We start from the raw sequence: 40,438 nt of genomic DNA, 5'->3' as shown, positions 1-40,438 counted from the left end.
CTCTATTCTCTATTCTCTATTCTCTATTCTCTATTTTCTATTTTCTATTTTCTATTTTCTTTCAATCCACAACCGTTGTCCCCAATAATTGAAATTCATACGGCCATTGTTCATCAGGAGTTTTATCTGCTTTTTCTCCCCATCTATTTGGTCGCTGCCAATGTTCTGTTGGCGCTCCCATAACGACCAGCCATAAATACTCTGTTTCTTTCGGTACCTTAAAGGAATTTTTCTCATTATTCTTTTTGAAAGCTTCGCTGTAAACTCTTTTACCATTTTTCAATTGAACCACAAAACCATATCTCCAGCCTGCTTGTTCTACTTTCACTTTTGAAAAACCATCTGCTCCAGCAATTCCTTTAAAGTTCAATTCTATTTTTGTTGCCGCTTTAGGAACAGTAAGTTGTATTCCGTTATAACCGTAATTTTGAGGACAATTTGTCGAATCCACTCGATACCAATTATCTTGTAATTTGTTCACTTTCGTGAAATGTTTGTTTGCATAAGGCTTGGCAACAACTTCGATTCTTGGTAAATCCCATGTAATAAATCTTCTTGAAGCATCGAACATTTCATCATTAAATTGTTCCTGATTTATAGCATTCAAACGCTTGTAAGTCATTACCGCATCTTCTTCTTTTTCAGAATTGCGCATTAGTTGTCCAAAGAAATCTTTTCCTCTTTTTTCCGACCAATATTCAATCACATAAGGCGAATGATACATATTGTACGGATGCAAAAAGGCGTAATGAGTTCCTTTTAAATAATCAACCAAATGATAATTTTCAAAAGTCATCCAATCCGAATAAACCTGCCAAAGCATATACTGCGCCGACATTTCCATAATTGCTCCTCCGGGACCTTTGCCTGTATCAGCATGACTTAAATACTGAAAACTATGTCCTAATTCGTGTGCCAAAACGCCATAAGGTTCTTTGTTTACACGAACAGCTGGTGTCCAGAAAATGCCAACTTTATCTTCGTCACCGCCTCCAAAAGCCGTTTTTTCTTCACCTTTAAAAACAAAAATCAAAATTTTATATTGATCGATGAGCGAATGTCCAGACTGTACCAACTTTAGCTGATTGACATAAACATCATAAATACGTTCACATTCACTCAGCATTTTTTGAGGATTAAATCGTTCTGTCTCTTCTTGATTAGACATCGGATTTTTTCCATAATCTTTGTGCCAGAACAGAGCAAAATTTTCCGAACTAATCATGTAATCCAAATTATAGTCGCTTTTTGGATCTTTATAGTCATTATTTTCAGGCAGCATCCATACTTTTTTAGGAATATAGAGCTCTTTCTTTTTTATTTCTTGAGCCGAAACCATAAAAAAAGCACCGTAAATAATAGCTGATAAAATCTTTATAAAACGTCTTTGATTTTGCATTACAATGGATTTATTAGTTCTTTAATATCCAAAAGGATTCTCAACACTCTGCATTGGCGTTGTAAACCATTTTGGACCGTTTTCTGTCATATAAAAATGATCTTCATGTCTGATTCCGAATTTTCCTGGAACACAAATCATCGGTTCATTGCTGACCACCATTCCTTCCAACAATTTTATTTCGCTTCCGCGGACTAAATACGGGTACTCATGAATATCCAATCCTGTTCCGTGCCCGACTCTGTGAGGTAATCCCGGTAATTCATAATCTGGACTTAATCCTGCTTCCGCCAATGTTTTTCTGGCAGCATCATCGACAGAACCGCAAGTCGCACCAATTTGAGCAGCTTCAAAAGCCGCAAATTGTGTTTTTTGTTCTAAGTTCCAGATCGTTTTATATTCTTCTGAAGGTTCTCCGTAAACATAAGATCTTGTGATATCAGAAAGATATCCTTCTAATCTGCATCCTGTATCGACAATAACCGCTTGATTTTCTTGTAATGGCTGAGGAACAGAAACACCATGCGGATACTGCGTATCATCTGAAAACAAAACAATACAGAAATACGAACCCGAAGAAATTCCTGCCTTGATATGTGCTTTATTAATAAAGTCCGTCACTTCGCTAACTGTAATTCCGGGTTTTAATATTCTTGCAGCCGCTCTTTGCACTTCCATTGTAATATCTTTTGCTCTTTGAATGATAGCAATTTCATTTTTAGATTTTTGCATTCTACAAATAGAAGTAATTTGCTGTGCCGTTATAAAATCAAACGAACTATTGGCTTTTGCAATTCCATCAACTAAAAAATAAGCTGCCGATTCATCAATGGCAATTTGTCCGAAAACATTTTTGGCAGCTAATAATTTTCCAAACAAAACATACGGAGATTCGTGTTCTTCCCAACAATTAATATTGGATTGCACTTTCATGTATTTTTTAAAAGTCCCTTCTTCAAATTTTGGTGCGATATATTCCAAAGATCCATCGTCAAACAATATACCTCCAACCATTCTTTCTGAAGCACTCCAAAGTGTTCCTGTAAAATAATATAAATTCGTTCCTGCATTCAGATAAAGTGCTTTTACAGAAAGCGATTTCATTAACTGAACTGCTTTTTGAATACGTTCTTGATATTCTTCTAATTGAATCGGCTGAACACCTTGAGTTCTGTTTTCTATTTTTTCTAATTCAATAGCTGCACTTGAGCCGCCAATACCTTTTGTCATTTTTTATTCATTTTATATTCAAAAGCCTAAATTAGTATTTATTCCTTTTTAGGTTTTGAATCATTCATTAGTTTAACTAAATCTTGTTCGTTAATTGCATAATCGTACAAACGTAATGAAGCCATAAATCCTGAGAAATTCTCTCCAATATCCGAAGCTCCAATAATAATCTTAGCCTTGTCAATCGCCGATGATAAAAGCATGTTTTGCGAATTATCTAAAACGCCATCTACATACACTTTTTCTACAATACCATCAAAACTCAAAACGATATGATGCCATTTGTTGGCTTCGGGAACTTTGTTAAATTTCATATCAAAATGTCCGTCTAAGTGTACGCCTGCACCGTAATTACCGCTGTTATAAGCCAATGAGTTGTATGAATTGGCTAAACCAAATTCGGTTCTGTCACACCAAGATGCTAGAATTTCGCCTTCCTTTGCTATTTCTGGATTTTTAACCCAAACGGCAACGGTATACGAACCATTCCATGCCAATGTTTTGGGTACAGATTTATCCAAAGTAAAAGCACCGTTTTTAAAATTAAAAGCTTTGATGCCATCTGTTTTTTCTAACGAAACATCGCCGCTTTTAGTAAAAATACCACCTAATGAACCTTTATTTGAAGTCGTATTTATAACAGTATTATTTTTAATTTTTCCTGCATCAAAATGAACTAAAAGCTTTTTAGAACTTTTTCCTGCTGGAGCTTTTTCTGATTCTTTATTTTGTATTTGTAACGGAATATCAAACAATGAACTATAAATTTTAATACTCCAAACCGCAGCGTAAAGTCCCATTTTTTCAGTTCCTAAAACAGTTAGTTTAATGAAACGGGCATTTACATCCTTATCATCAATCATTGGACTTCCTGCTCTTCTATTTTTGGATTTGTCAGCAAATAAATGCCACTTTTTTCCGTCTAAAGAATATTCCAATTTATATTGATAATAATAACTCGCAAATTCAAATTGCGTCATTACTCTTTTAATATTCTTTTCAGAACCTAAATCGACTATTAAATGTTGTGGCGAATTATTATCTGCCGCCTTCCACATTGTGGCATTGTTATCATCAGTAGCAAACGATGGTTTGTACTCATAATCGTATTGAGTTGATTTTAAATGATAAAATGAAGAAGCCGATGTTTTGGCCTGAAAAGCGATATTTTCTGGAACTTCCGATTTCCATAAATCTTTAATTCCTTGACTTGAAGGCACTATTTTTTTGATTGTCGAATCGTTCTCAAAAATCATTTGATCCACACAAATTTGTCTCGCCATGCCGCCTCTCGTCATTGGATAATCATGTTTGTGATAAACGATATAATAATTTCCATTTTCTTCTAAAACAGAATGATGTCCCGGACCATGAACCGTTTGATCTTCATTAGTACTCAAAATCGGATTGTTTTGTCCTGCTGTAAAAGGTCCGTAAGGCCAATTGGAATACGAATACCGAACATTATAAGTCTCATCATGACAAGAAGCTCCAGAATACATTAAGATATATTTGGAACCTTTTTTAATCATATAAGCGGCTTCAAACGGAGCGGGAGTTTGTTCTAAAGGAATATTTTTAGAATTCATCATTTCATTCATATTCTTTTTATTCAATTCGCCAACCGCGTAACCTCCGTTATAATGTACCCAAGTTCCCCAATAACCGTATATTTTTCCATCATCGTCTTTAAAAAATTGGGCATCAAGCGAAGGGAAATTTTCTCTCGGATAACCATTAGAAATGACAGGCACATCCTGATCGCTTAATTTTTTCCAAGGTCCAACAGGTGAATCTGAAACATAACCGTAAATATTACAGCCCATTTCACAATTTCCAAAATACAGATAATATTTTCCGTCATCTCCTTCTACAATATCAGGCGCCCAAAAATTAGTTATTGATTTTGCTGAAAAAGAAGGAATTTCCATGATATAATTGTACCAATTTTTAAAGTCTTTGCTGTACCAAACCGTTGGAGCACCAGATGCCAGCATTTCGTTATCAGTAGTGGCATAGATATAATAAATGTCTCCAAACTTTTTAATCGTTGGATCTGCAAACCAACCTGGTAAAATTGGATTACTTACCTCAGCCTTGCTATCCTTTTGAGCAAAAACAACTGCTGAAAAAGCGAGTACAATAAGACTGTAAAATAGTTTCTTTTTCAGCATTTTTCTTATTCTTAAATACTTAGAGTATAAAGTTTTTTCTAACACATAGATACATAGTTTTCTCTTTGTGAAAAGGCATTTCACAGGCATTAATGCATCCCGATAGCTATCGGGACTATGTGTGAAAACTAGTTTTTTCCATTATCTTTTTACAAGATATTTAGCCTATGTTTCTATGTGTTAAAACTTATTTTTTTTTTGAATTTGCTAAAGTGATTTAATATTTCCAAACCAATACGCCAGCGGTTTTGATTGCTTTATTTCCGATAATTACTTTAGCATTTTTTGGTAAATTGATTTCGTAGATTTTATCGGAGTAATTGACTGCAATACCAAATCCGTCTCTGTAATCTACCATAACTCCTTCAGGATAATTCTCTATTGGAGCATTTTGCTTTTGGTATAATTTTCTTAAAACTTGTTTTTCAAGATCACCATTTTTAGAATCTACACCAATGTAAGTTACAGTTCCTTTTCCGAGATTACGGGAAATAACGGCTGGAGTTCCGGCATAAAATTCGCTTCCGTAAGTCGCCCAGATTTCTGTTCCTTTATTCGGTTTTAGTAAATCTCCCCAACTTGTCCAACCAAATTCCTGATTGTCAAATTTTATTATTCCTGAAGATTGCGGCATTAACAAGTCATAGGATTCTATTTCGGAACCAATTAAATTCCACATTGGCTCATAAAACTTTGCTTCCCAAAGATGTCCTTGACGATTTTGAATTCCAGATCGACAGCTTAAAACTAAGTTTCCTCCGTTTTTGGCGTACAAGGTTAATTTATCAATCATTTTTTGATCGATCATTTGATACGCTGGAACAACTAGAAAAGGATATCTTGAAAAATTAGTTGTATCACGAACAAAATCAACAGGCGCACCAAAAGATTTTGTCGCTTTATAATATTTCAAGAAATGTCCCATCGTACTCCATTCCTTAGTTTGTTTATTCAAATCGATTCCCATCACATTATCTCCATTGAATAAAATACCGGTTTTGCGTTTTAAATACTCATTTGGCAATCCCGCTTTCGGATCATAGTTTTTTCGCAGCGTATCTATTTCTTTAATAAACTGATTGAATTCTATACCACCTGGTGTTGGCGTTACACCATCTGTACCTACAATTCCGTAATGGTATTGCTCATATCCATACAAAGGCGCACGAAAACGATACGTACAGGCAAATTTACTTCCGCCTGCAAAAACATGCCACAACCACATGCGAACCGTTCCCGGCATTGGCTGCGGATTAATACTTCCCCAGTTTACTTGTCCTGGCTGTAATTCCATGCAACCGTACATTCCTTTCGTTGGACGAAAAAAGTCATTCGACATTCCGATACTGGAATAATCTCCTAAACGATAGCCTTGCGAACCAACTCCTAAAGTTCCTCCATAAACCAAATATCTTGTATAACAATCGAAATCTAATTCTTTACTCATTCCAACAAAACTTTCGTTGTAATTGGATCTGTAATTAGAAGTAATCCATTGATCTTTACTTGCAAATTTGCGTATCGTAATCGCCTGCTCGTCTAGAAAAGTTGCTGTTTCTTCATCAGCAAAACGATAATGATCCAATTGAGAATGTAAATTCATTCCCCATTCTTTGTGCAGTGGAATATTAATTTGACTAAAATCTGAATATATACCACTCCAAAAACTATTTCCCCAAGCTTGATTTAAGGCATCAATAGTTTTATATTTTTCTTTTAACCAATTGCGATAGCGTTGTTGTGCATCTGCACCATAATCCAGAAAACGTGCAGGTTCGTTGTCAACCTGCCAGCCTATTATGTTTTTATTATTGCCATATTTTTTTGCCAATTGCTCAATCATTTTCATCGAATATGTTCGGTAATAATTGCTAGAAAATGAAGCGTGCTGTCTAGAACCATGATCGGTTTTGGTTCCGTCTTCGTAAGTCGCCAAAACATCTGGATGTTTGCGAACCAGCCAAACTGGAGGCGTTGCCGTTGAAGTACACATTACAATTTTCAACTTATATTTTGTGGCAATTGCAACTGCTTTATCCATCCATTTAAAATCATAAACGCCTTCTTGAGGTTCTAATTGCGCCCAGGCAAATTCACCAAAATGAGTAAATTCAAATCCCATTTCGGCAATTTTTTTCAAGTCGCGATCCCATTGACTTTCATCCCAATGTTCAGGATAATAGTAAACTCCAACAGTAGTTAAGTCTTTTTTGGGAAAATATTTATCAAACTTTTGCGCATTTGAATTTAAACTAATCAATATGCCAAACAGCGTAAATAATACTTTTTTCAAGAAGTTGTTTTTTGATTTTTGCTTCATTCTATCTTATAATTTAATTTGAATTGGTTTGCTTTTTAGAGCAATTTTATAAGCGCCTCTCACTTTTTCGTAAGACAATTTCACGTCCTGATCTACTCGTAAATAAGCATTTGGCGTAAAATTATCTTTAGCATCTAATGTAATCGTGACAGCGCCCGTTTTGGTATTGTAACTTACGGTTTTAAAAGTTCCTGCATCTAATGTTAACCATAATTTTTTTGGTGCAATAAATACTTTAGATTTTGCCGCAGTCGTAATCGCTACTTCAACCTCATCTCCTTTTTCTTTTAAATTTCCTCCAAAAGCCAACCAACCGTATTCTTTTTCATTGGTAATGAAAGTCGCAGAATTCACAGCATAACCAAAGAAACCCGAACCATAATCTCCTGACAAATAATCGATTCTTAATGTTTCTGGATAAGAATGAAAAGCAGCCGATCCAAAACCGTCTTCTGTAATATTTGAAATACCACCTAACAAACCTCCATAACCTACTTTTAATAAATGAAAATCGGGAGTTTTTCTAAATTGTTCTAAAACTGGAATCGCATTTAAAGCCGAACCATAATGATGAATCTGTCGCTCTACTCTTGAGAGTTTTCCTCCATAAAGAAAATCCCAATATCTACGAGCATTTCCGTTGTACGCCCAGTGTGGCATTGTAGGCATATAAGCCAAAATAGCATCAAGGGTAACTTTTGCTTTGTCATTATATCCAAAATAATCAGACCACATATACACTTCTTCCTGACCTGTAGAATCCCAAGGCATTTCACTTCCAAAAGGATAATTTAATGATTTCCAATGGTCTGCTCTTAGCTTCATTTTTGCTTCAAGATTATTAGCCATTTCTGTATAACCTTCTGTTTTTAAATCTTTTAGAATCAATAAAAAAACAGTTCCCTCCATTTGTCCAAACTGCGCATAATAAGGTGCTAATCTTGTCATTGCGATAGTAGTTTCATAAGCATTTTTCAAATACCAATCCCAAGAATGATTGGTTACTAAACCCTGATGATATCTTGCTAAACGATACATAGTCCAATGTGCCGCCGCAACATGCGGATAATTATAGGATCTTCCTGGATCATCTGCGCCTTTTTTATCCCAAGCTGCCCAAGTTTTATAATTAATGTCTTTACTGTATGTCCCTTCTGGCATTTTTGTTGGTTCATAATAAAAAAGACTTTTTTTGACTCCGTACTTAAGTGTATCGGCACCATTATATTGAAGTCCGCCCCATAATGTTTTGTCTACAAACTGCTCTAGTTTCTGAATTTCTTCTTTATTGGGTAAAATAAATTGTTTCATAATCGCACCAAGCCAGCCTCCTGCTCCACCTTCGTCACTTAAACCTGCAATCCAAGCGCGACTGTCCTGACTTACTTGTTTTTTGGTTTCATAGTCATACGAAATCACAGATGGATTTCTATGAAAAGGATCATCTTTTACATCAAACCATTGTGCTGTTGTAGAAAAATGTCCAAAATCGGCTATTACATCACTTTCAGATTTTATAACTTTATAATTGATTGTCTGCTGTAATCCGTCTTCATACGTTACTGTTACTCTTGCTCTACCCCATTTTTTTCCTTGCACAGCGTATTGAAAATAATCCTTTTTATTAGTTGATTTTTGTTCTAAAACCAAAGCACCTTCTGGTTCTACTTTTAGTGATTTTACTGCTTGATTGTATTTTAGAAAAAGCTGTCCGTCTACATCATGAGGTAAGACATAACCCGGAACTCCAACCGCAACTGAACGTTGGTTTTGAATTAATGTCGCTTGAATATTTTCTATTTGATCTACCAAAACAAATTTCAACGAGAAATTCTTCGTTTCTCCTGCTTTAAGGGTCAATGAAGTTGGCGTATTCCATTGTTCGGCATTTTTCCATTCTTGCTCGGCGTAAGCTTTACTGAATGGCATCCATTCGTGGAAACCTTCAAAAACAATACTTCTTGGAGTTTCATCATCCAATAACGGACGATACGCTTCAAATGGCATATTATTTTCTGGAAGCAACAATAATGCTGGACCGTGTCCGCTTAATCTTTTTACTTCTAAATAACCTGCATCTTTACCAATATAAGGATCAAAAAACACATTTTGAACGTGTGTTTCGTCCAATGATTTTCCTTCCAAAATATTATTAAAAACCATCGGAATTCCCAAAGCACCAATTTCCTGTTGAGAATTTGATTTATTGGTAATCTCAAAACGCAATACTAAATCCCCGTCTTTTTGTTCGTAAAAACGTTTTATCGTTAAAGGAATATCAGTTGGCAATGTATTTGAAAGATCAGCTCCAGCTAAAACATTTCCAGAAACATTCAAAGTCGCAACAGCTGCTCTTTTTGCCGCTGTTGAATAACTTTTCCAACTTCCATCTGCTGCTTTTACGCGAAGATTAATATCACCTAATTGATACAAACCGTCTTTATCACGAATTGCTAATCGATCTCCTGGTGTAAAATCGAAACTTTTATCTGAAAGCGGTGATAAACTAGCAACGGTTTGAGAGGATTTAACCAGCTTTAAATCGAAATACTTGGTGTTCAAATTAATAAATCCTTTGTCGATTTCAAGCGTCGATTTTTTCGCTTTAATCTTATCCCAATATTCTTGCGCGTGCAGCTTATTGGCAGCAATCGAGCAGGAAATTATCAAAGTAAATAGTATAATCTTCTTCATCATTTATTGTTTTTGGATGGTTGGTTTTTCTTTTGGTTTCGTTTTAATTCTAATAACAAATTCAGATAAAAATAGAATTAGCTATGTGCATTTAAAAAAGTAAAACACCTTTTAAAGCTTTCTAAATCTATGTTTCTATGTGTTAAAATAACTATTTAAAGTCGGTTGAAAATTTCCAATTGGTTTTATAATCTTCCGAAACTGGTAAATCTTGTAATAAAATTCGGAGCATTTCAACTGGCACCATATTTTCTTTTAACACGCGGTCGTGAAACTGCTTTTCTGTCCATCCTTTTGCTAATAATTCATTTCTTAAAGCAAAAAACTGCAAACCTCCTGTCATGTACGCGACTTGGTATAATGGTGCGTCTCCGCTGGCAAATGAACGTCTGACTTCTGCTTCTGCATTGGCTTTTTCATGCCCCACTTCATTGACTAATAAATCAATACATTGTTGTGGTGTCATTTCTCCTAAATGGTATTTCAATGAAAAAATGATTCTGGCGCAACGGTGAATTCTCCAAAATAACATGCCAAATTTTTGTTCTGGTGTCTGCGGAAATTGTTTGTTCCAAAGAATAATTTCCCAATACAATGCCCAGCCTTCCATCCAAAAAGGGGTATCAAAAGGCTGACGATACGATTTGTGACGGCTGTTCATGAAAAACTGTAGATTATGTCCTGGCAATAATTCGTGCTGTACTGTCGCAAAAGAAAAATTCGGATTATTACCTCGCATGCTCATCAGTTTATCTTTCTGATCCATGTCTTCTGTTGGATAAGAAATACTGATTTCCCAACCTCCAGTAAAAAATGGATTGATCTTCTGACGTTCTGGTGTCATCATAATCATCTGCCAAGTTTCTTTGGTCAAATCGGGCAACGTAATTAAATCACGGTCTTCAATAAATTTAACCGATTGATTGTATAAATCTGTAATAGCTTGCGGTTGTTCGCCTGCTGGAACATAAGTATCTTTTACGTGTTCTAATGCTTTTTTCCAATCTTTGCCGTAACCAAGTTCAGTTGAAGCTTTGATCATTTCGTTTTTACACCATTCAAATTGTTTTTGTGCTGCTGTAATTAATTCCTCAGGAGAATAGGGAATGTATTCGTAAGACAAACTTTTGATGATGGCATCTCTTCCAATTGGTTTTCCTATAATTCCGCTCCCGTCATCTTTTATGCTTGTTTGCGCATAATTTGTTTTTAAAAAATCTTCATACGTTTTTAATTTCTCTGATAAAGTTCTATACGGTTTTTCCATCCACCATGTAAAATCGGGATCGTAGCTGTAATAAAATCCATAGGCTTCTTTTAATGATCTTCCAAAAAAAGCAACTGATTTTGAGGCTTTTTCGGCTGCAAACCAATCTTTAAAAGGTTTGTTTTTAAGCTGTTCTATTTTTTTTTCAATACTTATTGTAGCGTCATCAAATGTTTTGGCTAACTGACTGGAAACTGGTCGTTTTCCTCTTCTTCTTTCTTGAATAAATACGTTTATTTCTGATGAAAAATCCAATACTGAAGCGATTTCTTTATAAGCTTTATAATCGATTTGTAAAAAATAATCTTCTTTACTGATTAGATTTTTCAATAATAAATAATCTACTTTTCCGTCTTTGGATAAGTTTTTAAAATCGATGTTTTTTACTGTTTTTGTCCAATCGGAATAAAACTTGGAAAAACGCACATAATATTCTTCTGATTCTTTATTGGAATAGAAGTTTTGCAGTGCTGTTTTATCTGCCTGAAATGTATTGACGACATCTATTAGTTCGCTTGAAAAAGAAGGCGTGATCATAAATAAAAATATAATAAAACTTAGAATTGATTTTTTCATGGTTTGATGATGCTAAATGTTTTGGCTTTCGTTACTTATTTTTTTGCCACAGATTAAATGGATTTTAAAGATTTTTATTTTGCCACTAATTGCACTAATTTTCACTAATTTATTTTTATCATATATAACTAAATTTGCTTAAATCTTTTGGTATCTCCGTGAAAAGAAATCATTTTTAATCTATTAATCTATGGCAAACTTTTGCCTTTTTTTGCCACAGATTAAATGGATTTTAAAGATTTTTTTTGCCACTAATTGAACAAATTTTCGATACTTTCTTTTTATCATATATAACTAAATCTTCTTAAATCTGTAAGATCTGCGTGAAAAGAAATCATTTTTAATCTTTTAATCTGTGGCAAAATTTTACCTTTTTTTACCACAGTTTAAATAGATTTTAAAGATTTTTTTTTACCACAAATTGCACAAATTTTCGCTAATTTCTTTTTATCATATATAACTAAATCTGTTTAAATCTGTAATATCTGCGTGAAAAGAAATCATTTTTAATCTTTTAATCTGTGGCGAACTTTCATCTATTATTTTTTGCCACGAATTGCACAAATTCACACTAATTCAATTTTCTAAAACCCATGCAATTTGTGGCAATATTTATCAACTATTTTAAGGTAACGTCCAAATAAACAGAGTGGCGACCATAAGTATCATAAAATGGTTTGTATGAAACTCCGTCTATGGTAAACTCTAATTTTTTAGGATCTCCATTTATTGTTTTGCTAATGTCTTTTGCATCAAAAGTTACTTTACGCCAGTCTTTTCTTGGTTCTTTTTCTTGCGCTGCTAATAATATTGGTCCATAAAACAAACTCGCAATATTCTGCTGATCCATTACGGGTTCTAGGTGAAATTCAAACGGCATTCTTAACTCAATTGTATCGCCATTTTTCCATTTTTTGTTTAAAGACAAATAACTTCCTGGTGTTGCTTTTACCTTTTCTTCTTTTCCATTTATCTTAACGAAAAATCCTTTGGTTACCCAATGTGGTACGCGAACTTTTAGATCAAAATTTCCATTTCCTTTAATAGTCAATTTTGTGAAATCTTGTTTTGGAAAATCGGTTGTCTGTTCGATTGTAATGTTCTTTTCTGTCCATTTTAAAGTTGATGGCACATACAGATTAACGTATAAGGCATTGTTATCTGCACTTTTAAAATAAATCGAATTTTGAAATTTCGTATTGCTTTCTATAGCTGTTCCATTACAGCACGTGAAACCATTCATGTGAGCATTTCCAAACTGTTTAACCGATCCTGGTCGTAACGGAACGTGATACGTATTCGCTGGACTATTTTCTGCCACAGAAGAAAGAATGTGATTGTATAATCCTCTTTCATAATAATCCATTAACTCGCCGCGTTGTTCGTACAGGAATAAATCTCCCGTTAATTTAAGCATGTTATAAGTTGCACAAGTTTCGTTTTGTCCGCCAGATGAAAAACCATTTTCATAAATTGTTGCGGGCTGACTGATAAAACATTCCGCATTTGCAGGATTTCTTGCTCCTGCAACACCACCAATCGTGTACATATAATCGTTTACGGTTTTGTACCAGAAATTATCGGCGATATTAAAATAATCTGGAGTATTGGAATCACGATACATCTCAAGCGCTCCCATAATTTGTGGAATGTGCTGGTTCGCATGTAATCCTCTAAAAGTATCTACGTTTTTAGCTAATCCGTGCGAGTGCTCAGCGTCTCCGTAAAACACCTTAATATTATCAAATAACTGAGCTACTTCAAGATAATGAGGATCTTTTGTGATTCTGTATAATCTTGCCATTGCTTCGTTCATTCCGCCAAATTCACCCGCAATGTATCGGTTCCACATACTAATTAAAGTTTCTGTCGGAAGTTTTTTCATACGAGCATAAACCCAGTCTCCCATTCCTTTTGCGGTCTGCAATGCTTTTTCATTGCCACTTACCTCGTAAATATCCATTAATCCGGCAAGAATTTTATGAAGTGTATAATAAGGCGCCCAAATTTGAGTTTTTTGTCCACCATAAGTCGCTCCATTTTCCAGCATAATAAATTGATCTGGTGGATAAGCACTAATAAATCCTGTTCCCCAATTTTCATAATCGGTGCGAATTCCTTCTGGACTTAAATCCGAATCAAAAGCTGTTTTTCCTGGACCAAACGGAACAGCAGTTGGATCTGCAACAAATTTTCCTCCAGCCGTTCTTGGTTTTCCAGAAAGTTGTGCTAATTGATACAAAGTATCAACCATGTAATTCATTTTATTAGCAAAATTAGCTTGAAGTGTTTTATCATAACCTGTACTTGCATAAGCCTGAGCAATTGCCGTTAAATAATGTCCAGTCGCATGTCCACGTAATTTGGTTTCCTGCGTATCCCAAACCCCAAGCGGTTCTGCTTCTTTTGGCTGTGTTTGTCCAAAAGCATTACGAAACATATACAAGAAAGAATCTGGATCTGTTGTGGCCAATGTTGAAATGAATTTATCACGATTCTCAATGAATTTGGTTTGATGTCCGTCTGCATCTGCATTCAATGAAACTTCTTCTAATTTAAAGGATTCTAATTTACGTTTTGGCGAAGCTGTAGCTTTTCTATCTATAACTGTTACAACCGCTTTAGGTTTAAGATCTGTTCCCGAAACTGTTCCAATTACAGTATATTGTCCGCTTTTAAGTGCCTGACTATTGTCTTTCGGCGAAGGCCAAATTACACGTACTTCTGGTCCTTGGATTCCATCACGATAAACTCCTTTTACATAACTTGGTAATCTTGGAAGAGTTCCAGCAACAGTTTGAACTTTAACATCTGAAACATTTGTCAAAAACTGATTGTAAAGTTGCGGCGTTGTGCTGGCGAATTTTGGTAAATCGGTTGTTTTTTCTTCTCCCGATTCTTCTTCTTCACCTTCTCTAAAGGCATTATTAAATATTCTGGTAATTTGTTTATCAGTCAATGCTACGCGATAAATTCTGAAATCGTGCAATTTGGCATTTAGATAACTATTTTCATTGCCGAGAGATTTCCCAATGTAAAGTTTATTTTTTGATGCGGTATTGTAATCGAATAGTTTTGATAAATCTAAATCGGCATTTTTGGTTTCAGCTGCCAGTTTACCATTCACGAAAGTGCTGATAGATTTAGAAGGAATATTGATAACCACAGCCACATGATTCCATTTTCCAGCTTCAAGCGCTGGTGATTGTGTTTTATGTTTCGCTCCTTTCTCTGTTATAACCTGAGTCTGCGCTCCTGTTTCATTTTCTGTTCCTGTTGGTGCAAAAAACAAATGAGAATTGGTACTTTTTCCAAAATCAAAAACAGTTTGTCCTTTTTGAGCTGTTCTTAAGAAAATCCATCCTGAAATACTTAATGACTCTTCTCCTATCAATCCGTCACCAGGAATAGAAACAAAAGCTTTACTGTCAGCAGGAAGCGAAAGCACTTTTCCGAAAAATTCATCATTTACAAATTTGGCTTTGTTTTCTTCAATTTTACCATGCAAATTATTTCGCGACCAGTCTTTTGCATCTCCGTTAAAAACATAACGTGCAATTAAACCTGTTTCGCCAATTCCATCTAAAATCTGATCGCCGTTTTGAGCCTGTAAAGTTGTGGTTGATAATGTCCAAAAACTTAGTACAGCACAAACAAAAAATTGAAACTTCTTCATCTTTAATTCTTTTTCTTCTGATTTACAAAACCTTTATTTTATTCTATCTTTTCAGAAACTCTAATTATAAATTTCTTCCCAGCTTGGCGGAATAACGCCTAATAAATGCTGTACAAAATAATCTCTGCGTTTGCGTTCTCCAAAATCTCCTCCTGCAGAATGTCCCATTCCGGGAACCGTAACTAACTCGAAGTTTTTATTGGCTTTAATTAATGCATTGGCAAACTGCATGGTCGAAGCAGGATCTACATTATCGTCTAATTCTCCTAAAATCAACATTAGATTTCCTTTTAACTGCGCTGCGTTTGCGGTGTTGGAACAAGCTTCGTATTCTGGTCCAATCGGATATCCCATCCATTGTTCATTCCACCACATTTTATCCATTCTGTTATCGTGACAACCGCAAGATGCTACAGCAACATCATAAAAATCGGAGTTGAAAACCAGCGCTGCTCCAGCATTTTGTCCTCCTGCCGATGTTCCATGAATGCCGACTTTATCTATATTCATGTAGGGATATTTTGCGGAAGCGGCTTTCATCCAAAGTTTTCTATCTGGGAAACCACCGTCTTTTAAATTCTTCCAGCATACATCGTGAAACGCTTTTGAGCGATTTGAAGTTCCCATTCCGTCAATTTGAACTACGATAAATCCGAGTTCTGCCAGAGAAGTCATTGCCCAATAATACGGTTGAAAATTCTTTGGAACAAACGAATCCTGCGGTCCTGCATAAATATATTCGATAATTGGATATTTGCGATTCGGATCAAAATTGGTTGGACGCACAATTACACCCCAAATGTCTGTTTTGCCATCTCTTCCTTTTGCGGTAAAAACTTCTGGTGCTGTCCAACCTGTTTTTTGTAATGCCGAAATATCTGCTTTTTGCATTTCAACAATTATTTTTTGTGTTTCGATGCTTTTTAAAACCGTAATGGGTGCAACATCTACTCGTGAATATTGATCGACATAATATTTGCAATCTGGCGAAAAAGTCACTTTATGATTTCCATTTTCTGTCGTTAATCTGGTAAAGTTTTTTCCGTTGAAATCAATTCGGCAGAAATGCAATAAATAAGGATCTTGATCATTATCTAATCCGCTGGCTGTAAAATAGATTTGTTTTTTTTCTTCATCTATTTTTAGGACTTCGCGAATAGGCCAATTTCCTTTTGTAATCTGATTTTTGACTTTTCCTGTAAGCGCATCATACAAGTACAAATGATTCCATCCGTCTCTTTCTGAAGCCCAGATAATTTCATTACTTTTTTTAATGTCATAACGGTATCTTTTTCCACTATATTCCACAAAAGTTGGACTTGTTTCTTCTATAATAGTTTTTACTTTTCCAGTTGTAGCATTTACTTCCAAAACGCGATAAACCTGATGCCCTCTTTGATTGTATTCAAAAGTTAAAGCACTATTATCATCTTTCCACTCAAATCCAGATACATCATATTGTTGTTGAAATAAATCGGTGGCAATTTGAATATGCTTTTTTGAAGCTATTACAAACAATTGCGGACTTTTAAATGGCAGTTGATCTCCTGGTTTTAAATAATCACGCGTTTGTAATTTTGGCTGAAATTGATCTGACGGACTAGATTCTACAAAATAAATTTTATGTTCTTCGCCTGGTCTGACTTTATATGCCATAATTTCTTTGCTGTTTGGCGACCATTGTAAATAAGAAGAATAATAAAATCCTTTTGAACCATCATAACTCAACTGCGTTTCTGTATTGGTCTTTTTGTCTTTTATGTATAAATTGTAATTTTTAATAAAAGCAACATGCAATGAATCTGGCGAACCTACAGGTTTATTTCCTAATTCATCAAAATTACCACCCCAATAACGATCTTTTTTTGGTGGTTTTATGTAATCTCCAGTTTTCGTTAATTCGTTTGTATTTAAATTATAAGAAAACTTAAAAGCATCTGAAGTAAAAGTCAATTTTGACAGATTTTTATCAAACTCTAAATTTTCTATTGGTAAGTCTTTTGCATTTACTTCTTTTCCTAAAACTTTAGCTAAAGACTGTGCCAGTCGATTATGGTCAAAGGCTTGTGATTGTTTTTGCTGTTTGGCATCCACTAAAAGAAATTCTTTTCCTTTTAAAATGTTGTTACTATACCATACATACTCATTTCCAACCCAATGAAATTCTTTTGGAGTATTGCTGATTTTATTCTTAAACAAAGAATCTACAGCATTTGCTCTTTTATAATCTTTCAATGTTCCTTGAGCTTGACTAATCAAACACCACGAAAGTGTTAAAATTACACTTATTTTTTTGCTAGTTGTTCCCATAATTTTCATATCAATAAAAATATATAATATTTTTTGAGAGTTATGGGTTAATATTAACAGATACTAATATTATATTACCCATGGAAATTGATTTGCGGAGAATATCGGTTATTAAATGCGAAATAGCCTTTAGCATTACGTTTTTCTTAGCCTTTTATAGCAATCCTAACACGTTTTTGAAACCTGTTAGGGTTCGATACTATTTTAAAAACTTATTACTAAAAAATAAAAATAGGAATAAATAAATACCTAACAGGTTTTTAAAACCTGTTAGGTTCTTATAAATCAATTTATTCTTTTTCTTTAATTACATAATAAATCGGAATTCCGATTAACATAATCAAAACGCCCCATCCGCAAGTTGAAAATTTCACAAATAACAAAGAAACACAAACTGCAGAGGCGATTAAAATATAAACCAAGGGCAAAAATGGATATCCGATAGCTTTGTAAGGACGAACTGCATCGGGCATTTTTTTGCGAAGGCGAATGATTCCGTAAATGGTAAGAATATAAAATATTAAAACAATGATAATTACGTAGTCCAATAAATCACCATATTTACCTGTAAAACATAATACAGAAGCCCAAATACATTGCGCCCAAAGCGCCCAAGCAGGAACACTTGCTTTGTTTAATTGTGCGGCTTTCTTGAAGAATAAACCATCATTTGCCATCGTGTAATACACTCTGGCACCCGCCATAATTAATCCGTTATTGCAGGCAAATGTCGAGATCATGATCATAATCGCGATAATCAACGTTCCAATATTTCCGAAAATATATTGAGATGCTACAACTGCTACTCTATCCGATTTTGCACCCGCAATTTCGCTTAACGGAATTACAGCAACGTACATCAAATTGGTCAAAACATAAATTACCGTTACGATTAAAGTGCCTAGAAACATACTTAATCCGACATTTCGTTTTGGGTTTTTAATTTCTCCTGCGATAAAAGTCACTCCAGTCCAAGAATCACTGGAAAATAAAGTTCCTACCATTGCTGCAGAAATTCCTGAGAGTAAAGCGGTAGTTCCAATTGGCATCCAAGAACCTGTTTCTTTGTCAAACGCGTGAGGAGTCCAAGCATCGGTCCAATTGGCATTCCACACAGAAGCTTTGGCAGCAAGCGTAAATCCAAAAAGAATCAATCCAGAGATTGAAAGGATTTTTATAATCGTTAAAATAGTTTGCAGCATTTTACTGTTTTTAACGCCACGAGTATTTAAATAGGTTAAAAATATAACGGTTACAATAGAAACAATTTGCGCTACATTGAGTTTAAAACTTCCTATTTCGTATAGAATATTTTCGTCACTAACGGCTGGAATGAGATATGCTGTAAACTTAGAAAATGCCACTCCAACCGCAGCAATAGTTCCGGTTTGAATGACAGCAAAAAAACTCCATCCGTATAAAAAGGCAATTAATTTATTATAAGCTTCTTTTAAATAAACATATTGTCCGCCAGCATTAGGAAACATGGCGCTGAGTTCGCCATAACTTACAGCAGCAATCATTGTGATAATTCCAGAAAGCAGCCATATTAAAATAAGCCAAGCTGTAGAACCAACCTGCCGGGCAATATCGGCGCTTACAATAAATATTCCCGATCCTATCATCGAACCTACGACAAGCATAGTGCCGTCTAGAAGTCCGAGTTCTTTTTTGAATTCGTCCTGGTTTTGGTTTTCCATTTTTTGGTTGTTTTTTGGTTGTTTTTTGTTTTGTAATGCATCGCTCTAAATTTGGTTAGGATTTAGAGTTTTGGTTAAAATCAATCTTTCATTTTAATTCATAATGTTGATTGTGTTTCGAATAGTTTAATATTTCGCTCCTTTGGAGCTCTTTCTGTACATTCATCTTATTTTCTATAAATATTTCGCCTCGCTGAGGCGGACAAACTATTTTAGAAAAACTAATTCATGTAAATTAGAGTAAATCGTGGCAAAAAAATTCGTTTTCATTAATAATTTGTAATTATTAGCCTTCTATTTTGAAAGCTTCAGAGAAGCTTAATATTTATAGATAAAATTTATTCCAATTTATTAAAGCTCCAGCGGAGCGATATATTCTCGACGCAAAAGTTTCACTCCTACGAAGCTTTTCTCTACACACATCGTATTTTCTATAAATACTTCGTCTCGCTGCCACGGAAAAACTATTTTAGAAAAATTAATTCAAGTAATTCGTGGCAACAAAAAAGCTTCATCTTTTTTACAAAATGAAACTGGTTTTATTAAAGTTGAAACATTTCGGTTGCAACAGAAGTTGGTTTTTCTGCAATGATTTCGGATACAATTTTTCCTGTTGCAGGTGCAAGACTTAATCCCATCATGGCGTGTCCAGTAACCAAAGTCAAATTTTTAAGTTTTTTATCTCTTGTAATTATCGGCATTCCAGAAGGCGTACACGGTCTGAATCCGAACCAAGTATCTTCTTCTTTTGGCATTTCGATTTTTAATTCTGGATAAAAGTCATTAATTGAATTTACAATTCCTTGTAATCTGTTCTGATTGATTTTGGTATCATTTGTATGCGTAATTTCCATTGTTCCTCCAAAACGAATGTCATTATTCATAGGTGTTACCGCTACTTTCCCTTCGCATAAAATACTTGGAATAGAAGGTTTATGATTTTTATCTTTTAAAGTAAAACTATATCCTTTTCCCGGTAGAATCGAAATATTGACATTGAGTTTTTTTGCAATATGCGGACTCCATGATCCTGTTGCTAAAACAACCTCATCTGTTGTAAAAGTGCCTTTGTCTGTTATAATTTCTGAAACTGAATTGTTTTTTAAAACAAAATCGGTTACGGTTGTATTCGTATGAATTTCGACATTCAATGTTTTTAATTCATCTTTTATAAACTGCATGAATTTTTGCGGATAAATGTGAGCATCACTTTTGTAATGAACACCGCCAATTACATCTGTTACAGTTCCTTTCTCTAAATTTGAAACTTCTTGTTTGGATAAAAAATCTACTTGCAAACCTAATTTTTCTGCTAGTATTCCTTCATGCTGAATTTCGTCTCCTGTTTTTTCTGTTTTATAAAGCATCAAAAGTCCTTTTTCTTCATAGAAAAAAGAATTGCTTTCTTTGGCAAGATCTTTATATAATTCTTTGCTAAGAAGAGATAAATCGCAAAGAGCGGGCATTGCTTTTTCGACATGTTTTAAATTGGCGTGTTTGTAAAACTGCAAACCCCATTTCATTAAATCCATATTCAATCTTGGCTTTACATAAAACGGACTATGACTATCAAACATCCATTTTACACCTTGTGCAATCATACCTGGCTGTGCTAGCGGAATAATGTGCGAAGGAACGATCATTCCTGCATTTCCGTAAGAGCAACCGTCATTCATATCCGATTTATCAAAAACAACAACTTCATAACCTTCTTTGGCTAAATAATAGGCTGAGCATAAGCCAATTATTCCCCCGCCAATAATACTTACTTTTTTCATTTATACCTAAAATTTAAAAATTCATTGGCAAGAGAAATATTCTGTAAACCAATGAATTTTTTATATTATCATTTTTTCTAAATCACTTGAAAACCAAAAGCATACGGATCATCATCTTCATCAATAATGATGTTGTTGTAACCGTAAACTTTTGCCCAGCCTTGAATACTTGGCACTATGGCTTTAATATCTCCAATAGAAGTTTCTTCTTCTACTTTACCAATAAACTTGCTTCCGATAAAGCTTTCATGGATGTATTCTTCTCCTTTTTTTAATTTTCCTTTGGCGTGAAGCTGTGCAATTCTGGCCGAAGTTCCTGTACCGCATGGCGAACGATCTATGGCTTTATCTCCATAAAAAACAGCATTTCGTCCTGAAGAAGTTGGGTCAAGAGGATCTCCTGTCCATAACATATGACTTACATCACGAATGGTATCGTTTTCTGGATGAATGAAAAGATTTGGATATTTTTCATTAATGCGCTTGCGTACTTCTTGACTGTATTGCACAATTTTTCCTGCTGTAAAATCCTGTATTCCAGAAAAATTCTTTTGCGGATCGACAATAGCGTAATAATTTCCTCCGTAAGCTACATCAAAAACAATTTCGCCTAATTCTGGACAATCAATTGTAAGTCCTTCTGCAGCTAAATACGATTTCACATTTGTCAAACGTACCCAATCTACTTTTTTTCCAGTTTGCTGGTATTCAATCTGAACCAAACCTGCTGGCGCTTCCATTTTAATCTTTCCAGGAACTTTTGGCACAACCAAACCTTCTTCAATCGCAATTGTTATGGTTCCGATGGTTCCGTGGCCGCACATTGGCAGACAACCTGAAGTTTCGATGAATAAAATTCCGAAATCATTCTCCGAATTACTTGGCGGATATAAAATACTACCGCTCATCATGTCATGACCTCTTGGTTCAAACATCAGTCCTTTGCGGATCCAGTCGAATTCTTTTAGAAAGTGCTGGCGTTTTTCGCTCATGTTGTTTCCAACCAAATTTGGACCACCACCCGCAACTACTCTTACAGGGTTTCCGCAAGTATGCGCATCGACGCAAAAAAATGTTTTTCTAGGCATATATCAAATAGGATTCTGGGTTAATACATCGTTTACTATTCTATTAATTCCTAACGGATTTTTATCTTGCAACGCACTTGGCAGCAATTGATCTGGCCAATCTTGATACGTTACAGGGCGCACCCATCTTTTTACAGCTGTTAATCCTACCGAAGTAAATTTACTGTCTGAACTGGCAGGAAACGGTCCGCCGTGTGTCATCCCAGAACATACTTCAACTCCTGTCGGAACGTTATTAAAAATTAATCGTCCGACTTTATTTTTAAGGTTTTGAATTACTGCTGCAAAATCTTCCCATTCGTTTAAATCAGCATTTAAAACAGTTCCTGTCAATTGTCCTTCCAAATCCTGAATGATAGTATTGAGCTGTTCAATGTCATCGCATTTTACAACTACAGAAAAAGGTCCGAAAACTTCTTTGTGAAATGTTTTATTTTTTAAGAAAGTATCACCATCAACCGTGATTACATTTTGTAGAGCATAATTTGGTTTTAACTCTTTATCTAAATTGGTTTGTTGTGTATATCCCTCTTGTCCAAGAACTTCTGATTTCAAACTTTCATATTGACTTTTAATAGCGGGATGAAGCATGCATGCTGGCTCTATTTTGTCGACCTCTAAAGCTAAAATAGCAATAAAATTTTCTAATTCCGAACTATTTATTCCTAAAATAAGCCCTGGATTTGTACAAAACTGACCTGTTCCAGCAACGATTGAGGCAGCATAATTTTTAGCCCATTTTTCAGCATCTTGCTTCAAAGCAGATGGTAAAGCCAATACAGGATTAATACTTCCCATTTCTGCATAAACTGGAATCGGAGTTTCTCTACTCGCTGCAATCTTACAAAGTGCAGTTCCACCTTTGATGCTTCCTGTAAAACCAACTGCTTTTACGGAAGGATGTTCTACCAAAGCTTTTCCAACCTCAATACCACTGCTGTTTAAATTAGAAAAAACACCATTTGGTATTCCGGTTCTTTGAGCTGCTTTTATAATAGCCGAAGCTACTAATTCTCCAGTTCCTGCATGAAGCGGATGCGATTTTACAATTACTGGACAACCTGCAGCCAAAGCACTTGCCGTATCTCCACCCGCAGTAGAAAAAGCAAGCGGAAAATTACTAGCTCCAAACACAACAACAGGTCCCATCGGAATTTGCACTCTTCGAATGTCTGGTTTTCCTTCGGTTTTATTGATAATCGCTTCGACCCAAGAACCTTCGCGAAGCATTGTCGCAAAAGCTCTTAATTGACCTGTGGTTCTTGCCCGCTCTCCATTTGCTCTTCCCGCAGGAAGAGCAGATTCTTGCATATAAGTATTTAACAACTCATCACCAAGTGCTTCAATTTCTTCTGCAATTGCGTCTAAAAAATCGGCTTTTTTTGTGTCTTCAATTGTTCCGTATGTTTTAAAAGCTTCTTCGGCTAATAACACAGCTTGAGCAATTTCATCATTGGAAGCTTCATAAAAAACGGTTTCATTCTCCAAATTTAATTCGGGATTGATCGTTTTGTATGTAGTTTTACCTTTTGCGGAAAGCACGTCTCCAATATAATTTTTTCCTGTAGTCATCGCTTCCTTCTTTTATTTTGATTAAATATTTTTATAATCTGGTAAAGTAGGTCTGTTTTTCATAGCAGTAGAAATGATATTCAAAACACGTTCTCTTTCAGCTCCTTGCAATGGTAATCTTGGCGCTCTAACATTTTCTGTTCCAAGACCAGTTGCTACTTCTGCCAATTTGATATTTTGTACCAATTGAGGAGAAATATCCAATTCTAACAATGGCATAAACCATTTGTAGATTTCGACAGCTTCGCTTATTCTTCCCGCTTTTACCAATTTGTAAATGGCTACAGTTTCGGCAGGATATGCTACTACTAGACCAGCAACCCATCCGTCTGCTCCAGTTGCTAAACTTTCAAGCGCCAAAGTATCTACTCCGCATAAAACTTTTAATCGGTCGCCAAAACGATTTCTAATTCTAATTACATTTGTTATATCACGAGTTGATTCTTTTACTGCCTGAATGTTGTCTAATTTTAAAAGTTCTTCAAACATATCCAGCGTTACTTCAATTTTATAATCTACTGGATTATTGTAGATCATAATGGGTAAAGAGGTACTTTTTGCAATTTCCTTAAAATAAACAACAGTTTCGTAATCGGTTGCTTTGTAACGCATTGGAGGCAAAAGCATTAATCCGTTTACGCCTAGCTCTTCTGCACGTTTTGCCAAAGTAATTGCTTCGCTGGTTGTCTGCTCGGCAATATTTACGATAACTGGAATTTTTCCGTCAGCAAATTTTAAGGTTGCATTGATCAAAACCTCTTTTTCTTCTTTGGTTAATGTACTTGCTTCTCCAAGTGTTCCGCCAAGGATAATTCCATTAACTCCAGCGTCCATTTGCGCTTTAATATTTTTTTCGAACATTACGAGGTCTAGTTGACCATCTGCTGTAAACTTGGTAGTTACAGCCGGCATTACGCCTTCCCAGTTTATCTTCATATCATAATTTTTATCAAAAATAAAACTTATCTAAAGAGCCGTCTTTGTTATTATTAGCCTATATCAGGACTATATTACCACATCTATTGTGTAATTTCTTTTTTTTGATAATATTTACAAAAACAAAAAACAAGAAGGTGAAAATCTTACCATTTAAAATACCGAAAACAGAGCGCGAAGCTTTGATTTATCAAGAAGATATTGAGCAGATTTTCTATGATCAATTACATCAGCATGAAGAAATTCAGATTAGTTATATTCTAAAAGGTGCTGGATCTCTGCTTGTTGGAGATTCAATAAACGATTATAAAGAAGGTGATATCTTAGTAATTGGTGAAAATGTGCCTCATGTTTTTAGAAGCAATGTCGAAGCTAGTCCAGAATCTGTTATGCTGACTTTGTTTTTTACTAAAACGTCTTTTGGACAAGATTTTTTCAGCCTTAATGACATGAGTAGCGTCGAAGATTTTTTTAAGGATTCTGAATATGGAATGAAAATCTTATCGAACCAAAAAAAGATTATTCACCATTTTATCAAACTCAAAAAACAAAACAGAATACAGCGAATTGCTTCTTTCTTAAAAATTATAAATATTATTATTTCTTCTGAAAAAACTCCTCTTTCTTCCTTCGTTTATAAAAAGAAATATACCGATGATGAAGGTCGAAGAATGAGTGCCGTTTTTGAATATGCAATTGAATTTTACCATCAAAATATTACTCTGGAAGAAGTGGCAGAAAAAGCAAATATGAGTAAAAATGCATTTTGCCGCTATTTTAAAAAACGTACCAACAAAACTTTTTTTCAGTTTTTGATTGAAATCAGAATTGAAAATGCTTGTAAATTACTACATCATAAAAAAGATCTTTCGATTGCCTCTATTTCTGAACTTTGCGGATTTCAGGATATTGCTAATTTCAACAGGAAGTTTAAGGAGTTGAAAGGAATTTCTCCATCACATTATCGTGCACAGTTTTAATTTATTGCTTTTTTTTTCTTCATACAGAAGATTTTTATTTCACGCAGATTTTGCAGATTTTAAAAGATTTTTTAATTTCTAAAAGATAAAAATTACAAGTTATGAATTGCCTTCAGGTTTAGCTGGAGGAATAAATTACTCAAAAAAATAGGGCTTTAGCCGAATTTAAATTTTGGCTAAAGCCCTTAAAGTTGACTTCATCTTCCCTCAAGCTAAAGCTGAAGGCAATGCAATAAAAAACTTTGCGATTTTGCGTCTTTGCGAGATTAAAAAATCTTTTCAAATCAACTTAAATCTATTTAATCTGCGTGAAAATAACTTAAAAAATGAAAAGCCATTCTTTAAAAGAACAGCTTTTCACTCAACTTACAATTACAAGCTAACCAAAACTTGTAAAAACTTACTTCAACTACTAACTATTTTTAATATCCTGGATTTTGCTTTAAGTTACTATTTGTATTTAATTCTTCTAAACCAATTGGGAAAAGCATTGTATAATCTCCTTTTGGAACGTGATTGTACCAGTTTTTCTTTTGATAAACTCCAAAACGAATTAAATCTGTTCTTCTTCTTGCTTCTGCTGCAAACTCCCATCCTAACTCGTCTAAGAATCTACCATATTGCACTACAGATTGATCTCCAAGTTGATCGATAGTTCCGTTTTTAGCTAAAGTTCCATATTTAAATACAGAGTTTTCCAGAAGTTGTGTTCCTGTTACAACTGCATCAGCTGGATTATCAAAAGATCTGGTTCTTACTTCTGTAACGATTTGCGCTGCTTCGTTGCTTTGTCCTGTTCTTAATAAACATTCAGCTTTCATCATCAAAACATCTGTATATCTTAAGAAAGGTAAATCGTTATTAAGGCTTCCTCTTGCACCACGCTCTATTTGATATTTTCCGCATCTAAAACCTTCTGTTTCTTCACAGAAATAAATACTTGGCATCGCTTTAGTCAGCACATACACAATACTGCCATCGTCAATATTATATTGGTTGCCCATTAACCAAGTATCTTTTAAACGATTGTCTTTGGCATTGTAAGTATCAATAAACTGTGGATTACAGCTTGATCCTCCCCAAGGCTGTGCTTCCATTCCGAATACTCTTCTGTGGCTTGGCAATAACATTTTCATATGAGCACTAAATCCGCCAGCATAAATTTGATCGTAAGGAATTGCGAAAACCATTTCTGGATTGCTTTCGTTTGTTGCACTAAAAATGGCTTTGTATGAATCTGATTTTTTAAACAAACCACTATCTATGATTTTATTACAAGCTTCGATACATTTTTGCCATTGTGCAGTACCTGAGTAAACCTGTGCATTTAAGTACAATCTAGCTAAAACATGATATGCAGCCCATTGTGTCATACGTCCGTAAGTACTTTTGTCTACTTTGGCAGATAAATCAGGAATAACTTCTGTTAATTCGCTTACAATAAAATTATATACTTCAAGTCTTGTATTTTGTACTGGCAGTTTATCGCTATAATTAGGAATAATAGGGACATTACCGTGTGTATCGACCAAAATAGAGTAATAAAGCGCTCTTACAGCTCTCATTTCAGCCAGAATCGCTGTTTTTTGTTCTGCACTAATTGGAAATTTTCCAGATTCCATTTGAAGCATAACTCTGTTTGCAGCGTTAATTCCGTTAAAACAAGTTATCCATGTATTTCTTGGTTGCCAGTCTGTTTTGGTCCATTCATGAAAATGCATTCTTTTGTAGGTTCCTGCATCATCCCATCCGTTTGGTCTTGTTGGCGTTACAAAGGCATCTCCTGGTTCTTCCTGCAAATCGAACAAACCCTGCCAGTCCATAACATATCGTATAGGCGTGTAAGCAGAAGCCATAATCGCCACAATATCTGATTCTGAAGCCACAAAATTGGATTCTGTTACTTCTGAAAATACTTTCTCATCTAAGTCTGTACAGCCAAACAATGAAACGCTTGCTGTAATAATTAAGCCGAAATATAAAATCTTCTTTTTAAGGAAAGATAATTGATTGATTAAATTTTTCATTTCTCTTATTTTTAAAGTGTGATGTTAAGTCCTAATGAAAATGATCTTGTTGAAGGGTATTTATCTCTGTCATCGTTACCCGGATCTAATCCGATTCTGTTTACCTCTGGGTCAATTCCTTTATAACCTGTGAAAGTCGCTAAATTATTTCCAGCAAAATAAATTCTTAAAGTCTCAATAAATTTGAAAGTCGATTTTGGAAGCGTATAACCGATTGTAACGTTATCGATTTTTAAGAAATCCCCATCTTCAACATAATAACTCACATAACGTTGTACATCGCTCAATACCGCTTTACCATATACTTTGTCGTATGCAGAATCTAAAGTGTTGTATGCCACGGTTGGATTTTCATAAAACATTCTAGAGAAGTTCAAAATCTGATAGCCTGTCGCTCCTCTTAAATTCATATTCATATCCCAATTTTTGTAGCGAAGTGTATTGTTTAAACCGTAATATGATTTTGGTAAACCATTCCCTAATATTTGACGGTCTTCGGTAGTTGCTTCTGTTGCTGGAATTCTTGTTCCGTCTGGTTTCTCAATAATCCAGATACCATCATCTGTAATATCTACACTTTTTAGACCGTAAAAATTACCAATTGGTTGTCCTTCCTGAACACGGTGTGTTGAAATCTGAATTGGTTCTCCTGTATATCCTGCATCGAAAAAGTTATTTGTCAACTGAAATTTATCATTTGATAACGATACCATTTTGTTAGTATTGGTAGAATAAGTAAAGTTAGCAGTCCATGAAAAATCTTTGGTTTTTATAGGAGTAACATTCAACAAGATTTCTAAACCTGAGTTTTTAATTTCGGCAGCATTAGCAGCAATTGTACCGTAGAAATATGGAGGCGTTGGCACACTGTAATTCATAAGTGCATCTTTGGTTGTTCTGCTATAATAATCAATAGCACCGCTAATACGCTCATCAAAAAATCCGAAATCTAAACCAAAGTTAAGCTCTTCTTTTTTCTCCCATCTTAAATCTGGGTTTGCATTTCTTGTCGGAACCAATTCTCTAATCCATTTTCCATCATTTAGGAAATAACTTCCGTATGTTAAACCGCTTAAAGACTGATAATTTTCACCAGCATTAATTCCTGTAATACCAAAACCTGCTCTTAATTTAAGATTGGTAAGCCATTTTGTTTCTTTTAAGAAATTTTCATTATTCATACGCCATCCAACCGAAACTCCTGGGAAATTTCCCCATTTATTATCCTCTCCAAATCTCGAAGATCCTTCGTGTCTAAGACTGGCCATTAATAAATATCTGTTATCATAGTTGTACGTAACTCGGGCAAAAAATGCAATTAAAGTATTGGCATTTTTATAACTTCCCATTCCTGCTTCTCCAAGCTGTAAACCTTGACCAGAACCAATATTATTGTACGTAAAAGCATCTGTTGGGAAACGTCTATTGGTAGCCCAGAAACCTTCGGTTGTATTGTCTTCGTAGTTGTAACCTGCAAGTCCTGTCACATTATGTTTTCCGAAAGATTGTTTATAATCTACAGTAAACTCACCATAATTTCCTCTGTAATCTTCTGCACTTCTTGAAGCAAATCCGTCTTGTGCATATTTTACTGTTGAAACGTGATTTTTAGTCTGGTAAAATCCTTTTATAAATGAATTTCCTTTTCTCGTATAAACCCCTTTTACTCTAAGATGATCCGTAAAATCATAACTCATACTAAAATCAAAACGGGTATTTCTAAATCTGTTTTCTCCTTGTGTTTCTTCGATATAACCAACAGGGTTATCGTAGAAATAAACATCTCTTTCGTACCATTTACCATTTTGATCTTTAATTGGTTCGGTCGGGTTACGTATTAAAGCTTGTCTGTAGATGTAAGGATTAAAACTTTCTCCGTCTCCTAATGCATTATAAATCTGCTCGCTTGTTATAAAACCAATGTTGGTTTTTAATTTTTTATCAAACATCGCATGACTAATATCGGCTCTTCCTGTCATTCTGGTGTTGTCCGATTTTAAGAAAATACCATCACCACCTTTGTAGTTAATAGAAGCACTGGCGTTAGTAACATCATTTCCACCTCTAAACAAGATATTATGAGTCTGAGTAATGGCAGATCGTGTAATTTCATCCAGCCAATCTGTATCGCCTCCAAAATCCTGACTGTTGGCACCAATAAATTTATATCCTTCTGCCATTTTTTGCCTTAACTGACCTGCATCCAGAAAGTTCATTCTCCTGCTAATTGTTGAAACTGTAGAATAACCATTGTATTCAATTGTTGGCTTAGTATTAGAACTTCCGCTCTTTGTTGTAATAATAACAACTCCATTCGTTCCACGTGTTCCATAAATTGCCGTTGCAGATCCGTCTTTTAGAACATCAATCGAAGCAATATCCTCAGGCGCAACCGTAGTTAAACTCCCTGGAACACCATCAACTAAAATCAAAGGACCACTGCCACCAGAAATAGTTGAGATTCCCCTTAATTGAATTTGAGAACCTGCAGTTGGATCTCCAGAAGGCGCCGTAACCGTAAGTCCAGCCACTTTACCCTGAATTAACTGAGCCGCGTCGCGAACGTTTCCTTGTACAAAATCCTCCGATTTTACAGAAGCAATCGCACTAGTAACGTCTCCTTTCTTTTGCGAACCGTATCCGATTAAAACTACTTCTGTTAATTCATTTACATCAGAATCCAGAACGACTTTGAGCACCTTTTTACCGTCTGTTTTTATTTCTTGGGTCTTTAAACCTATATAAGAAAAAACTAAAATTGGATTATTCCCTTTCGTCGTGATTTCAAAATTTCCGTCAAAATCACTTGCAACTGCATTGGATGTGTTTTTTTCTAAAACGGATACTCCGGGAAGAGGAAGATTATTTGAATCTGTTATTTTACCGCTGATTTTCTGTTGAGAAAATGAACTAAAAACAACAAACAAAAATAAAAATGTAAAGAATATTTTCTCTTTACAACAGTATCCATCTGTACTTTTAAAAGCTTGAGTGTTTGGTTTCATAATTTTAAAGTATTGGTTAGTGTATTTTCAACACTTGTAAAATTATGTTAATTAATAGTTAAGAAAATTGCTTATATTACCACATGCTAATACTATATTATCCTGTTTTTAAACAAATCACGGTTAATTTGTGTAATTACCTATAAATTACCAATAAATTATAACTAAAATTCAAGTATATACAATTTAGACCCCAATACACTAAAAATATACTTACACAACCTTATACAATCACTATAAAATAATCATCTGATAATATTGCATTTAGTAAAAAAATAGTACCAAATCGATTCTAAATATCTTTTAAACTAAATAACGGAATTGTCATAAATAATTACCTTTATATCCCGCCCGAAAAAGAATACCACATGACAGAAATTTTCAAAGTTTTTCGAATCACAGCATCAGAATCAGAAAAAATAATGCAGTCTGTAAATGAACCGCATTCTCATAATTTTGAGGAACTCATAATTGGTAATAAAGGACAACTGGAACATTTTATAGATTTTAATTCTAAAGTAATCGATGCGCCTTTTATCAGTTTTGTAACGCAGGGAAAAATTCATCGTGCCAAACCTCTTGTCAAAGACGGTGAATGCGACATGTGGGTTTTACGTTTTAAAAGCGAATTTATAGCCGAAACTACTTTTAGCCTTTACGCCTCTTTTCATGATAAAGCCAATATTAACATGCAAAGCAATCAGTGTTTTGAAAAACTGGATATACTTTGTAAAATGATCTATGATGAATATATTCAAGATGCTCCCGATTTAGCCGTAATTAGACAATTGTTGAGCGCCCTGTTTACCATTATAGAATCAGAACGTCGTAAAATGAATTTGGATAATGACGAATCTAAGAAAATTCAAAGTTCTACCTTCAAAAGTTTTCTTCGATTATTAGAAGAACATTATAAGGAATCTAAAGACGTAAATTTCTATGCCGAAAAACTGTTTATGACGTCTCGCAACTTAAACAATATCTGCCAAAGTATTTTACAGCAAAGTGTTTCTGAAATAATAGAAACAAGAAAATTAACTGAAGCCAAAAACCTCTTAATGACCACTGATAAAAATGTGGCCGAAATAGGTTACGAACTTGGTTTTAATGAAAAGACGTATTTTACTCATGCCTTTAAACGTAAAGCAGGCATGACTCCAACTGAGTTTAGAGACGAAATGCAAAAACTGCTTTCTTAAAAACACAACCATTCTTCCGAAAATCGTTACCTCCTTTATTGTAATTAGTCTGAACTTTGTATCTACAAAAAAGACATTCTTAAAGAATAAATACGATATAAAATGGACAGAAAAGATTTTTTAAAAACCATGGCAATTTTACCTATTGGAGCTGCGGCTATGAAGTTAAGCTCTCTTAAAACTGTTTCAGATTCTTTTGCCGCAACCGAAAGAATGCCAGTGCTGTTTCTCGGACACGGAAATCCGATGAATGCTTTGGCTGATAATAATTTTACACAAGGTTTTCAAAATATTGCAAAAACACTTCCGAAGCCAAAAGCTATTCTTTGTATTTCTGCACACTGGGAAACGAAGGGAACTTTTGTAACTGCAATGGAAAAACCAGAAACGATTCACGATTTTGGAGGTTTTCCTCAGGCGCTTTTTGACGTTCAATATCCTGCACCTGGTAGTCCAGAATTGGCATTAGAAACACAAAAACTAATTACCTCTACTTCTGTTGGATTAAGTGATGATTGGGGTCTGGATCACGGATGTTGGACCGTAATAAAATTTTTATATCCAAATGCAGATATTCCGATTATTCAAATGAGTATCGATTATACTAAGCCTGCTTCTTATCATTATGAATTAGGAAAAGAATTAGCAGCATTAAGACGAAAAGGTGTTCTTATTGTCGGCAGTGGAAACTCGGTTCATAATTTACGTTTGGCTGCTTGGGATAAAATGATGCTTCCTTCTTATTCTTACGAATGGGCTCATATAGCCAATGAAAAAATGAAAAAAATGATTTTGGAGGACGATTATCAATCTTTAATCCATTTTGACAAACAAGGAAAAGAATTTCAGCTCGCTGTGCCTACTCCAGAACATTACATGCCTCTTTTATACACTTTATCTCTTAGAGAAAAAGACGAGAAAGCAACCATCTTTAATGATGCTATTGTAGCAGGATCATTAAATATGATGTCGGTTAAAATAGACAAAGCATGAGTATAAAGAAAACGCTTTGGATTTCTTGTGGAGTCCTTATTTTAATTTCAATTTTCAGTTTCAACTTTATGAATTCAGATATAAAAAATACTAAACTGCACTATTTAATTAGACAGCCAAAAATAAAAACAGAAAATCCTCCCTTACTTATTTTATTGCACGGAGTTGGCGGAAACGAACAAAATCTTTTTTCGTTTGCTCCTGATTTGCCGGATCACTTTGTAGTTGTTTCAGCTCGTGGCCCGCTCACTTTTGGTCCAAATAGTTTTGCTTGGTTTCAGGTTGATTTTTCTACAGGGAAACCTCAAATTAATGAGCAACAAGCCGAAAATGCTCGAAAAATGCTTATTGAATTTATTGATGACTTGAAGACAGAAATTGCCTTTGATTCTAATGAAGTTTATTTAATGGGATTTAGTCAAGGTGGCATTATGAGCTATAGCGTAGCTTTGACAGCGCCAGAAAAAGTAAAAGGAATCGCTGTTATGAGCGGAAGATTATTGCCAGAAATAAAACCATTAATGGCAGATGAAAAACGTCTTCAAAATCTGAAAATCTTTATTTCTCACGGAAAACAAGATGCAGTCTTAAATCATCAATATGCCATAGATGCATTAGAATTTCTAAAAACTAAAAACCTGACTCCTGAATTTCATTCGTACAATGAAGGACATACAGTAAACAAACAAATGTTCGATGATGTAAATCTTTGGCTCAATACCAATATCAACAGATAAAACAATTTATAATAACAAATAGAAAAGAGATACTTAAAATAATAATGTATCTCTTTTTTTATTTTCTCGCTAAACATTTTTATAGTTTATTCTAATCAAACACCCCTGAAAAACGGGGGATAACCAAACTTAACACCATATTTTTTTCAACAAAACACTTTATAAACACCTGTATTTCAAAATTTTATTTATCTTTAAACCTCCCTCATCTAAACTCAGATTAATAAATCTGAACAACCTGACCATCTAAATTTTTATGTTATGAAATGGTTTGTCAATTTAGGAATTCAATTTAAAAGTAAGTTTCCAGAGCAAAATCCCGAACAGGAAACCGCTGATCTCGAAAAAGGGAAACAGCTTTTCCTGTCAAGCAAATTTGATGAGGCTTTGTATCATCTTGATAATGCCGTAAATTCAGGATTTAACAGTACTGTTTATGAATTAAGGGCGAGATGTTTTCAAAAACTAAATTATCATTACAAAGCTATTGAAGATTTCGATAAAGTGATTGAAGATAATCCGTTGGAGTTTTCATATTATTATAGTCGCGCCGTCTCAAAAAATGCAATTGCTGATCTTAGCGGACAAATTGAAGATCTTCATAATTGCATTTATTATTATAAGAAAAACAAAAATATAGAAACTCGTATTTTACAAAATCTCGAAACCGATTTAAAAATAGCAGGAAACTATGTAGAAGGCGTAAAAAACACTATTACTTCTGTACATAATATTTCTTACCACGAAATAAAAAATCTGATTAACGAATGCCTCCTTCAGATAAAAAAGATAAAACTTCGTACCAGAAGATTTAAAACACCAAGAACAACAGAATCTATACAATCTTAAATAAGGTCAAAAAAAAAACAAGAGCCAAAGACCCTTGTTTTTTTTGAGATAAAACTCTTTTTATTTTTATTCTTCTGTTAGTAATAAACAGAAAGCATTATTTTTGAATCAGAACCTTCAATGATTTTGTCAAGTCTTTTAAAGAATGCTTCACTTACCATTGGACAACCGTGACTGTTGATAATGTAATATTCTTTTTCATCGTCTGGAACTTCTTTATAACAATGTAATACGATAGCTCTTTTTAGCGCATTGTTATTGGTTTGGTCCATACCGCTTAATCGGTAAGCTTTTCCGAAAACTCCTTTGTAAGCTTTCTCTACACCATAACGTCCTAGTGCAGTACAATTTGAATTTGGAGCATTACTGAATTGTAAAATATCTCCTTTGATACCCGTTTCAGAACCTGAACCATGAGCTACAAGTCCTTGATCTATAATTTTTTCATTTTGAAGATCGTAAACAAAAAAACGGTTTTTTCCAGATTTAATCTTCATATCTACAAGGAAAGCAATTTTTTTGCTATAACCATGATTTGTAGAGATATAAGATTTTATCTCGCTTACATGTTCTGTAAGTCTTGCAAATTCAATTTCATTTAAAACTTCCTTTTTGTTCGTTATGTTGTAGGTTGTAAACGAACTTAAAGAAAAAAGCAGTGCTACAAAAAATATTCTCATAAGCAGGCTATAAATTAAAAGTTAAAAACAGATTTGGGTGCTATGTCAAAATTACTTCATTCTTTGTGTTTCATTTTGACCTTGCAAAATTATGCACAAATTTTACACAATTCCCATGTTTGGTGTGTTAAATATATTATAAATATTTGATTTAATGAAGTTTAGGTCGTTTTTTTTCTTTAAAAAAATCAGATTTAAAATTTTATTTAGGCTTAAAAATGAAAGAATCCGCAATAAAATTTCCGTCAGCGTGTATAACGATGACGAATTATTAGAATTTTAAGAATTATAGTTTATATCCTCTACAATAAAAATAAAAGATAAAACTTATCAACTTACCCAAAAAAAACACACTAAAATCTATTTTGAAGGCGAAATTGTATAAGCCGTTCCTTTTTTACTTTCAAATACTGCTGTGTAACCTATAGATGATTTTTTGCTTTGAATGTTCAGTTTTTCAACCACAAATGGTGCTGCAGATCTTACTGTACAAGTTCCTCCATTATTTGATACAATCTTAGTCTGGCTCATTTTACCAGCACTCCATTTTATATCTACAGTAAAATTACCTTTGGCATTAATTCCCTTAATTTCACCATCTGACCATGCGTCTGGCAACGCAGGAAGCAAATGTATTTCTTTGTTCTGGCTTTGCATTAACATTTCGATTACACCAGCAGTTCCTGCAAAATTTCCATCAATTTGAAAAGGCGGATGTGCATCAAAAAGATTCGGATAACAACCTCCGTGTTTATTGTATTCTGTATTATTTTCTTTAGTTAGTCTTAATTGATTTTTGAATAATCTGTAAGCATGGTTTCCATCCAAAAGTCTTGCCCACATGTTTACTTTCCAAGCCAAACTCCAGCCTGTTCCGTCATCGCCACGAAGTTCAAGTGTTTTCTTTGCAGCAGCAGCTAATTCCGGAGTTTCAAGTGGTGAAATTAAATTGGCAGGATGTAAAGCGTACAAATGAGAAGTATGTCTATGGTGTGGATCTTCTTCTTCAAAATCTTTATACCATTCTAACAATTGTCCTTTGTCTCCAACTTGAAATGGTAATAATTCTTGTTCAGCTTTGTTTACAGTCTGTCTAAAATCAGCATCTATGTTTAGAATTTTAGAAGCTGCAACCGTATTTTCAAATAGATCTTTTATGATTCCGATATCCATTGTTGAAGCGGTTGTCACTGTTCCTTGTTTTTTCCCATCGTAATAATATTTATTCTCAGGCGAAGTCGAAGGCATTGTTACCAGATAACCATTTTTGTCTTTTTGAAGCCAGTCTAAACTAAATTCAGCTGCTCCTTTTATAATTGGATATACTTTTTTAAGATATTCTTTGTCACCAGTATATTCGTAATGTTCCCATAAATGTCTGCTTAACCAGTTGGCTCCCATATACCAATTGGCCCACATAGGATCTCCTTTTCCAAAATCGCCAACAGGATTGGTCATAGCCCAGATATCTGAATTATGATGTAATACCCAACCTTTGGCGTGATAATAACTTTTGGCCGTTTCGGCCCCTGTTACAGAAACATTTTTGATGAATTCATCTAATGGAAAAAACAACTCAGACAAATTTCCTGATTCTACAGGCCAGTAATTCATCTGTACATTAATATTTGTGGTATAGTTACTGCTCCAAGGTGCACGAAGTTTCTGGTTCCAGATTCCTTGTAAATTGGCTGGAGCATTATGTGTACGTGAACATGAAATCAACAAATAACGTCCAAATTGAAAAAACAAAGCTTCAAGTCCAGCGTCTTTTTCTCCTTTTGCATATTGTTCCAGTCTGATATCTGTTGCAAGATTAGATTTCTTCGCTTCATTTGCATTTAATTGCAATGAAACTCTATTGAAGAGCTTTTGAAAATCTGTAATGTGTTCTTTTAATAAAGCATCGTATTTCTTAGCAACAACTTTTTTAATCGGAGCTTCAGCAAATTTATGTTCATCTTTTCCTTCACTATCTGGACATTTATCAAATCCGTTAAAACTTGTTGCTGCTGAAACAAAAAGTAATATTTCAGAAGCATTTTTAATCACTAATTTGTTTCCGTCAGCAGTTACTTCACCATCTTTTACAATTGGCTTAATAATCAATTCAAAACGCATTCCTCTGCATCCTGAAGCATCTTCATAAACAACAGGTTCCTGGTTGTAATTAATATAACTTGGATCTGAATGAGACGGTGCTTTACCATTCAAAACCAATGATTGATTTTGTATCGATTTCTGATTTTTTAAAAGACTCGCTGCATCAATTGTAACAGAAAGTTTTTTTAATTGATCTGCCGAAAGTTTAATCACAATACATTGTGCAGGCGCTGATGCGAAGATTTCCCTTTTATAATTTACGCCTCCGACTTTAAAATTGGTTACCGCTAATCCTGTTTGTAAATCCAGATTTCTATTATATGAATCTGTTTTTTGTCCGCCAAAATCCTGATTTAAAATAAGATCACCCAACGGCATAAAACTTTCGCTGTAAGGTCCTTGCATATTTTTGGTCAGAGCATAGGCTTTTTCGAAATCTTCTTTTGTAAGTGCTTCTCTAATCAAAGCGAGATTCTTAAATGCGTCTGGATTTACGTTTTTCTGTACTGGTCCACCACTCCATAAAGTAGCTTCATTAAGTTGAATTAATTCAGAATCTACTCTTCCAAAAACCATTGCGCCAAGTGTTCCATTTCCTATCGGTAATGCTTCTGTCCATTCAACAGCAGGCTGATTGTATTGCAGTTTTAAATCTTGTGCATAACCCGAAAACCCTGTTATTATAGAAACAAGTACAAAAACCTCTTTAAAAAAATGATGACGCATGATATTTTAATTAATAATTTACAATTGATAATTCACAATTAATTAGTTCATTTTCAGTTTTAAAACCGTTATTGAATAAGCAGGAAGATTTAAATCTTGTTTTCCTTTTGTAACTTTATATTCACTTTGTTTTGGAGTGATTTTTTTAGGATCTGCAAATGTATTCTCGTCTTGTGTACTTGCACTTGCTAATCTTATTATTGTTCCTTTTGAGCCTAATTTTGCTCCTTTCAAATCAATATTAACTTCTTGGGCTTCTGCAGCTGTGTTAACCAGCTTTACGATAATTTCTTTACTGTTTACATCTTTTACTGCCGATGCATACAAATTATTCTGACCCGTTAAAGCTTTACCATCTTTTGTAATACTTAAAAGATCTGTTCCTTTATTAGTTGAAAATAATTGCTGAACATAATAATTCGCTGATCCGTAAGATTCTAAGTTATTAAACCAAATCATATCTGGTGTCCATTGCCATGCATCTTCGTGAGCCATTAAAGGCGCATAAGAAGTTAATTGAACAACTTCTGCATTTCTTTCTAAACCTGTCATAAAAGCCGCTTCAGAAAAAGCACATTCCCAATTGTTTCTGTTATTTGGATTCGCTCCAGAAACACTTTGCGCAGCATATTCACCTGCAAATATTTTTGGACCTTTTCTATCGTAATTATCGTAACGACCTGCATTTTCTCTAAACCATTGCGGACTCTTATAATAATGTTCGTCTACCAGTTCTGCATTCAGTTTTTTAAGTTCAGCCATAGCATAATCAAAATGCTCTCCGTCTGGCGAAGGTCCGCTTCCTGATACGATAATGATGTTTGGATATTTTGCTTTAATTGCTTTTTCGAAAACTTTGTATCTTTCAATATAATCTGTTCCCCATTGCTCGTTTCCAACACCGATAAATTTTAAATTAAATGGTTTTGGATGCCCCATATCAGAACGCATTTTTCCCCAAGTTGTCGTAACAGCACCATTAGCAAATTCGATCAAATCCAAAGCATCCTGAACATAAGGATCTAATTCGCTCATTGGAGCCAATTCTCCAGTATTGTACTGACAAGCCATTCCACAGCTTAAAATTGGAAGCGGTTCTGCCCCAATATCTTCTGAAAGCTGGAAATATTCGTAAAATCCTAATCCAAAACTTTGGAAATAATCTGGTGTTAATTTATGGTTGAATTCAACATTCCAACGGTTCATCATCGTTTTTCTATCCTCAACATTTCCAACCGATTTTTTCCATTGATAACGATCTGAAAGTGTTCTTCCTTCTACAATACAACCTCCTGGAAAACGCAAGAAACCTGGTTTTACATCATATAAAAGTTGTACAAGATCTTTTCTAAGTCCGTTTTTTCTTCCTTTCCAAGTATCTTCAGGAAATAGCGAAATCATATCTAAATCTATTGTTCCATTTCCTTCAAAAGTCAATTTAAGTTTTGCTTTCTTTTCTGTCTGAGTACCTACAATTTGAGCTGTATAATTCGTCCATTGATCTGATTTCGGAACAATACTCGTTTCTCCAATTACTTTTTGATCTTTATCAATTAATTGAATGATGATTTTTTTGATAGCTCCGTCATGATTTGCCGCTTTTAAAGAAAAATTATATTTCGCATCTTTCTTCACTCCCATTCCTCTAAATCCTTCATTTATCAAGGCATAACCTTTGGCATTATTTATTTCTACCCTGCAAAAATTAGTATTGCTTGCCGCTACGTTTACAGGCAATGCCATTCCTGATTCTTTGTTCATAGAAGACCTGCTCGATTTTGGCTGCTCCCATCCCATTAAAGGTTTTTCAAATTCAAAAGATCTGTTTTTAATCATTTCAGCATAAAGTCCGCCATCTGCAGCAAAATTGATGTCTTCAAAAAACAAACCGAACATAGTTGGCTGAATTTTAGTTATCGTTTTGGAAGCATCGACTTCTAAATTCGCTTTTTGAGCACTTGCATTAATACTACTGAATAACAGCCCTCCTATAAATAGTGTTGAAATTACATTTCTTTTCATGGTAATGTTTTTATATTGAGAATATACTTGCAATATATCAAATTATCTTTTTAAAATCTACCTTAAAAGTTGGAAAAAGTATCACACTCCAAAGGTTTATCGTGACTTTTATAAATATAAATGTTCTATGTGTTTAAATTACTTTTTAACGGCCTCATATTTGTTTGGAAAAGCAGCTTCTCCATCTAAATTGACTACTTTTAAAACATCAACATTTTTACTTTCTACCGCATATTTAAAATATTCTGGTTTGTTTTTTCCCCATTGAACGGTACAATTTTGAACTTTGATACTTTCTGCGGTGTCAAAATAAAAACCTGAAGTACTTCCTTTTACAAAACCTTCGACATTTGCAGGACGTCTGTCGTATAATCCGCCAGGAAAAGAAGTAGTTTTA

23 protein-coding genes and 1 pseudogene are annotated in these 40,438 nt (G+C 34.4%); 5 read left to right on the top strand and 19 right to left on the bottom strand.

Annotated features, from left to right (window positions below):
* Positions 1–61: 61 nt before the first annotated feature.
* The 13 genes from VGE71_RS08635 to VGE71_RS08575 form a co-directional block, all read right to left on the bottom strand.
* A complete protein-coding gene (locus tag VGE71_RS08635; RefSeq protein ID WP_331137962.1) occupies positions 62–1,399 on the bottom strand; it encodes a DUF6055 domain-containing protein in 1,338 nt (445 codons plus the stop codon).
* A 21-nt stretch (positions 1,400–1,420) separates the two neighbouring features.
* Entirely contained in the window at positions 1,421–2,629 is a 1,209-nt protein-coding gene (locus tag VGE71_RS08630; RefSeq protein ID WP_331137961.1) for a Xaa-Pro peptidase family protein, read from the bottom strand.
* A gap of 38 nt (positions 2,630–2,667) precedes the next feature.
* Positions 2,668–4,803, bottom strand: coding sequence for a family 43 glycosylhydrolase (locus VGE71_RS08625; RefSeq protein ID WP_331137960.1), 2,136 nt, complete (start codon positions 4,801–4,803; stop codon positions 2,668–2,670).
* A 217-nt stretch (positions 4,804–5,020) separates the two neighbouring features.
* Complete coding sequence (locus VGE71_RS08620) at positions 5,021–7,096, bottom strand: beta-galactosidase (RefSeq protein ID WP_331137959.1); 2,076 nt, start codon at positions 7,094–7,096, stop codon at positions 5,021–5,023.
* A 33-nt stretch (positions 7,097–7,129) separates the two neighbouring features.
* Positions 7,130–9,817, bottom strand: coding sequence for a DUF5695 domain-containing protein (locus tag VGE71_RS08615; protein WP_331137958.1), 2,688 nt, complete (start codon positions 9,815–9,817; stop codon positions 7,130–7,132).
* Positions 9,818–9,968: 151 nt separating this feature from the next.
* Positions 9,969–11,660 carry a DUF885 family protein gene (locus VGE71_RS08610; protein ID WP_331137957.1) on the bottom strand — a complete coding sequence of 564 codons (1,692 nt, stop codon included), beginning with the start codon at positions 11,658–11,660 and terminating at the stop codon, positions 9,969–9,971.
* Positions 11,661–12,279: 619 nt separating this feature from the next.
* Positions 12,280–15,336: a beta-L-arabinofuranosidase domain-containing protein gene (locus VGE71_RS08605; RefSeq protein WP_331137956.1), complete on the bottom strand. Its 3,057-nt coding sequence runs from the start codon at positions 15,334–15,336 to the stop codon at positions 12,280–12,282.
* A gap of 60 nt (positions 15,337–15,396) precedes the next feature.
* Complete coding sequence (locus tag VGE71_RS08600; RefSeq protein ID WP_331137955.1) at positions 15,397–17,646, bottom strand: S9 family peptidase; 2,250 nt, start codon at positions 17,644–17,646, stop codon at positions 15,397–15,399.
* 290 nt (positions 17,647–17,936) lie between these two features.
* The gene (locus tag VGE71_RS08595) at positions 17,937–19,346 is read right to left on the bottom strand and encodes an APC family permease (RefSeq protein WP_331137954.1); all 1,410 of its coding nucleotides are present in this window, start codon (positions 19,344–19,346) and stop codon (positions 17,937–17,939) included.
* Positions 19,347–19,888: 542 nt separating this feature from the next.
* Entirely contained in the window at positions 19,889–21,124 is a 1,236-nt protein-coding gene (locus VGE71_RS08590; protein WP_331137953.1) for an NAD(P)/FAD-dependent oxidoreductase, read from the bottom strand.
* 77 nt (positions 21,125–21,201) lie between these two features.
* Positions 21,202–22,212, bottom strand: a complete 1,011-nt coding sequence (locus VGE71_RS08585; RefSeq protein WP_331137952.1) for a 4-hydroxyproline epimerase — start codon at positions 22,210–22,212, stop codon at positions 21,202–21,204.
* Positions 22,213–22,215: 3 nt separating this feature from the next.
* Positions 22,216–23,784 (bottom strand): aldehyde dehydrogenase (NADP(+)), encoded by a 1,569-nt coding sequence (locus tag VGE71_RS08580; RefSeq protein WP_331137951.1) that lies wholly within the window; start codon positions 23,782–23,784, stop codon positions 22,216–22,218.
* Positions 23,785–23,805: 21 nt separating this feature from the next.
* Positions 23,806–24,720, bottom strand: coding sequence for a dihydrodipicolinate synthase family protein (locus VGE71_RS08575; protein WP_331137950.1), 915 nt, complete (start codon positions 24,718–24,720; stop codon positions 23,806–23,808).
* A gap of 137 nt (positions 24,721–24,857) precedes the next feature.
* Here VGE71_RS08575 and VGE71_RS08570 point away from each other — a divergent pair, with 137 nt between their 5' ends.
* The gene (locus tag VGE71_RS08570) at positions 24,858–25,700 is read left to right on the top strand and encodes an AraC family transcriptional regulator (protein ID WP_331137949.1); all 843 of its coding nucleotides are present in this window, start codon (positions 24,858–24,860) and stop codon (positions 25,698–25,700) included.
* Positions 25,701–26,122: 422 nt separating this feature from the next.
* Here the strand turns inward: VGE71_RS08570 and VGE71_RS08565 are convergent, their stop codons facing one another.
* Together VGE71_RS08565 and VGE71_RS08560 are read right to left on the bottom strand one after the other, a co-directional pair.
* Entirely contained in the window at positions 26,123–27,727 is a 1,605-nt protein-coding gene (locus tag VGE71_RS08565) for a RagB/SusD family nutrient uptake outer membrane protein (RefSeq protein ID WP_331137948.1), read from the bottom strand.
* An 11-nt stretch (positions 27,728–27,738) separates the two neighbouring features.
* Entirely contained in the window at positions 27,739–30,732 is a 2,994-nt protein-coding gene (locus VGE71_RS08560; protein WP_331137947.1) for a TonB-dependent receptor, read from the bottom strand.
* A gap of 368 nt (positions 30,733–31,100) precedes the next feature.
* On the opposite strand from VGE71_RS08560, the gene VGE71_RS08555 reads away from it, so the two are divergent.
* From VGE71_RS08555 to VGE71_RS08540, 4 genes are all read left to right on the top strand, one after another.
* Positions 31,101–31,931, top strand: coding sequence for a helix-turn-helix transcriptional regulator (locus VGE71_RS08555; protein WP_331137946.1), 831 nt, complete (start codon positions 31,101–31,103; stop codon positions 31,929–31,931).
* A 102-nt stretch (positions 31,932–32,033) separates the two neighbouring features.
* Positions 32,034–32,924 (top strand): 4,5-DOPA dioxygenase extradiol, encoded by an 891-nt coding sequence (gene ygiD / locus VGE71_RS08550; protein WP_331137945.1) that lies wholly within the window; start codon positions 32,034–32,036, stop codon positions 32,922–32,924.
* Positions 32,921–33,661, top strand: coding sequence for an alpha/beta hydrolase (locus VGE71_RS08545; RefSeq protein WP_331137944.1), 741 nt, complete (start codon positions 32,921–32,923; stop codon positions 33,659–33,661). The genes ygiD and VGE71_RS08545 overlap by 4 nt, the downstream gene beginning before the upstream one ends.
* Before the next feature lie 261 nt (positions 33,662–33,922).
* Positions 33,923–34,510 carry a hypothetical protein gene (locus VGE71_RS08540; protein ID WP_331137943.1) on the top strand — a complete coding sequence of 196 codons (588 nt, stop codon included), beginning with the start codon at positions 33,923–33,925 and terminating at the stop codon, positions 34,508–34,510.
* A 77-nt stretch (positions 34,511–34,587) separates the two neighbouring features.
* Here VGE71_RS08540 and VGE71_RS08535 read toward each other — a convergent pair whose 3' ends face one another.
* From VGE71_RS08535 to VGE71_RS08520, 4 genes and pseudogenes are all read right to left on the bottom strand, one after another.
* The gene (locus VGE71_RS08535; protein WP_331137942.1) at positions 34,588–35,190 is read right to left on the bottom strand and encodes a murein L,D-transpeptidase catalytic domain-containing protein; all 603 of its coding nucleotides are present in this window, start codon (positions 35,188–35,190) and stop codon (positions 34,588–34,590) included.
* Positions 35,191–35,550: 360 nt separating this feature from the next.
* Positions 35,551–38,019 (bottom strand): glycoside hydrolase family 95 protein, encoded by a 2,469-nt coding sequence (locus tag VGE71_RS08530; RefSeq protein WP_331137941.1) that lies wholly within the window; start codon positions 38,017–38,019, stop codon positions 35,551–35,553.
* Between the two features lie 42 nt (positions 38,020–38,061).
* The gene (locus VGE71_RS08525) at positions 38,062–40,041 is read right to left on the bottom strand and encodes an alpha-L-arabinofuranosidase C-terminal domain-containing protein (RefSeq protein ID WP_331137940.1); all 1,980 of its coding nucleotides are present in this window, start codon (positions 40,039–40,041) and stop codon (positions 38,062–38,064) included.
* A gap of 138 nt (positions 40,042–40,179) precedes the next feature.
* Positions 40,180–40,438, bottom strand: a pseudogene (locus VGE71_RS08520) (glycoside hydrolase family 28 protein); the annotation flags it as partial.

Origin of the sequence: Flavobacterium sp., from assembly GCF_036405015.1 — a bacterium.
GTDB lineage: Bacteria > Bacteroidota > Bacteroidia > Flavobacteriales > Flavobacteriaceae > Flavobacterium.
This window is presented reverse-complemented; position numbering and strand designations above follow the sequence as displayed.

What these genes read in the sequence shown, in the direction of transcription:
- VGE71_RS08615 (WP_331137958.1), bottom strand. Translation starts at nt 9,817, where the DNA reads ATGAAGAAGATTATACTATTTACTTTGATAATTTCCTGCTCGATTGCT.
- VGE71_RS08630 (WP_331137961.1), bottom strand. Translation starts at nt 2,629, where the DNA reads ATGACAAAAGGTATTGGCGGCTCAAGTGCAGCTATTGAATTAGAAAAA.
- VGE71_RS08585 (WP_331137952.1), bottom strand. Translation starts at nt 22,212, where the DNA reads ATGCCTAGAAAAACATTTTTTTGCGTCGATGCGCATACTTGCGGAAAC.
- VGE71_RS08560 (WP_331137947.1), bottom strand. Translation starts at nt 30,732, where the DNA reads ATGAAACCAAACACTCAAGCTTTTAAAAGTACAGATGGATACTGTTGT.
- VGE71_RS08580 (WP_331137951.1), bottom strand. Translation starts at nt 23,784, where the DNA reads ATGACTACAGGAAAAAATTATATTGGAGACGTGCTTTCCGCAAAAGGT.
- VGE71_RS08590 (WP_331137953.1), bottom strand. Translation starts at nt 21,124, where the DNA reads ATGAAAAAAGTAAGTATTATTGGCGGGGGAATAATTGGCTTATGCTCA.
- ygiD (WP_331137945.1), top strand. Translation starts at nt 32,034, where the DNA reads ATGGACAGAAAAGATTTTTTAAAAACCATGGCAATTTTACCTATTGGA.
- VGE71_RS08605 (WP_331137956.1), bottom strand. Translation starts at nt 15,336, where the DNA reads ATGAAGAAGTTTCAATTTTTTGTTTGTGCTGTACTAAGTTTTTGGACA.
- VGE71_RS08530 (WP_331137941.1), bottom strand. Translation starts at nt 38,019, where the DNA reads ATGCGTCATCATTTTTTTAAAGAGGTTTTTGTACTTGTTTCTATAATA.
- VGE71_RS08555 (WP_331137946.1), top strand. Translation starts at nt 31,101, where the DNA reads ATGACAGAAATTTTCAAAGTTTTTCGAATCACAGCATCAGAATCAGAA.
- VGE71_RS08595 (WP_331137954.1), bottom strand. Translation starts at nt 19,346, where the DNA reads ATGGAAAACCAAAACCAGGACGAATTCAAAAAAGAACTCGGACTTCTA.
- VGE71_RS08625 (WP_331137960.1), bottom strand. Translation starts at nt 4,803, where the DNA reads ATGCTGAAAAAGAAACTATTTTACAGTCTTATTGTACTCGCTTTTTCA.
- VGE71_RS08610 (WP_331137957.1), bottom strand. Translation starts at nt 11,660, where the DNA reads ATGAAAAAATCAATTCTAAGTTTTATTATATTTTTATTTATGATCACG.
- VGE71_RS08575 (WP_331137950.1), bottom strand. Translation starts at nt 24,720, where the DNA reads ATGAAGATAAACTGGGAAGGCGTAATGCCGGCTGTAACTACCAAGTTT.
- VGE71_RS08535 (WP_331137942.1), bottom strand. Translation starts at nt 35,190, where the DNA reads ATGAGAATATTTTTTGTAGCACTGCTTTTTTCTTTAAGTTCGTTTACA.
- VGE71_RS08565 (WP_331137948.1), bottom strand. Translation starts at nt 27,727, where the DNA reads ATGAAAAATTTAATCAATCAATTATCTTTCCTTAAAAAGAAGATTTTA.
- VGE71_RS08525 (WP_331137940.1), bottom strand. Translation starts at nt 40,041, where the DNA reads ATGAAAAGAAATGTAATTTCAACACTATTTATAGGAGGGCTGTTATTC.
- VGE71_RS08600 (WP_331137955.1), bottom strand. Translation starts at nt 17,646, where the DNA reads ATGGGAACAACTAGCAAAAAAATAAGTGTAATTTTAACACTTTCGTGG.
- VGE71_RS08540 (WP_331137943.1), top strand. Translation starts at nt 33,923, where the DNA reads ATGAAATGGTTTGTCAATTTAGGAATTCAATTTAAAAGTAAGTTTCCA.
- VGE71_RS08545 (WP_331137944.1), top strand. Translation starts at nt 32,921, where the DNA reads ATGAGTATAAAGAAAACGCTTTGGATTTCTTGTGGAGTCCTTATTTTA.
- VGE71_RS08635 (WP_331137962.1), bottom strand. Translation starts at nt 1,399, where the DNA reads ATGCAAAATCAAAGACGTTTTATAAAGATTTTATCAGCTATTATTTAC.